General features: G+C 34.6%; 56 protein-coding genes and 10 pseudogenes (2 of these 66 only partly in view). 26 read left to right on the forward strand and 40 right to left on the reverse strand.

The features are described from left to right. Both NSQ40_RS16740 and NSQ40_RS16745 read left to right on the forward strand, forming a co-directional pair. On the forward strand, positions 1-707 hold the 3' portion of the coding sequence (locus NSQ40_RS16740; RefSeq protein ID WP_033796289.1) for a ketoacyl-ACP synthase III. Its footprint begins 274 nt before the window's first position; the window shows 707 of its 981 coding nt (coding positions 275-981); the start codon falls outside the window, past its left edge; it ends in the stop codon at positions 705-707. Positions 708-971: 264 nt separating this feature from the next. Next, on the forward strand, positions 972-2,009 hold the full coding sequence (locus tag NSQ40_RS16745; protein ID WP_258248509.1) for a serine hydrolase domain-containing protein: 1,038 nt from the start codon (positions 972-974) through the stop codon (positions 2,007-2,009). Positions 2,010-2,129: 120 nt separating this feature from the next. Here NSQ40_RS16745 and NSQ40_RS16750 read toward each other — a convergent pair whose 3' ends face one another. The 4 genes from NSQ40_RS16750 to yeiL all read right to left on the reverse strand — a co-directional run bounded on the left by NSQ40_RS16750 (position 2,130) and on the right by yeiL (position 5,151). Further along, the gene (locus NSQ40_RS16750; protein ID WP_003207789.1) at positions 2,130-2,495 is read right to left on the reverse strand and encodes a DUF4180 domain-containing protein; all 366 of its coding nucleotides are present in this window, start codon (positions 2,493-2,495) and stop codon (positions 2,130-2,132) included. A 58-nt stretch (positions 2,496-2,553) separates the two neighbouring features. Beyond that, complete coding sequence (locus NSQ40_RS16755) at positions 2,554-2,802, reverse strand: hypothetical protein (protein WP_003198762.1); 249 nt, start codon at positions 2,800-2,802, stop codon at positions 2,554-2,556. A gap of 327 nt (positions 2,803-3,129) precedes the next feature. Further along, positions 3,130-4,197: a flavin-containing monooxygenase gene (locus NSQ40_RS16760; RefSeq protein WP_098188041.1), complete on the reverse strand. Its 1,068-nt coding sequence runs from the start codon at positions 4,195-4,197 to the stop codon at positions 3,130-3,132. 261 nt (positions 4,198-4,458) lie between these two features. Further along, complete coding sequence (gene yeiL / locus NSQ40_RS16765; protein ID WP_018766244.1) at positions 4,459-5,151, reverse strand: transcriptional regulator YeiL; 693 nt, start codon at positions 5,149-5,151, stop codon at positions 4,459-4,461. Positions 5,152-5,279: 128 nt separating this feature from the next. On the opposite strand from yeiL, the gene NSQ40_RS16770 reads away from it, so the two are divergent. Together NSQ40_RS16770 and NSQ40_RS16775 are read left to right on the forward strand one after the other, a co-directional pair. Beyond that, a complete protein-coding gene (locus NSQ40_RS16770) occupies positions 5,280-5,702 on the forward strand; it encodes a DMT family transporter (protein ID WP_003198769.1) in 423 nt (140 codons plus the stop codon). A gap of 14 nt (positions 5,703-5,716) precedes the next feature. After that, positions 5,717-6,181 (forward strand): DMT family transporter, encoded by a 465-nt coding sequence (locus NSQ40_RS16775; protein WP_018781811.1) that lies wholly within the window; start codon positions 5,717-5,719, stop codon positions 6,179-6,181. A gap of 81 nt (positions 6,182-6,262) precedes the next feature. On the opposite strand, the gene NSQ40_RS16780 is transcribed toward NSQ40_RS16775, so the two are convergent. Continuing rightward, positions 6,263-6,793 carry an MFS transporter gene (locus NSQ40_RS16780; RefSeq protein ID WP_098188042.1) on the reverse strand — a complete coding sequence of 177 codons (531 nt, stop codon included), beginning with the start codon at positions 6,791-6,793 and terminating at the stop codon, positions 6,263-6,265. Here NSQ40_RS16780 and NSQ40_RS16785 point away from each other — a divergent pair. Further along, positions 6,792-7,250: an ArsR/SmtB family transcription factor gene (locus NSQ40_RS16785; protein WP_018766241.1), complete on the forward strand. Its 459-nt coding sequence runs from the start codon at positions 6,792-6,794 to the stop codon at positions 7,248-7,250. The two genes, NSQ40_RS16780 and NSQ40_RS16785, sit on opposite strands and share 2 nt — an antisense overlap. Positions 7,251-7,304: 54 nt before the next feature. Here the strand turns inward: NSQ40_RS16785 and NSQ40_RS16790 are convergent, their stop codons facing one another. The 4 genes from NSQ40_RS16790 to pdxR form a co-directional block, all read right to left on the reverse strand. Beyond that, complete coding sequence (locus NSQ40_RS16790) at positions 7,305-7,712, reverse strand: NUDIX hydrolase (protein ID WP_003207804.1); 408 nt, start codon at positions 7,710-7,712, stop codon at positions 7,305-7,307. A 139-nt stretch (positions 7,713-7,851) separates the two neighbouring features. Beyond that, complete coding sequence (locus NSQ40_RS16795) at positions 7,852-9,066, reverse strand: aspartate aminotransferase family protein (protein WP_003207806.1); 1,215 nt, start codon at positions 9,064-9,066, stop codon at positions 7,852-7,854. Positions 9,067-9,380: 314 nt separating this feature from the next. Next, positions 9,381-10,295 (reverse strand): D-alanine--D-alanine ligase, encoded by a 915-nt coding sequence (locus tag NSQ40_RS16800; RefSeq protein WP_018766238.1) that lies wholly within the window; start codon positions 10,293-10,295, stop codon positions 9,381-9,383. 11 nt (positions 10,296-10,306) lie between these two features. Then, complete coding sequence (gene pdxR / locus NSQ40_RS16805) at positions 10,307-11,749, reverse strand: MocR-like pyridoxine biosynthesis transcription factor PdxR (RefSeq protein ID WP_003198784.1); 1,443 nt, start codon at positions 11,747-11,749, stop codon at positions 10,307-10,309. A gap of 511 nt (positions 11,750-12,260) precedes the next feature. On the opposite strand from pdxR, the pseudogene NSQ40_RS16810 reads away from it, so the two are divergent. Then, positions 12,261-12,458: pseudogene (locus tag NSQ40_RS16810) on the forward strand (methyltransferase domain-containing protein); the annotation flags it as partial. Between the two features lie 555 nt (positions 12,459-13,013). Here NSQ40_RS16810 and NSQ40_RS16815 read toward each other — a convergent pair. Both NSQ40_RS16815 and NSQ40_RS16820 read right to left on the reverse strand, forming a co-directional pair. Beyond that, positions 13,014-13,301 (reverse strand): annotated as a pseudogene (locus NSQ40_RS16815) (MFS transporter); the annotation flags it as partial. 276 nt (positions 13,302-13,577) lie between these two features. Next, positions 13,578-15,251 carry an IS200/IS605 family accessory protein TnpB-related protein gene (locus NSQ40_RS16820; RefSeq protein WP_258248510.1) on the reverse strand — a complete coding sequence of 558 codons (1,674 nt, stop codon included), beginning with the start codon at positions 15,249-15,251 and terminating at the stop codon, positions 13,578-13,580. A gap of 250 nt (positions 15,252-15,501) precedes the next feature. Here NSQ40_RS16820 and NSQ40_RS16825 point away from each other — a divergent pair. Beyond that, positions 15,502-15,861 (forward strand): annotated as a pseudogene (locus NSQ40_RS16825) (DUF1801 domain-containing protein); the annotation flags it as partial. Positions 15,862-15,966: 105 nt separating this feature from the next. Here NSQ40_RS16825 and NSQ40_RS16830 read toward each other — a convergent pair. Next, positions 15,967-16,131 carry a hypothetical protein gene (locus NSQ40_RS16830; protein ID WP_003207814.1) on the reverse strand — a complete coding sequence of 55 codons (165 nt, stop codon included), beginning with the start codon at positions 16,129-16,131 and terminating at the stop codon, positions 15,967-15,969. Between the two features lie 495 nt (positions 16,132-16,626). Here NSQ40_RS16830 and NSQ40_RS16835 point away from each other — a divergent pair, with 495 nt between their 5' ends. The 3 genes and pseudogenes from NSQ40_RS16835 to NSQ40_RS16845 all read left to right on the forward strand — a co-directional run bounded on the left by NSQ40_RS16835 (position 16,627) and on the right by NSQ40_RS16845 (position 21,313). Further along, positions 16,627-17,838 (forward strand): IS110 family transposase, encoded by a 1,212-nt coding sequence (locus tag NSQ40_RS16835; protein WP_003203522.1) that lies wholly within the window; start codon positions 16,627-16,629, stop codon positions 17,836-17,838. 246 nt (positions 17,839-18,084) lie between these two features. After that, positions 18,085-18,225: pseudogene (locus NSQ40_RS16840) on the forward strand (IS6 family transposase); the annotation flags it as partial. A 304-nt stretch (positions 18,226-18,529) separates the two neighbouring features. Next, positions 18,530-21,313 carry a dynamin family protein gene (locus tag NSQ40_RS16845; RefSeq protein WP_258248608.1) on the forward strand — a complete coding sequence of 928 codons (2,784 nt, stop codon included), beginning with the start codon at positions 18,530-18,532 and terminating at the stop codon, positions 21,311-21,313. A 257-nt stretch (positions 21,314-21,570) separates the two neighbouring features. Here NSQ40_RS16845 and NSQ40_RS16850 read toward each other — a convergent pair whose 3' ends face one another. The 7 genes from NSQ40_RS16850 to NSQ40_RS16880 all read right to left on the reverse strand — a co-directional run bounded on the left by NSQ40_RS16850 (position 21,571) and on the right by NSQ40_RS16880 (position 28,050). Then, a complete protein-coding gene (locus tag NSQ40_RS16850) occupies positions 21,571-21,702 on the reverse strand; it encodes a hypothetical protein (RefSeq protein ID WP_256388725.1) in 132 nt (43 codons plus the stop codon). Positions 21,703-21,929: 227 nt separating this feature from the next. Then, positions 21,930-22,682, reverse strand: a complete 753-nt coding sequence (gene aiiA / locus NSQ40_RS16855; RefSeq protein ID WP_033796294.1) for a quorum-quenching N-acyl homoserine lactonase AiiA — start codon at positions 22,680-22,682, stop codon at positions 21,930-21,932. 90 nt (positions 22,683-22,772) lie between these two features. Continuing rightward, positions 22,773-23,525, reverse strand: coding sequence for a hypothetical protein (locus NSQ40_RS16860; RefSeq protein WP_098716124.1), 753 nt, complete (start codon positions 23,523-23,525; stop codon positions 22,773-22,775). An 11-nt stretch (positions 23,526-23,536) separates the two neighbouring features. Beyond that, positions 23,537-24,634, reverse strand: a complete 1,098-nt coding sequence (locus tag NSQ40_RS16865) for a DUF58 domain-containing protein (RefSeq protein WP_033796295.1) — start codon at positions 24,632-24,634, stop codon at positions 23,537-23,539. Beyond that, on the reverse strand, positions 24,631-25,560 hold the full coding sequence (locus NSQ40_RS16870) for an AAA family ATPase (protein ID WP_003198815.1): 930 nt from the start codon (positions 25,558-25,560) through the stop codon (positions 24,631-24,633). The genes NSQ40_RS16865 and NSQ40_RS16870 overlap by 4 nt, the downstream gene beginning before the upstream one ends. Before the next feature lie 296 nt (positions 25,561-25,856). After that, complete coding sequence (locus NSQ40_RS16875; RefSeq protein ID WP_003198818.1) at positions 25,857-26,393, reverse strand: hypothetical protein; 537 nt, start codon at positions 26,391-26,393, stop codon at positions 25,857-25,859. A gap of 805 nt (positions 26,394-27,198) precedes the next feature. After that, the gene (locus tag NSQ40_RS16880) at positions 27,199-28,050 is read right to left on the reverse strand and encodes an MBL fold metallo-hydrolase (protein ID WP_003198821.1); all 852 of its coding nucleotides are present in this window, start codon (positions 28,048-28,050) and stop codon (positions 27,199-27,201) included. A gap of 1,039 nt (positions 28,051-29,089) precedes the next feature. Between NSQ40_RS16880 and NSQ40_RS16885 the strand changes: the two genes are divergently transcribed. Both NSQ40_RS16885 and NSQ40_RS16890 read left to right on the forward strand, forming a co-directional pair. Further along, positions 29,090-29,302: a hypothetical protein gene (locus NSQ40_RS16885; RefSeq protein ID WP_003198825.1), complete on the forward strand. Its 213-nt coding sequence runs from the start codon at positions 29,090-29,092 to the stop codon at positions 29,300-29,302. Between the two features lie 603 nt (positions 29,303-29,905). Continuing rightward, on the forward strand, positions 29,906-31,138 hold the full coding sequence (locus tag NSQ40_RS16890; RefSeq protein ID WP_003198827.1) for a cytochrome P450 family protein: 1,233 nt from the start codon (positions 29,906-29,908) through the stop codon (positions 31,136-31,138). 341 nt (positions 31,139-31,479) lie between these two features. Here the strand turns inward: NSQ40_RS16890 and NSQ40_RS16895 are convergent, their stop codons facing one another. After that, complete coding sequence (locus NSQ40_RS16895) at positions 31,480-31,692, reverse strand: hypothetical protein (protein ID WP_033796296.1); 213 nt, start codon at positions 31,690-31,692, stop codon at positions 31,480-31,482. Between the two features lie 270 nt (positions 31,693-31,962). Between NSQ40_RS16895 and NSQ40_RS16900 the strand changes: the two genes are divergently transcribed. Continuing rightward, positions 31,963-32,361, forward strand: a complete 399-nt coding sequence (locus NSQ40_RS16900; protein ID WP_003198831.1) for a DUF2871 family protein — start codon at positions 31,963-31,965, stop codon at positions 32,359-32,361. A 67-nt stretch (positions 32,362-32,428) separates the two neighbouring features. Here the strand turns inward: NSQ40_RS16900 and NSQ40_RS16905 are convergent. The 6 genes and pseudogenes from NSQ40_RS16905 to NSQ40_RS16930 all read right to left on the reverse strand — a co-directional run. Next, a pseudogene (locus NSQ40_RS16905) lies at positions 32,429-32,590 on the reverse strand (multidrug effflux MFS transporter); the annotation flags it as partial. A gap of 179 nt (positions 32,591-32,769) precedes the next feature. Further along, the gene (locus NSQ40_RS16910) at positions 32,770-32,982 is read right to left on the reverse strand and encodes a hypothetical protein (RefSeq protein WP_257130697.1); all 213 of its coding nucleotides are present in this window, start codon (positions 32,980-32,982) and stop codon (positions 32,770-32,772) included. 2 nt (positions 32,983-32,984) lie between these two features. Continuing rightward, the gene (locus tag NSQ40_RS16915; RefSeq protein WP_097787317.1) at positions 32,985-33,221 is read right to left on the reverse strand and encodes a hypothetical protein; all 237 of its coding nucleotides are present in this window, start codon (positions 33,219-33,221) and stop codon (positions 32,985-32,987) included. Positions 33,222-33,235: 14 nt separating this feature from the next. Continuing rightward, on the reverse strand, positions 33,236-33,793 hold the full coding sequence (locus NSQ40_RS16920; protein ID WP_003198836.1) for a DUF3952 domain-containing protein: 558 nt from the start codon (positions 33,791-33,793) through the stop codon (positions 33,236-33,238). Between the two features lie 109 nt (positions 33,794-33,902). Continuing rightward, on the reverse strand, positions 33,903-34,361 hold the full coding sequence (locus tag NSQ40_RS16925; protein ID WP_003198838.1) for an NUDIX hydrolase: 459 nt from the start codon (positions 34,359-34,361) through the stop codon (positions 33,903-33,905). 48 nt (positions 34,362-34,409) lie between these two features. Further along, entirely contained in the window at positions 34,410-34,907 is a 498-nt protein-coding gene (locus NSQ40_RS16930) for a PadR family transcriptional regulator (protein ID WP_097787318.1), read from the reverse strand. 139 nt (positions 34,908-35,046) lie between these two features. On the opposite strand from NSQ40_RS16930, the gene NSQ40_RS16935 reads away from it, so the two are divergent. Further along, entirely contained in the window at positions 35,047-36,276 is a 1,230-nt protein-coding gene (locus tag NSQ40_RS16935; RefSeq protein ID WP_097787319.1) for a cytochrome P450, read from the forward strand. A gap of 632 nt (positions 36,277-36,908) precedes the next feature. Here NSQ40_RS16935 and NSQ40_RS16940 read toward each other — a convergent pair. From NSQ40_RS16940 to NSQ40_RS16950, 3 genes are read right to left on the reverse strand one after another with little or no spacing between them, the layout of a single operon-like run. Then, positions 36,909-37,214: a YwqG family protein gene (locus NSQ40_RS16940; RefSeq protein WP_258248609.1), complete on the reverse strand. Its 306-nt coding sequence runs from the start codon at positions 37,212-37,214 to the stop codon at positions 36,909-36,911. Next, positions 37,160-37,423 carry a hypothetical protein gene (locus NSQ40_RS16945; RefSeq protein ID WP_258248610.1) on the reverse strand — a complete coding sequence of 88 codons (264 nt, stop codon included), beginning with the start codon at positions 37,421-37,423 and terminating at the stop codon, positions 37,160-37,162. The genes NSQ40_RS16940 and NSQ40_RS16945 overlap by 55 nt, the downstream gene beginning before the upstream one ends. Before the next feature lie 2 nt (positions 37,424-37,425). Then, positions 37,426-37,794: a YwqG family protein gene (locus NSQ40_RS16950; protein ID WP_258248611.1), complete on the reverse strand. Its 369-nt coding sequence runs from the start codon at positions 37,792-37,794 to the stop codon at positions 37,426-37,428. 413 nt (positions 37,795-38,207) lie between these two features. On the opposite strand from NSQ40_RS16950, the pseudogene NSQ40_RS16955 reads away from it, so the two are divergent. Continuing rightward, positions 38,208-38,354, forward strand: a pseudogene (locus NSQ40_RS16955) (ATP-binding protein); the annotation flags it as partial. 27 nt (positions 38,355-38,381) lie between these two features. Next, a complete protein-coding gene (locus NSQ40_RS16960) occupies positions 38,382-40,157 on the forward strand; it encodes a tetratricopeptide repeat protein (RefSeq protein WP_179863653.1) in 1,776 nt (591 codons plus the stop codon). A 127-nt stretch (positions 40,158-40,284) separates the two neighbouring features. Here the strand turns inward: NSQ40_RS16960 and NSQ40_RS16965 are convergent, their stop codons facing one another. The 3 genes from NSQ40_RS16965 to NSQ40_RS16975 form a co-directional block, all read right to left on the reverse strand. Further along, complete coding sequence (locus tag NSQ40_RS16965; RefSeq protein WP_080548446.1) at positions 40,285-40,542, reverse strand: YuzF family protein; 258 nt, start codon at positions 40,540-40,542, stop codon at positions 40,285-40,287. A 135-nt stretch (positions 40,543-40,677) separates the two neighbouring features. Further along, entirely contained in the window at positions 40,678-41,340 is a 663-nt protein-coding gene (bshB2, locus tag NSQ40_RS16970; RefSeq protein WP_003198867.1) for a bacillithiol biosynthesis deacetylase BshB2, read from the reverse strand. Positions 41,341-41,355: 15 nt separating this feature from the next. Next, positions 41,356-41,706, reverse strand: coding sequence for a YojF family protein (locus NSQ40_RS16975; protein ID WP_000407035.1), 351 nt, complete (start codon positions 41,704-41,706; stop codon positions 41,356-41,358). A 248-nt stretch (positions 41,707-41,954) separates the two neighbouring features. Between NSQ40_RS16975 and NSQ40_RS16980 the strand changes: the two genes are divergently transcribed. After that, entirely contained in the window at positions 41,955-43,280 is a 1,326-nt protein-coding gene (locus NSQ40_RS16980) for an ArsB/NhaD family transporter (protein ID WP_033796301.1), read from the forward strand. A 34-nt stretch (positions 43,281-43,314) separates the two neighbouring features. On the opposite strand, the gene NSQ40_RS16985 is transcribed toward NSQ40_RS16980, so the two are convergent. Both NSQ40_RS16985 and NSQ40_RS16990 read right to left on the reverse strand, forming a co-directional pair. After that, entirely contained in the window at positions 43,315-43,542 is a 228-nt protein-coding gene (locus NSQ40_RS16985; RefSeq protein ID WP_003198872.1) for a hypothetical protein, read from the reverse strand. 238 nt (positions 43,543-43,780) lie between these two features. Further along, the gene (locus NSQ40_RS16990; protein WP_018781577.1) at positions 43,781-44,341 is read right to left on the reverse strand and encodes a GNAT family N-acetyltransferase; all 561 of its coding nucleotides are present in this window, start codon (positions 44,339-44,341) and stop codon (positions 43,781-43,783) included. A gap of 333 nt (positions 44,342-44,674) precedes the next feature. Here NSQ40_RS16990 and NSQ40_RS16995 point away from each other — a divergent pair, with 333 nt between their 5' ends. Then, positions 44,675-45,454 (forward strand): DUF817 domain-containing protein, encoded by a 780-nt coding sequence (locus tag NSQ40_RS16995; RefSeq protein ID WP_003198876.1) that lies wholly within the window; start codon positions 44,675-44,677, stop codon positions 45,452-45,454. Between the two features lie 19 nt (positions 45,455-45,473). Here NSQ40_RS16995 and NSQ40_RS17000 read toward each other — a convergent pair whose 3' ends face one another. Next, positions 45,474-46,364 (reverse strand): LysR family transcriptional regulator, encoded by an 891-nt coding sequence (locus NSQ40_RS17000; RefSeq protein WP_033796300.1) that lies wholly within the window; start codon positions 46,362-46,364, stop codon positions 45,474-45,476. Between the two features lie 137 nt (positions 46,365-46,501). Between NSQ40_RS17000 and NSQ40_RS17005 the strand changes: the two genes are divergently transcribed. Further along, entirely contained in the window at positions 46,502-47,467 is a 966-nt protein-coding gene (locus NSQ40_RS17005; RefSeq protein WP_258248612.1) for a quinone oxidoreductase family protein, read from the forward strand. A gap of 69 nt (positions 47,468-47,536) precedes the next feature. On the opposite strand, the gene NSQ40_RS17010 is transcribed toward NSQ40_RS17005, so the two are convergent. Continuing rightward, on the reverse strand, positions 47,537-48,064 hold the full coding sequence (locus tag NSQ40_RS17010) for a GNAT family N-acetyltransferase (RefSeq protein ID WP_003207887.1): 528 nt from the start codon (positions 48,062-48,064) through the stop codon (positions 47,537-47,539). A 6-nt stretch (positions 48,065-48,070) separates the two neighbouring features. Continuing rightward, positions 48,071-49,972 carry an endonuclease MutS2 gene (locus NSQ40_RS17015; RefSeq protein WP_258248613.1) on the reverse strand — a complete coding sequence of 634 codons (1,902 nt, stop codon included), beginning with the start codon at positions 49,970-49,972 and terminating at the stop codon, positions 48,071-48,073. Positions 49,973-50,567: 595 nt separating this feature from the next. On the opposite strand from NSQ40_RS17015, the pseudogene NSQ40_RS17020 reads away from it, so the two are divergent. From NSQ40_RS17020 to NSQ40_RS17050, 7 genes and pseudogenes are all read left to right on the forward strand, one after another. After that, positions 50,568-51,359, forward strand: a pseudogene (locus NSQ40_RS17020) (arylamine N-acetyltransferase family protein). Between the two features lie 321 nt (positions 51,360-51,680). Then, entirely contained in the window at positions 51,681-51,974 is a 294-nt protein-coding gene (locus tag NSQ40_RS17025) for a polymorphic toxin type 50 domain-containing protein (protein WP_341286134.1), read from the forward strand. Between the two features lie 24 nt (positions 51,975-51,998). Continuing rightward, a complete protein-coding gene (locus NSQ40_RS17030; RefSeq protein ID WP_258248614.1) occupies positions 51,999-52,337 on the forward strand; it encodes a hypothetical protein in 339 nt (112 codons plus the stop codon). A gap of 397 nt (positions 52,338-52,734) precedes the next feature. Further along, the gene (locus NSQ40_RS17035; RefSeq protein ID WP_003198895.1) at positions 52,735-53,103 is read left to right on the forward strand and encodes a hypothetical protein; all 369 of its coding nucleotides are present in this window, start codon (positions 52,735-52,737) and stop codon (positions 53,101-53,103) included. Between the two features lie 423 nt (positions 53,104-53,526). Continuing rightward, positions 53,527-54,060, forward strand: a pseudogene (locus tag NSQ40_RS17040) (hypothetical protein); the annotation flags it as partial. Positions 54,061-54,093: 33 nt separating this feature from the next. Then, a complete protein-coding gene (locus NSQ40_RS17045; protein WP_371398656.1) occupies positions 54,094-54,438 on the forward strand; it encodes a hypothetical protein in 345 nt (114 codons plus the stop codon). Further along, positions 54,431-54,994 (forward strand): annotated as a pseudogene (locus NSQ40_RS17050) (RNA 2'-phosphotransferase). The gene NSQ40_RS17045 and the pseudogene NSQ40_RS17050 overlap by 8 nt, the downstream one beginning before the upstream one ends. A gap of 220 nt (positions 54,995-55,214) precedes the next feature. On the opposite strand, the pseudogene NSQ40_RS17055 reads toward NSQ40_RS17050, so the two are convergent. The 3 genes and pseudogenes from NSQ40_RS17055 to NSQ40_RS17065 all read right to left on the reverse strand — a co-directional run. After that, positions 55,215-55,352: pseudogene (locus NSQ40_RS17055) on the reverse strand (hypothetical protein); the annotation flags it as partial. Positions 55,353-55,420: 68 nt separating this feature from the next. Further along, entirely contained in the window at positions 55,421-57,040 is a 1,620-nt protein-coding gene (locus NSQ40_RS17060) for an amidohydrolase (protein WP_258248615.1), read from the reverse strand. A gap of 107 nt (positions 57,041-57,147) precedes the next feature. Further along, on the reverse strand, positions 57,148-57,671 hold the end of the coding sequence (locus tag NSQ40_RS17065) for an aspartate aminotransferase family protein (protein WP_003207872.1). Its footprint extends 832 nt past the window's final position; the window shows 524 of its 1,356 coding nt (coding positions 833-1,356); its start codon lies beyond the right edge, outside the window — the gene reads right to left on this strand; the stop codon is at positions 57,148-57,150.

Raw genomic sequence — 57,671 nt, forward strand, 5'->3', positions numbered from 1 at the left:
CAGCAAGTCAAGTTCAGGCTCATTTTGAAATACCTCATACAGGCGCAATTGATATTAGTGCAGCTTGCGCTGGGTTCGTGTATGGACTAATTGTTGCCAACGGCCTTATTACTTCCGGGACAAACAAAAAGATACTAGTTATCGGTGCGGAAACTCTTTCAAAAATCACAGATTATAGTGACCGTACTACTTGTATACTTTTCGGAGATGGCGCTGGTGCAGCCCTTGTAGAATATGATGAAAACAACCCTAGTTTTTTAGGAACTCATATGGGATCTAAAGGTTCTGGCGGAATCAACTTATATCAAACTGCCTTATCCAAAACAATGAATGGAACTCAATTACAAGACACACCTTACCTCGTTCAAAACGGAAGAGCTGTTTACAAATGGGCTGTAAATACAGTCCCACAAGGCGTGCAAGAATTACTAGAAATGAATCATTTAAATATATCAAATATTGATTGGTTCATTCCACATAGTGTAAATTTGAGGATGATTGAATCCATTTGTGAACGAACAGGTATTTCTCTTGATCGCACACTCATGAGTCTACAATATTGCGGAAACACCTCTGCTGCTTCTATTCCGTTAGCACTTGATATCGGATTAAAAGATGGAAAAATCAATAATGGTGACACTTTACTTTTGTATGGATTCGGTGGAGGCCTTGTACATGCAGGACTAATTTTAAGATGGAATATATAATTACGTAACATAAAGGCTGATGTTTTATCACATCAGCCTTTATGTATCTCTCAACTCTTTATTGGGTCATTACATTTGTGGTGAAATTAATGCATTGATTTCGTCTTTGATCTAACGAAAAAGCTAACTATTCTCTCTCTTTATATCTTACTTTTAACATTCCGCTCCCAATCTAGTTAAATACGATACATCGCATTACATTCCTTTATTTAACATTTCATTTATTATATAGTGAATGTGACATTGAAAAAGGAGAATAATCATATGGTACTCAAAACGCTAGATATATATGAAAAAATGAATCAATATCTGGTAGCTGGACTAAGCCTAGCTATTATTCGTAATGGAGAATTAGAACATGCTGAAGGCTTTGGCGCACTTGAATTGAGGACGGTTAGAAAAGTTAACGTGAATTCTATTTTCAACGCTTGTTCTATAAGTAAATTCCTCACAGCGATGCTCGTATTGAAATTAGCAGATCAAGGAATACTGGACTTAGATGAAAATGTAAATAACCGTCTTATATCCTGGAAAGTTCCTGAAAATAAATTCACTTATGATAAAAAAGTTACCTTACGAAATCTATTAAGTCATCAATCAGGAATTATTGATCCGGATGAAAGTTTTGATATATATCACCCCATCCAAGGAAAACCTGCGATTTTACAGATCCTTCAAGGTAAAACATCCTATTGCCCAGTCCCTATCGAAGTTCAATATGAGCCTGAAAGCAAGTTTCACTATTCCGATGCTGGATTTTGTATAATAGAACAACTGATAGAAGACGTTACCGGAAAATCTTTTAATCTATTATTACAAGAGTTAATATTTGGACCTTTAAATATGAATAACAGTACACTAGAATCTCCTAAACAAGAGATCACAAATGATCACTTTGCATGTGGTCACAATAAGAACGAACATGTAGTAGATGGAAAGTATCCGTTCTATCCCTATTCAGCTGCTGCAGGAATTTGGTCAACCCCAACAGATTTAGCTGCTCTAGTAATGGAAATCAGCCATTCTTTGCAAGGCAATAGTAAACTCGGACTATCATCAAAAATAATGAAAGAAATGATTTCCACACAAGGTTGCTCAAAATGGACCGGATTAGGTGTATTTCTTGATAAATCAGATCAAGAAATACAAATTTCTTCACTTGGCTGGGGCGTTGGATTTCAATGCATGATTGTTGCATATCCACATAAAGGCACCGGTGCTATCATTATGACAAATTCAGACCTAGGTGTTCACCAAAATGAAGGGATTATTGGAGAAATTATTAACTTATTAGAACTATAGAAAGCTTTAGTAAGGGCTATCATTAAAAAAGCTAGCGAAAGGCTAGCTTTTTTTTAGTTCTGACAAGAATATACAGAAAAGTTTTTATAGAGTTAAGTACAAAAAATTATATATCCGAAACTACACACAGTGAAGAGCACTTAAAGCGGATTCCTCATCTTTTAAAAAAAATACAGCTTTTCCCTTATTACATTCATATATAAAATCCGCAAGACTTTTACTATTGTATACATTGAAATCCCCAACAATAGCTAATTTTATGCGGTAGTTCATATATTTTTGTAATATTTCACCCGCTAGGCCAGTTCTTAAGTTAAAAAATTCCTCTGTAATATTTACTTTGTTAATCAATATTTTTTGACAATCATAGGAAAAATTGACGGATGCCATCAAGTCTAATGCTCCTTGCACATCCCTTATTACGACTTCAGAACTTTCTATAATTGCAATTTTAGAATTATCTTTTTCATGAATGCGTATTTTCACCTATATCCCCCACCTAACATTACATTTTTCATCAAATTATCATTCTTCTTTTTTTACTTTATATAATATTTTTAGCTACAATCTTTAGATGCTCAGGAGCGATGATTTCCTTTATACTTTCTTGAAGATCCTCGTGAAGCATTTCTTCAAGATGCTCCAATGATACTTCAAGAGGTGTACACTCTAACGTTTCAATATTTAATAAGGAATAATGTTCTTTTTTCTTTATGACTAAATATTGATTCTCTTCTGTTACAAGTAAAGAACCTAATCTAATTCCGAGTAAACGTTGATCATCAAATTTCATACTATATCCCTCTCTCTATTAATAGACATACTATAGAAATAAAAACAATTGTATATAAATTAATATCCATATTATAACTTTACCAAAATCTATCTCTAAATAACACGAAAATTGGTATTATTATCCTTGAAAATAAAACCTATACTACATATTTCACATGCGATATTCTTAATTCTCCATATATTGCAGCACAAAAAAACTTTCTCAACATATAAAGATCACTTTATAGTTTTCTAAATTATCAGAATACGTTATAATAAATTTAATAAAAGTTTGACCTCTCCTAATTCATGTACATATTGTTGATCGGTAGGAATTGCTACCGGTCTATTTTTTTATTCTTGTATTAAACATTGAATCTTCTTTTTGAATAACTGAAAATAAAAATTCTGCATCTCGGCCCACACCACAAAGCAGTGCTGATCCTCTTTGATGTTGCCAAGGTAAACCAATATAGTATAACCCTTGCACCCCGCTAACACCTCTTGTATGAACTGGTGATCCTGCTTGATTCATTGCAGCTTCTACTTCAATCCACTGATAATTCGGTATGAACCCTGTAGACCATACTACATTCTGAACATTGCATGCGCTATCATCTGAAAACACTACTTTATTCTGCAATGCATTTACGACCTTCGGCTTCAATGCTATTGCTCCATTACGAATAAGCTCTCTACATTCATAACCAAATATAGGATCTTTCTGCTTCTGAAACCATCTTCCCCGCCATGTGTTGATTCCAGCATATAATAGTCCTATTGTTTCCAGCCAAGCAAAAATACTCCTTCTCATTATTTTTAGTGGTAAAAAAGAAAGCGGATGACTTACAGCAATCGTAACATCACGAGATTTCGCTAGTTCTACTGCAATTTGTGTACCGGAATTCCCCCCTCCTACTACAAGGACTGATCCCTCTGGAATTTGCATTGGTGATTGGTATTGTGAAGAATGAATTTGAAAGGTATCATTGGAAAGGTTTTGTGAAATAGAAGGAATGTAAGGCCTCTGAAAAGCACCTGATGCGATAATAACTCGTTTAGATTGTAGCATTTCGTTAGGAGTAAAAACCTCAAACGCATGTCCCTTCTTTCTTATTTTGGAAACATTGATATTTAACCTCACCGGTATGGAAAAACGTTTCGCATAAGCTTCTAAATAATTTGCAATTTCATCTTTACTAGGAAATTCATTTTGATTTCCATTTAACCTCATACCTGGCAATGCACAATAATCCCTTGGTGTAAACAATTGTAAAGAATCGTACTGCTTTCTCCATGAATCACCAATCCTCTTCCCTCCATCCAATAAAACAAAGTTATAGTTTCCTTGCTGTAAGTAATATCCCATAGCTAAACCTGCTTGACCAGCTCCTACTATAATTACATCTAACATATTTCCTCCTCCTTTTTATTACAATAACATATGAATAATTGTTCATATGTTCATATGTTTAATTTAATATTATAGTTTTCTTTTTTACAAATCAAGGAAAACAATTCTTCTTTCTACTCAACCTATAAACCTAAAAAGCACACTATTGATGATAAGAAACTTTTTATCATCAATAGTGCACTTTTAAATTCGATATAAGTAACAATTTAATAATTTACTTTCTTATTGAAATACCACTAGACATATACTTTTACATTCTCTTTATTTATAAACATCTGCCGCAAGCTCTTTTAAAAGGCCGATGTTTGTCACTTCAAAGTACCCATTATTCTTTCTAATTACACTTTTATCACAAAGAGTATTTAATGTTCTTAATAAATGCCTGTAGCTTGTTCCTAGCAATTCCGATGTCTCAGTTAAATTCCCATTAAATATAATTCTTTGTTCATTATGAATAAGTCTTTCTCCAGTCGCAAGAATGTAACTTGCTAACCTATTCTCAAGAGGATACAGTAAATTAATCGTACTGTTTTTTGACAATCTATTTAACTTATGAGACAAAGAACCACAGATACACCTTAAAAAGGTTGCATCCTGAAGCAATCGTTCTCTCACCTTTTCTAAAGGGATTCCAATGCAATAAGAGTCTACCATCACTTGTACATTTGAAGCTGTTTTTTGCGAGTGGATTAATTCAACATCTCCCAATATTTGCAAGCTATCATAAAAACATAATAATACAGATTTCCCATTACTTAATGTGTTATAAGCCTTCGCTTTTCCTTCAACAAAGAAATACAGATAGTGAATATCTTCATTCTCCTTACAAATATGCTCATTCTTTTTAAAGAGTAATAGTTCCATATATGATTTCATATCATTGCTAAAAAATGATGCAATTTTATTCTTTTGCACATAATCATCTAACTTATGAGAATTACATATTTTCTTCATACATCCCCCACCTTTGTAACTCATTTTAATTATAAAGAAAATTTCTTCCTTTCACTATGACATATGTCATAGTAGCTCACAATTTAATCATGATACATTACATGTAAATTTATAAAGGGGGAACGTCATTGTATAATTTACTCTCAATTATTATAGGTGCTTTCATCGCCATTATGATTCCTTTAAATGGGATCTTATCTGAAATGACAGGTAACTATACATCTAGTGTGATGATTCATATCGTTGGATTAGTTGCCATTGTCATTGTTTTACTCGTTAGCAAATCCAAACTTCACATGCAAAAAGGGATACCGCTTTATCTTTATAGTGCAGGAGCTATCGGTGTTTTCACCGTACTATTTAGTAATATAAGCTTCACAGCACTCGGTGTCTCTATTACAATCGCTTTAAGTTTACTTGGGCAATCTGTTTCATCTATTATTATCGATCATTTCGGCTTATTAGGTATGAAGGTCGTGAAATTTGAAAAGAAAAAAATGTTTGGATTACTTCTGATTTCTTCAGGAATTGTTGTAATGACTATTTTTTAATGGAGGATGGAACTATGTTATATATTTGCATTGCAATTTTAGCCGGAATTTCCATTGTAGTTGCAAGAATTATTAATGCTAACTTAGCAGCAAAGATTGGAATTTTCCAAGGAACATTTGTTAATTATATTACGGGATTGTTTTTTTCTTTTTTATTTTTACTCTTTAGCAATGAATCTCTTCACGTATCAGCTACGACATTGCACTCCATACCATTTGTAGTATATTTAGGAGGTTTAGTTGGTGTTATTGTAATTGTATTATCAAACTATATTACTCCTAAAATATCATCTTTCTATTTAACTTTATTGATTTTTGTGGGGCAATTATTTATGGGAGTTATAATTGATTTCTTCACATCAAATGATGTATCTATCGGTAAAATAATCGGAGGCTTTTTAGTATTACTTGGACTGACTTATAACTTAATACTTGATAAGACGTACGAACCTGTAAAAAATAGTCGAGTACAGCTCTAACAACATTTTAAAAAATAGAAAAGGAATACATCCGCACGCTTACATTGGATTTATTCCTTTTTTATAAGAACTCCTCCAATTTCAACACATTAACTTTTCCTCTTCTTTCACAGAGTGTCTTCTAAAGACAAGGAATTTCAATGCAATTGACATTATCATCATTCCAATTCCGCACATAATAAACATAACATTTAGAGAAATAAATATAGACAGAATTCCAAATACCAAAAGAGATATTGTATCTGCTAAGTAAAGCAAAACTGCATTAAAACTGAGCCCTCGCCCTAACATATCTTTCGGAACGAGTTTTTGTAATATGTATACCCTCGTTAGTCCCGCTAACGGTAGACCAATCCCGACTATACATACTCCAACAAAGTAAAATGAAATATTAAATGTAAATCCAAGCAAAAAGATCCCAACACCCCAGATGATAGACGCGATTGTATAAATAGTTAAATTCAAGTTTTTCCATATGAAGGGGATCATCATATTTGTAATGATTACTACGCATCCAAAGAACCCTTGAATGACACTATAAATTTCTTTACTCTCTTTTGTGAACTCTCCCAATGATAATAATAATCCAACTTTCCAAACCCATGTATTCATGATTACCGGATTATATCCTGACAGTTCTTGGATTGAAACAATTCGTTCTTCCAAAAACATTACTTTTATTCCAACATTGCATATGGGAAACTTCTTATCTCTTTTTAAAGTTGATGAGATACTGTATATTTTATTTGAACCAAAGTCAACATCTCCACAACAAAATACTACACCCAATACTCTTTTAACTATAGACGAAATCACCCCTACTGTTACCGCTTTAGGGGATCAAGCACGCTTAACGATATTAACGGTGCTTGCTAATCATAAAGAATTATTTGCCCAAGAAATTATTAATGAAACTGGATTACACCAAAGCACTGTATCTCGCCACCTAGCTGTACTAGAAAGCGGCGATCTCCTTCATGTGAGAAAAAAAGGTAAAACAAAGTATTATTCGATTAATAAAACTACGGTTGAAAAAACAATTACCTTTTTAAATCATATAAAACGTTAATCAAAAATAGAGAAAGCTATACTTTCTCTATTTTTGATTACCCTATATTATCTATTAAAACACCACAAAAAAAGGTTGCTCTTTTTCATCTAAACTTTTTACAATTCTCTCTTTAAAATTTGACCACGTAACCATCTGTAAAGCTTCTTCAACCGTAAAGAATCCGACTTCTAAACTCTCACTACTTGTTTCTAACTTACCCCCGATCGGTTTTGCTAGCCAACAAGTCGCACAAACACCTGAACTTAGATTTTGATATATACCACAGAACTTTGTCACGCAAATATCAATCCCAGTTTCTTCTTTTACTTCTCTTATAGCAGCGTCTTGAATAGATTCCCCTTCTTCAACTTGCCCTCCTGGTTGCTCCCACCCTCTACGCGGGCTACGAATTAACAGGATCTTCCCCTCATCGTTTAAAACGACTACACCCGCTGAAACATAATATTTTGGATTACTCATATGAACAACTTCCTTTCAATGCCTTTCATCAAAAAATAAATATCCCTTTAACTATAATAATAGCTAAAGGAATATAACAGTACGACTTTATTCTAACGCCACAATAGTAAATAGAAGAGAGAATAAGCATTTACTACAATCAGCTTGTCAATGCGAATGATTTTTCGATACAGGAAATAAACTGATGAATAAATTCATCGATTTCTTCTTTTGTAATAATATAAGGGGGAAGTAAACGAATTGTATTTCCCTTTGTAACGTCTACAAGCATGCCTTTATTTAGTAATTCTAATTGTAGTTTTTTTACATTTTCATTCGTGTCGTGAATACTGATTCCAAACATCATTCCACAATGACGTACTTCTTCGATAAAAGAGGAGTTTTCCTTCTGGATTTTTTGAAGTTTTTCATTTAAATATAAGGACGTTTCATAAGACTGTTGCATTAAACCATCATCCATTAATGTTTTTAATACAGTTAATCCTAAAGCCGTACCAATTGGTGAATGTGCGAATGTTGTTCCGTGATCACCTGGTGAGAATATATCATAAAGTCGTGGACCTACTATTATTCCCCCTAAAGGTGTACCGCCTCCCGCTCCTTTACCAAATTGAATAATATCAGGCGTAATATCAAAATGCTGATAAGCAAACAATTTTCCAGTTCTCCCTATCCCACTTTGCACCTCGTCAACAATAAATAACACATTATACTGTCTGCAAAGCTCTTCAACACCTTTTAAATATTCACCCGACAAAGGATATATCCCACCACTTCCTAATACTGGCTCTAGCATAATAGCAATTGGATTTTCCTTGAGTATGGTTCTTTCTAGTTCCTCTAAATTCTCTCGTTCCACTTCATATACAGGAATAGACGTACGCGGAAAATTTTGATATACACTTTCTTGTCTTGTAAAGTGAAGAGCACCTAATGTACGTCCATGAAAACTTTCTTTAAGTACAATTACTCCATCACGTTTTTGATTTGTTATATGTCTGTACTTGTGGATTAGTTTTAAGGTTGCCTCGGTAGCCTCCGCACCAGAGGTTGTATAATAGACTTTCCCATCTTTTAAAGAATAATTGACTAATTTTTCGGCGTATTCAATAGCAACTGGGTTTAAGAAATGAAAGGGAAGATGTAAGCATCTTGTAACTTGTTCAAAGGTGGCTTTTATAATATTAGGATGATTGTAGCCTAATATATTCACTCCTACACCAGAGAATAAATCAAGATATTCTTTACCATTCACATCATAAAGCTTACAACCTTCACCCTTTTCTATAATAACCGGTATGCGGTGGTACGTAGACATTACATATTCTTTATCTAATTGAGACCAATCGGACATGCATGATTCCCCCTAGGTGTAATCCTATTATCTTTACATTTTCCAACACAAAATTTCGGTACAACTTCTGAATTGACTACACTGTCATCCAATTTACATGTTAGAAAAAATATATGAGCATAGAATTTTTGTTTACTCCCCTTTTCAAAAACCTTATATATTTCGCGAATAATAGAAAAAACGAAATAATTTTTAGTTCATACAACTATCAAAAGCTTTGTGTATTCACATAGACCTAAATGAACTGAGTAACTAGAAATGGTGTTTTTGTTAGAATTTTAAGATTTCAAATCATATTTTAATTTTATACACCATTAGAAACCTTCGCTCTTTCTAACTTGTAATGAGGTTTCTATAATCATATCTAACAGCTTACTATATGAGATTCCTGCCGCATGGGCACTTTTAGGCAACAAGCTATTTTTTGTCATCCCCGGCAATGTATTCACTTCCATCACATACGGGATTCCATCTTTTATAATTATATCCACCCTAGCATAAACACTGCATTTTAATGCTCTATAGCAGGTCATTGCAGCTTCGGCAACACGTTCATATGTTGTAGCCGGAAGTTCCACAACCTCTTCAATCGTAGCGATATCATCGTATTTCGCATGATAATCAAAAAATTCAGCCGTATGTTGAATCGAAATGATTGGTAAAAGCTTTCCGTCCAAAATAGAACATGTAATTTCTTCGCCCTTTATATATTTTTCAATCACTATTTCAGAATCCCATTTGAATACATCCTCAAGAGAAGAAAGTAAAGAATCCTTATCGTATACGATCTTTACCCCTACACTGGAACCACCTGAATTTGGTTTTACTACTAACGGATATCCCATTTTATCTATTTCATCAAGCTGAAGCTCTTCCGTATTTGAAAGATGAATCCAATCTGGTGTTTGAATGTCCTCATAACGAATCATTTTTTTCGACATATTTTTATCCATACAAATACCGCTTGATAGCATGACACTTCCGGTATATGGAACACCGAGAGTTTCTAGTGTACCTTGAATCGTACCGTCCTCCCCATATTCTCCATGAAGTGCTAACAATGCAATATCAAGATTTCTTACCTTTTCAACAAGCTCTTTTTTGTCATTTAGTTTAATAGGCACTACTTCATACTTACTCTTATCCAAATGTGCAATCATTTCTTCCCCTGTCATGAGTGACACTTGTTTTTCGGAAGACACGCCTCCCATAATAACGCCAACTCTCATTGTTCCAACTCCTAATTTTCATTTTTTAAGGTATCACCAATTATCTTAATCCCATTGAGAATATCTTCCTCTTTTAACCGAGAGAATCCTAATCGAAACGTATTACTTCCCTTTCCATCCGTGTAAAAGACATCTCCAGGAGAAAAAACAACTCCCTTTTGATAACATTTTTTCAAAAGTATACGTGCATTTATTCCTTTTTCTAACTCTATAAAAAGATGAAGTCCGCCATCTCCAGTCATTCTTTTAAATGGAATGTATTGATTACAAGAATTAAGGGCTAGTTCATATTTTTTCTTATAAATTGACTTGGCCTTTTTTAAATATTTTTCGAAATAGCCATCATGTAAATATTGATACAGTACTGCCTGATCCAATGTGGACGTATGAATATTTCGTGCCCTTTTCATACTTTCCAAGTAGTGGATTAATTTCTTATCCGCTAAAATCCAACCAACACGTAAGCCCGGAAAAAGAACTTTTGAAAAACTGCTAATATAGATAACATTGTTCCCGGGTCCGGAAAAAGTCAATAACGGCGCTAAATGTGAACCTGAATAACGTAATTCCTCATTAAATCCATCCTCTACAATTGGAATTTGATATTTTGAAAAAAGTTTCATAATTTTAGACCTTTTTTCAGAGGAGGTGACAATCCCGGTAGGGTTATGGTAGGACGGAATTAGATATGCAAAATCAAAATCTGTTTCGGACAAACTTTTCTCAACTTGACAAATATCGATACCATCATCCTTCATCTCCATCCCGTGGATTTCATATCCATGTAATCGAAAAAGCTTTAATGCAGTATGATGGGTAGGGTTTTCACAAATAATACGCCCGGATTTTTTAGCTAAAGAAGACAATAAAATATCCAGACCCTCAGTGAAGCCATTCGTGATAAGAATATCTTTATTGGAAATGTCTACTCCTTTCATTTCCATATAATGAAGAAGGTAATGAATTAGGGGTCTATAACCTTTGGCATATCCGTAGTTCAAAATGATATCACCTTCATTGGATAACCTCGTCAAAAAAGCCCTTTTAAAATTTTCAACATCAAAAAGTTTTTCATCCGGGGCAATGCTATTGAATGAAATCATGCCTTTTTCCCAGCGAACACCGTGCTTCATTAAATCCAATTCATCAGCTTGCAAGGTAACTTTATTGAGCTTTTCTTTCCAGTTTAGTTCAATAGATGGTGTTTGGGATGCATCGACCTTCCCTACAAAATTTCCTTTTCCCTTTATCGCATAGATTAGGCCTTCTTGTTCTAAATCTGCGTAAGCAGTGAGAACAGTAGTTCTACTAATCGATAATAATTTGCTTAATTCTCGGGTAGATGGGAGCTTCTGATGCTCCAATAGTTGACCTTTCATAATCATTTTTTTCAAATGATCCTTCAATTGGATATACACCGGACGATTGTCTACAAACTTAAAATCATTAAACACTTCCTTGCCCCCTTACTAACATTTTTACATAATTACATCTATCTCAAAAGGTCCACCACATGTGTATTTTCTTTCACTAGTGGTATGGTTTAAAACACCATTCATACAGCTTTTTTACAAACATCATGACTTTATTTTACATCTACACCTATTTTTATTAACCTACAATCTCACAAAATTTAAAGTTATAGATAAAATTGGTTCTGTAATTCATGATTACAGAATGCAAAACAAATTATTTATAAAGTGAAACTTTAATCAGAGGGTTTTTCTTCATCCCCCTCTGATTATTAGCCCTCACCAATCGGGCTTTTACGGACAGTTGATCCCCCGCCTAACTTCTTTGCTTTTGCTGAAGTTTGAGTTGGGATTCTTACTGCCCACGAATAGCGGAATAAATGCAAGGAAGAAATCTTTTTCTCCTCTTCCTCTCAAATCAAAACAGCATCTTTTATTGGTTGGCGTTGGAACCAGATAAGACTTTCGTTTTCTACCTTCTGATGTCCAGCTTACAAGAATTGATCTCTCACAAGATTTGTTAAACAAAGCAAAAACACATGAAAAACCTATTACACTTCTACCAATGAATGCAGAGCAATTACAATTCCCTAATGAATCTTTTGATGTAGTATCTCTGAGTCTCATTTTTTGGTTTAGTAGTTCAGCTAATATGTGTTGTAAAAATTGTAATTCTGAATATTCAAAATAAAAAACAAAGATTTTATCTTTCCAAAGTTATGTATAATAATTTAGCTCATTTTTTTCGTTTTGGGGAACAATGAATTTCTTAGCTTGATGGCAATGTGGTCCCGCCAACCAAATGACATAAAACCCACGCTAAGACATTTTTTGGAAGATGTAATTTTAGTTTTCCTACTCTAAGGATAATTTTATTTTTTCTTTGAGATCCCCCTCTGCAGATCGATTCCTCTATAAGATAAAGTTAAGTTCATAAACAATTATAATAAATCAGTTTTGTTATACTTATTAAAAAAAGCTCAAGGGCAAGTCATCCAGCTTTTTTGTGAATTTGAAATTAAGTCATGATATTTCTAAAAAAGATACGATGTTTTATGCCATTAGTTTGAAGGATCAATACTAATGATCTATTTTTATCTAAGGCTATGTTAAACAATTATAATGAAAAAGCAAGTAATCTCAATTATTAGGTCACTTGCTTTAACTTTCATCTTGAATATGACATTAATTAATCTGTTACTTGGTTAACCTTTGCTTTTGGTATTGCTGTTTTTTTAGGCATAAATCATGCAAATATTAACGCTACAATAGATAAAACTAACATAAAGGTATAAGCATCATTTGAGCCCAAGATAGAAGCTAATTTCTCTAGTTGGATAGCTGTAATAGTTCCATTTTCCATAGATAGCACAGAGGCGTGTGAAGTTGTTTGAATTGTATACACTGTAATGACAACTGCTGTTCCAATGGCACCAGATAATTGGCGTATAGTATTATTCACCGCTGAACCGTGTGAACCCAATTCTCTTGGTAAAGCATTCAACCCTGCTGTATTTAAAGGCATAGAATTGAACTACCTCTACACGAGCTTGAGGTAGATGGGGGATTCTCCTGTTTCTGCCCTAGCAAAAACAGTTCCCCTCGTTCAACAAAGAGGATACAACGATATAGAAGTTCAGTAGTGTCCTTATGTAAGACGACCCATTCTATCTTCCAACGAAAGGAAAACACAACAGGTACAGCTACTTTTTCTTATATCGAGAGTAGAATACCTTGTCATGCATCCAGTTCCTAGACTTGTTATCTGCTCTGGTAATAAGCGTAAGAGACTGGGACAAAGCGTCCTTTTTTATCGTGCAAGTAGCTTTGCTAGTTTTTTCTTTTCACTTTCAAACAAGTGTAACCGTTCGATTTGTAAGGCTTTTTTCGGCTGATCTACATCGTATAGCTGATAGAAATGATGCGTGCGAATATCCAATCGATTATTCAGTTGATGCCAATGACTCCAGTGGTGCGCCTCTTTCTTTGGAATATACGGCTGCAGCACTTGGGGCACTTTTTCTTTATACCCTAGCCCTCTGCGTCCAATCGTAAAAGCAGCGGATTGATGAATAGAGATACCGAGTTTCCGCATATATTTCATCTTTCCTGAGATCGAAGTGTAAGTGGGATTCACTTGAAAGACAGCAACGCCCCTTTTATCTGCACGACCCAGAATTGCACTTGTCATCTTCTCATACGCAAACATACTCTTCATTCGATTCGCTCTCTTATTCCCGTAGCGATCCCCTGTTTTCAATTGAGTCGTATCTAATTTCTCTAGTACAATTGGTTTGTTATATCGCTCCACTAAATCCACTAAGCGAATGGCTTCCGCCTCAATTATCTTTGTGATTCGGCCGGTGGATTTACCTAGAATTGAAAAACGGAGGGAACCACTTCCTTTGTAATTCCCATCCTTCGTTACATTTGCCCAAGCAAAATGTTCGAGATTGCAATCCACACCAATGACACCATCTGATTTACTGTAATTCGTATGAGGGTTTTTCGGCACATCGAGTAAACATTTTACAATGTAATACTCCCCGTGGTCTTCAACAGACCATGCAATCGGTTTACCATGTTTTTTCTTATTCTTACACTGTAATTGGGTTGTGATTACTTCTCCCATGATTTCTTGTCCATACGGGAATGTAACAGATGGAAACGTAAGTGTTTCCCCGGAACTTATCGTCATCCATAATTCCTTTGTCCCAGGCACGTACTGAAACGAAAAATTCCCATGTTTGGCATCTTTACGGCCAGATAATATAAGTTGTTTATTTCGAGCACGGGAAAATAATGTTTTCCATTTATCATGGTTACGTACAAACTCATCGATGGTAAATTGGGAGCGAAACAGTTTTTTGCTTCCAAATACTGCGCTTGGAATATTCGTTTGATAGGATGAAAGTTTTTGCGTTAAACGGTATTGCCGGTGGGTTAAAAGGCCGATTTTTGCCTGAATCCTTTTAATTTGAACATCTAAGTACTGGTGCTCAAACAGATATTCACTCAGCCAAATTAAGGTGTCTTTTTTACGAGATAAGGAGATGAGGTTGTTGTGCTTCGCGAAGCGGGTGTTTTTCGGAAACGCCAGCTTTCCCTTCACACAACTTTGTTTGATTTTACGAAGATTTGTTAGTTTTGTCCGTTCTTGTTTCAATTTTTTCTTGAGTTTCTTTAGCTTCTCTTGTGTTTGTTTCTCATATATTTTTTGTAACTCCATTAAACCAGTAAACAACGCCTTTGCTTCTTGCATCGCACTGTTTGCATAGTAATCATTCAATTGATAGTTTCGCTTGAGAACAAGATGAAGACTGTCTGTATGCATCTTACGGTTCCACCGTTTTTCCCGGACGATTGTTTGAAATGCAAAGCGTTTCGCCCGATTAAATGTTTCGATTGTCTGTGTTAATGCATCTACCATCTCATGTGGTAAATCCGTCTTATAGATCCGTTTCGAAAAATACGCTTTCTTCACCTGTTCTCACTTCATTTTGTTTGATAAAATCATTATACAACAAAACAAACATACGTTCTATTAAAAAAAGAGACATTTTCTTTAAAAAAGACAAAACCGATTCATCCCCCACCTTCACTTCGTTTAGAGGAGGGGGTCTTCTCGGTTAAAATGATAAAACAATTAATTGCCAAAAATATTAATTGTTTAGATGCCATCTTGCCAGAAAATCAAGAACGCTTGCCAAGTGGATAATGGAAAATGATTCAAGATTGATGAATTTTTAAATGCAGCCAAAAAGTGGAAGGAAGAATATGAGAAGTTGAGAAATATCGTTCTTGACTGTGAGCTAACCGAAGAATTTAAATGGATGCATCCTTGTTACACGTTTGAGAAAAAAAACATAGTTTTAATACATGGATTTAGAGAATATTGTGCGCTTCTGTTTCACAAAGGTGCCTTGTTACAGGATGCCCATGGGATTCTAGTCCAACAAACGGAGAATGCACAGGCGGCGCGCCAGATTCGGTTCACCAATGTTCAAGAAATAATTGAAATGGAAACCATCTTGAAAGCCCATATTTATGAAGCCATTGAAGTTGAAAAAGCTGGTTTAGTTGAACCAGCCAATCTAAAAAAGTCGGTTCCTTAGCGTACAGGAATTACAACGACAACATCTTCATTATTTTTCGTAAAAAAAGACCTGATTTCTCAGGCCTTATCGCTTTGACACAAGTTACATCGTACTATCGTCTGGACAAAATTCACCTCTAGCTATCCAATGATTATTTTTACATACAAACGTACGGTCACCAGAACAAACTTTTTCCCCTTCATTACTACAATATTTCCCCTCTACCGGGTGCGTGTGATCGGTATTTCTTTGCTTTTCATTGTTCATGTTTTATCACCTCCTGATAACTATTTTCTTCTTAATTTGCGGGTGTATTAAGGAAATAAATGTAACTTTTTTCAGGAGCGGAATCGTTTGGATCCTGATGAAAAGATTGGTAAACCGGCTCGCAAAAGGGCGGGCGGTATCATCTATCCATCCCGCTCTAAAAATCAGTGTCGGAGAATAAGCCTCAATAGGCCTACTTTTAAAAATGATGCACTTTCTTTTGCTTTCTCAATCCATTAGACTCATAGACAACACCCAAAACATACTAAGATTAGTAGTGTAAACCAAGGCATTGGTTTACACTACTATTTTTTTATAGTAGAAGTGAAGAATAGGTCGCTTTGATATTGGGATTTTAAATCCGTACCCAAAACAGATCTTCTTCACTTACCTTATTTGAATCAGTTTAGTATGTGGATCCTTGAGATCGTGTATAAGAAATGGGAATCGATAAGAGTAAGATGAGGACTTCAATTCTACATAAGGAGGCAAAATATGCAACATGTAATTGCGTTTGATGTTAGTATGGGAAAGAGTTATATGGTTATTTATAATGCTCAAAAACAATGTATTTTTGAAAGTGAAATCAATCATTCTAAGCCCGATTTTGAAGAACTACGAAAACGAATAGATCAACTTATGAATGAAAATAAAAAATCACCTCATATTGTGTTCGAAGCAACTGGTGTCTATTCGAGACAACTAGAGCGTTTTATGCAAGATAACAAGTTTGAATACTTTCTGTTGAATCCTTTAGAAGCGAAATTACAATGCGATTCCTTACGGATTCATAAAACCGATAGAAGCGACGCGCATCAATTAGCTCTCACACATTTCACGGCTTCCCGGAGGGAAAAGACAGGCACAGATAACTTATTTTATCAATTAAAATCACTCTCAAGGTTTTATAGTGAACTGGATGACGAATTATCTTTGATTCGTAGCCGGATGCATAAAGTCATTCAGTTGACATTTCCGGAATTGGAACAGATTTTCACAACTAAGTCAGATTTATTTTTAAACTTTGTTCAATTATTCCCTCACCCAGATTTTGTTCAAAATCTTTCCAAAACGGTCATGAAGAATCAGATTCGCAAGAATACCAATAAAAACATCTCAATCAGCATAGCAGAAAAGAAAGCTATGGAAGTACTTGAGGCTGCCAGGTATTCTTATCCAGCCGTACGTCAGGATGACGTTTTATGTGAACAACTCAAATCGTACGCGAAACGCTATCAGGAGCTCCTTTATCAAAAAGAACAGTGTATCACGAAGATGGTACGATTAGCTGAAAGTCGCACAGAATATCCAATTATTCTTAGTTTTCCGGGAATAGGTCCCAATACGGCTATACGTTTGTTAGCTGAAATCGGGGATATTACTCGCTTCGAAAATAACAAACAACTTAATGCATTTGCAGGTATTGATATACGCCGTTTTCAATCAGGAAAAACTTTTTTCAAAGATAAGATCAATAAACGTGGAAATAAGCATCTGCGTAAGCTTCTTTTTCTCATTATCCAGAACATGATAAAGCTACGTCGTTACGGACAGAACCACATTGTTGAGTATTATGATAAATTAAAAACGCAACCTTATAACAAATGTCATAAAGTTGCGTCAATCGCATGTGTAAATAAGTTATTGAAGCTCCTCTTCTACCTTATTACACATAACATACACTATGATTATCGGTTAACCGCCTGAAATCATAGTCTCATTCATCATACTATATTTATTCCCCCTAGTAAAAAAACGAATACATATTAGGGGTATTTAGTTTGCATTAAATTTAACATATATGATATAGGCTTTGCGATATTTAATTGATTAAAAATCTAAAAATAAGGATTGACTAATCGTAAGAAATATCAAAGACTGTTTTCTTCTCATATCGATGAGATTTCCGTCCATTCTTCTGTAGGAGGTGGAACATGCGGATTTCTTGGGTGTTTTGTTGGTCTTCGTCATGCTTCACGAACCTTGAAAGGCATTGAAACCGTTCACGCTTTATATAAACAAAACCGAAATCTGAACCCTGATTTCGGTTTTTCGGCGTATGATCAATTGCGAAATTTATTTGCAATTACATAAAATAAAGAGCTTTTGGATGATTTCCTCTATTCTTTAATAAACTTTGCAACAGAACCCTACATGGAATATTACAACTTAATGTATATTCGTATTGAGTTATTAGGAACATCTAATGTTGTTTCACAAGTGAAAGGAAATTGAAAAAAAACTGAAACTTTTCTCATTAAAATTCAATCTTACTTAAAAAATGAAAGGAAATTGAAATTTTCCAAAAGAAATTCTTTGTTAAAATAAAAAGCATAAATACAAAAAAATATTGACAAATGGAGAAAAATGTATTTTTAAAGATATAGTGGAGGGAAAAATGAGATTAGAAAAACAATTAATAAAAAAGATATATTATGAAACATTCCTAATGGAGAATGAAACACATCCACCTCTTCAAGTACTTGGAGGAGCTTATTTAAACGAACAAAAAAATGAGATTTCCGATGGATCTTATATTCGTTTTGCACAAGGTGAATTTTATTATCACCATCAAGATTTTGAAACAGCTATTTTTAAATGGGAGAAAGTCAGTAATGAATTAGCACCATGGGCACAAAAAAATATTGCGGATGCTTACTTCGAACTTAACCAATTATCAGTTGCTGAAAATGTTTATACCTCCATTACTACTGATAACAAAATACTTATGACCGAAATTGTACTGCAATTACTGTCTCTTTACATCGAGCAAAATAATCTTGATTCAGCTTTCGCTGTTATTAAAGAAGCGGTTTCTTTAAATCCCGATTATCCAAACGTCACAACAATTGCACGTTCCTTTTATGAAGAACAGCAAGATTTTGACAGTGCAGTAGAGCTTGCTGTGAATGAGTTAATTCGAACAGAATCTTTTCCATGGTTTGAGGTTCTAAAAGAATATATCGATAAAGGATTTACTAAAAATATTTCACCAGACTATTTTTATAAAGTATTAGTTACATTAAATAATGTAGATCAAGTACAATTTACGCAAATTGTTTCATCACTTTGGCACAGCTATAAAAATGAACAAAATTACTTATTATGGCTTAAAACAATAAATGAATTTTTCTTACATATCGAAATACATTCGTCCGATATATGGGACAAAATTTCTTCTCTTTACGAAGAAACGTACTTTGAATTAATTCAAGGTCAATATACGCTAAGACAATTACACGATATCATTCCAAATCTTTTAACAAATTGGTTAAAGGTAGCCAATCCGTCTCATTCTGTATTTCCATCTGCAGCAGTATTGGCATGGGATGAGATTTTCCCTTCCAAAATAGATTCAGCAAATATAAAACATGCGGAAAACCTACTGTCATATTCTATTAATCATGTGAATGGCTTAGAGTATAGTTTACATCTTTTTGAATCTATTACACAGTGGGCACAAAAACATGATTTAGAAATGGGTCATCGATTTAGATGGTTAGTTGGCGAGCTTGCAGATTTAAGAACAAATCGCCTTTTAGTAACTGGAACTTCAGGAAACGGAAAAGCTTCATTTATTAACTCTATACTAGGAGAAAATATATTAGAAAACTCAATCTCAAATGTAGTTGTCTTTAAAAATGACGCTCATACAGAAATTAACGCTATAACAGATTCAACAATTACAACAACTGAGAATTTCTCTGATTTCCATAACATGATGTCTCTATACCGCCAAACATATAGAGATAGAGCATGTGTTGAATTTAAATTACCATACAGATTTTTAAGTAAAAATAAACTTACATTCGTTGTTACACCTAGCTTTAATAGGAACAACGACACTAGAGATGAGACATTCGAATATTTAAATTCTGTAGACGAATTATTATTCGTATTGAATGCGGATTCACCTTTTACTGACAAAGAACGTGACATTCTATTAAGTATTCAAGAACATACACCAAATCTACAAATTCATTTCTTATTAAATAAAATCGATAACATTTACAGTGAAGCAGAAGCAAAAAGAGTTATACATGATACGCAAGCGAGAATAAACGCATATTTCCCGCATGCGAGAATTTTCCCTTACTCTTCGTTATATACAAATAGTCAACAACTAAACGATTTAACTGAGTTTATTCATTTTAACTTTAACCATAAAAATATCGATGCAGAACGTACTGAAAAGCTATTGTTTTTCATTCGAAAAACAATTACATATCTTTTGGATAAACGCGTCGAGATGGAAAACAACCTAGTGGATTCTATTAATTGGAATGAAGATATGCTAGTTAAACTAAATGGTTTTATTAATAACCTTACTGCTTTTGAGAAGGAAAAAATTCATTTAATTACAGAATCATATCGTACAATGAAAAACGAAATTACTAATGATCTTACAGAACATATTCCGAAACTATTGCAGAGTTGTTCTGATTTAATTAGCGAAGAAAGCGATTTTGGGCACATTGATATTGAACTAAATACAGCGATGAACGAAAGAGTTCAAAAATATCTAGAACAAACTGTGTTACCTAATCTTGCTCGCTCTATGCAAAATTGGATTGCAATTTCTAATAACGAATTCCTTCAAAGTCAATCGTACTTAGAAGAAATCAGTGAAGGACTTAATTCTTTATGTGGAGAAAATCGAATACAGTTAGAATGTGACTTTAAAGTGCTTGATGACTGGCGCAGAGATACTGATAGAATGACAACTAGAATACAAATGGAAGAAGTAAATATCTTACGCCGATTTACACCAGCACAATTTTTATTGAAAAGTGCCGGGAAATTATTTGGAGTTCTTCCTAAAAATAAAGCTATGCTATATAACAAATACAAACAGTATTTAGAAAATGAAGATTATACCGATGTAACGGCTTCTATTATAAACAAATTTTTCTTGCAATTTGAGCTATTTGAAAACGCACTAGAGCGGGATATTAATATGTTCTTTAAAAATCCATTTGGCGCGTTGAAACAAGCTATAGAAAACACTCATTTAGAAATACAAGAAAAACAAGATACACTGCATAAAATGAGATCAAATCCTGAAGTTTATCATGATTCTATAACGCTCTTTAAATTAAGATTACGTCAATGTGAAGTAATCTTAAATATAGGTGAGGATAATTCCTATACAGATTTAACTTTAGAAACAAGCATAGAGTAACCGTAAAGTAACTCCAAAATATACAATAAAAGTTGATTTTGGAGTTACTTTTTTGTTTACTTCACTTTTTTCCCCTTCTGTGAATCAGGTAAAGCCTTTAAGGCTTCATCAAACTTCCGTCTGGCATGCGCCCAACAATCACACTTACTTGTATTTCATTTCAAATGCCTCTTTCTTTCCACCCCATTCAATTGTGACAAGAAATGCTTCTTCCTTATCCTGTACTGCACAACCTGAACATGATGATTTCAATTGAATTATGCCTCTATCAATAAATCCCGTTCCTTCTTGTTTGCCACTACTATTCTCAACTTTCCATTTTGCTTCATTGATGTTTTCCCTATCTTTTCCTTTATAAGTAATTGAACCTTCTCCAAATTCGCTATCATCCGTTTGTGAGATAACATATTTTCCTTTCTAATGCTTACTTTCTCCAGCATATGAATATGCGATCACACCCAATTAACGCAAAAAAACATATCATTATACTAAACAGCATTATGATTTCCCTCATACCTTCCACCTTTTTAAATTTTATTAGAAAATCATATCTCCATAAATCCGTATGAAAAAAAGGTGTAGTTATATTATGTTTTATTTCCATAAAATGAGTACATTATAAAAATTCAGGAAATGTTTTACACCTTTTCTCTTGTTCCATATCATGCCCAAAGAAAACGATAGGTTTTTCATCCAAAACAATTTCTTTTAATCGGTTAATAGATTGGGAGGCCATTTCTGAATCAAATCCTGCGAACGGGACACCCTGCTCAAAGTTTTCCTGTGTGTAAGATGCATCAATTGTTAATAAAACAGAACCTGACTTTTCCGTTTTAACGAGTATTGATTGATGACCCGGGGAATGCCCTGGTGTATAGAGCAACTGAACACCAGGCATTACTTCATAATCTCCCTCAATCATTTGATAGTTCAAATCTGGTAATATGCATTCCTTTAAATATTCTTCTCTATGTAAAGCTGCATCATGTTCAGTTCGTTGCACAATAATGGGTGCATGGCTGAAGCTCCCATTCCCCCCAGCATGGTCAAAATGCAAATGAGAGCTAATAACACAGAGAAGATCTTCTGGCGCATAACCCACTCGTTTTAAAATATTTACGATTCTATCATCCGGTTTCATTTTCGGAAGAATCTGCCCTTCAACAAACGTTCCCTTAAAAAGATCTTCATTATCTACTGCGCTTTCTGGCATCCCTGTATCTATTAAAATTGGACCTTCTGTCGTTTCCAAAAGATAGCACCATACTGGCAAATTCAACAGTTTACCAGGAGTAAGCGTACTATTAACAGAAGAATGATCCAACATACAGCGGCCAGCTGGTAAAAAGCAAAGTTTTTTAACGGTCATTCTATATCCACCTTCTCATATCAGTTTGGATGAAACAATACAGTAATACTTCCGCTAATAGCAAACTTTCTCCTTCTATCTCTTTTTTCACTATAAACTTTTCTTTACATGTTCACTTATCCATCTCCGCATCATCTGTAATTCTTCATTTGAAGCAGTTCCTTCCCCATATCTTACTTTCTCATAAACTGGAATAATATCATCGCTTTTGCGAATACGGGAAAACCATTGTTGAACCGTTTCTTGAAACCTTCTCTTTTCAAATTTCGGTAAAGTTAGTTCCCATTTGATTAGCATTGCTCGCACTTCTTCTGCTGGAAGGATTAAGCTGTCTTGATCCTCTGGTTCTGCATCGGTCCCAATTTTTCGTATTTCTTTTTGTTTCAAAGATATATTATGAATCTGCTGCTTCTTATTCCGCATACGACGAAAGATGAAAAATACGATTAATATTACTAAGAAAAGGATGCCAATTTGTATAAATATATTTTCAGTGCTAACTCCTAGAAACTCTTCGCCGCCAATTGGCACCTTTCTATCTCGAGGAATTCCTTTGAAATCCCCTTTCTTATAATATCCATCTTTATTAAAATCTGGTGGATCTTCAATTTCATATAATACTCCTGAATCCTCCCCTGGTTCCATCGGCGTTCCTTCTCCTATGGATTTCCATTTTCTTGGTGTTAGCGGTTCACCACCCTCTCCTACCTTTGATTGAGAAGAATCTATTACCTGTTCCTTTGCGAAAAAAGCGCCTTTCGTTATTCCAATCGCTAATATAAAGCAAAGACCAATAGCAAGGAAACAAAATATAACACATGATCCCCATTTCACTTTATTCACCGTTCCTCCCTTTACTTCACAATTTGTATCCACTCTTTTTGTTTTTCAGGTGGATATCCAATAATTAATGGGATACACCCTGCTTCTTGTCTTCGGAATCCTGTTTGATAAAAGAAATGTGTATTCAGCGGCGTATCCTTTTCGGTTAACGAGGATAAAAGATCCATTGCTTTATAAAGTTGTTTTCGATGTTTTCCCCCCTTTAAATGAATGACACCTTGTTCCCGTACTCCATTTATCCATAATTCGAACGAGCAGTCTTGTGAAATTAACTCCCGGCATACCCCCGCCGCGACTTGAATTAAATATTCCATATCCGTACGAAGCGTATATCCTGTTTTCCCTAATACATTTACATATAGCGCATAACGATCGCCTTGTGTATATTCATACTTTTTTGCACTTATTACCCCAGTTTTCGCAGTCGCTCCCCAATGGATCGAGCGAAACGATTCCCCCTCATATTCTTTCACGCCTACTATTTTCGTTTCATCATATAACGGAGAAACAGCTGCTCTGCGAAATCCATGCTTCCATGTTGTCATTTCCGGTATCGTTACTTTCGACATTTGCGGAAGAATATGAAATTCAGGGAGTGTCTTTTGTTCAATAGGCAAGTAATACGTTATAAGGCCGAATGGATCTGATATCATAAGTTCTGCAGCTTGCCATCCTTGCCTCCCTCTTTCATTTGCATTCCCCCCTAACGTAATTGTTATCATATCTCTTCCTTCTATTTGGAGAGGAATGTGATAAGAGTGATGCGAACGCTGCATCTTCTGATCCGTTTCCCACTCTATTTGTTCATTAGAACGAAACTGAAGAGCTGCTTTAAAAATGGGAAAACGTGCTTCATTTATAATTTGCACTGTACACGCTCCGCTTTCGCTCATAAATAGTCTCTGTTGATTTTGGGAAATATCCCATTTCACTTTCATGACTGCCTTCATATACAAATACAAAAATCCAACTAGCAGCAAATAAAATAAAAAGATAGCTACAATGAAAAATTGATTGGTAAATACGACGAGTATAAGACAAATAACACCGATTCCCCCTATAGAGAGAGGTTCCATTAACGGATGTTTCCTTTTTATAATTTCATTCATACGCTTTCCACTGGCACTGCAAGTTTTTCTAAAATTCCTTGCAGTACATCTACTTTTGTTGTTTTCATATCCCCTTCAATTGTTAATGTTAACCGGTGGGCACAAACCGGAGCTGCCAAAGCTTTCAAATCATCAGGAGTTACATAGTCCCGCCCCTTTAATAACGCCCTTGCCTGCGCCGCTCTCATAAAAGCTAAAGACCCACGCGGACTTACCCCAATTTCTACTAAATCATGCTTTCGCGTCGCTTCTACAATATCAAGCAAGTATTCTTCCACCTCATCGTGCATATGAATCTTTTTCGATTGCTCTTGCAACTCCAATATGTCAGAGAGAGTTACAACACTTTGCAGGTCGTTAAATGGATTTTTTTCTTTAAACCGTTTCAACATTTCCTTTTCATATTTACGATTTGGGTACCCTTGGCGAATCGTTAATAGAAAACGATCTAACTGCGCATCTGGAAGTGCAAATGTTCCTGCCGATTCTAACGGATTTTGTGTAGCTAACACAATAAACGGATCTGGTAATACATGCGTTACTCCCGCGATTGTTACCGTACGCTCCTCCATTACCTCTAACAACGCTGATTGTGTCCGTGGAACGGCCCGATTAATTTCATCTACTAATACAAGATTCGCAAAAATAGGCCCCTTTCTCGTTTTAAAATCACTTTCTTTCATATCAAAGTATTCTAATCCTACTACATCACCTGGCAACGTATCCGATGTAAATTGAATACGCTGAAAAGCCCCATCAATACTTTTCGCAAGAGTTTTGGCTAATGTTGTTTTCCCTGTTCCTGGCACGTCTTCTAATAAAACATGTCCATTTGCAACTAGCGCAATCATCGCTAAATCGATTACCTCTTCCTTTCCTACAATGACCTTCGAAACATTTTCTTTAATTTTCTCTAATATAGACATACTTCTTATCCACCTTTATTTTTTGACTTTTCTGATATTTTAACACGATAATCTTTTTCTATAAACTGGAAAACGAGAGTTTTCTTCAAAAGAACTGCAGCATAAACTCTACCGAATGAATGGTAAGTGTCATGAATATAACCAAAGAAGCAAAGGACTAAAACTTCTCAATGCTATAAAAATACTACATCTATTTACAACACGATAACTTGCTATCATATAAGAGTATACAAATAAAAAACAAATGGTATAGACAACTCACTAAACAAGAAAAGATGCCTAAATTAGACATCTTTTCATTTAGATACTAGATTATCAAGCTTCCAATGGATATCTCCAAATGGATCAAGCTTACTATCCATATATAGATACATATTATTGAAATCTTTTGGTGGATTTTCCGTCTTAAATGAAACGTCAAAAGTTAAAGAGTAGCCAACTGGCACACTTTTGAATTTCTCTTCGTATATAGGCATAACTTGACCTTCATATTTTTTTCCCGTCTTTTCATCTTTAACAAAATACTGTATTTCTGAAAGATCAATTGCTTTTTCATCGGCCCGAGCATTATTGATCGTAACACGAGCTACAATGCGCCCTATTCCATCTACTTTTTCATATTTTGCATTTTCAACTGTTGCTCTGTAGTATCCACCTTTTGCAATTTCTCCATATCGTAGTGCATCCTTCTCCATTCTGTTCTCTTCAGACACTTTTTCTGATTTCTTTGATTGAGTAGTTACTTCTTGCTTTGTTGTAGTTTGTTCACTACAAGCTGCCATTAAGCTTGTAAGTAAAAATGCTGTACATGTTACTTTTATTAAAGATTTCATAGAACTCCCTTTCTCTATCCAAAAAATTAAAATACAGGAATAATTTTACTTTAAAAGATAGATAGAAAGGAAGACTTATTAGGAAATTTGTTTTTATTCCTAGAACGCTGATTATGTCAATGAAAATTCCCTTAAGTACTTCTAAAGGGGCTTTTAAATGGTTTGCGATACTTTTTTATAAACGGTATGACTTTATGTCAAATTCACATAGTAAGCTTCTTATCTAGGTTTCCCTCCTTTAGAAGCTTCCCATGAAATTGATTAATACATAAAAAATTGACCGCCCATTATAGGCGGTTTAATTTTACAGATTTATTCCATTATCCCCTCTAACTTCGCATCCTTCTACATACTTGTAATGCCAAGCATCTTGAATAGATAAGACCGGAAATTCCTCCAAAGGCTTTGTAAATCGAAGAAGGCGAACAGAAGCAAAAAAATAAGAATAAACCTTAGGGCAAGCCTTGTTTATTTAAACGTAATTATAAACGTATTGACCTCAGTATTCTGTACTTCATCCCGGGATGAGCGGTAAAAACAACGGCTAGGACAGAGAACACTTATCTATAATTTAGCAGAACAAAAAAGGGCTGCAATACCAGCGTTCATAACACTGATATGCATCCCCTAGCAGCATAGTACTTACTTCTTTTCACACTTAAGCCTGATAACTTTAAATTTACGTATGATGGTAAACATATTTTACTTTATAACATTTCGATTCACCTTAAATCCCCAATTTAATACAGCAATATAAAAATAGGTACTAATCTATAGTTCCCCTCTTGAAACATTATTAACTTTGTTATTCCGAAAATCCATTAACAAAAAAAGTGATGGTCTCAATTTCATCTTCAGTTAAACTTCTCTGTAAAGACTTAGACATTTCTTTAACTATTGCCTCTGAGCTTCCTTCATACTTTTTTGTAAGCAATGCTGTAGTTTTTAAGAATTTAAGTTCTAATTGAAACTCTTCTTTAGTTAATGGAGCTTCATGATGGGATAAAACAAAAATTTCCGCATCGTATTTCTCAATTTGTTCAATTAACTGGAGCGTATTCTCTATCGTATAACTCCACTTCTTTGAGTAGAGATTTGCATACATACAATCTCCTAGAAAAAGAACTTTTTCTTCCTGAATATAAATGACAGTAGAATCATCAGCGTGATCTCCACCTACATGTTCAATTGCACACGTCACCCCACCTAGATTCAAAGTCATTTTCTTATCGAATGTAATATCAGGTAATGGGAGGATAATCTCCCTCTGATTTCCTAGCTCTTTCTTTATTGCATCCGCACAAAATGGAATTTCTAGCCCCTCTTTAACACGTTGGTCTAAATATTTATCTTCCCACGATAAATTCTGTAACTGTTTAATTTTGTTATAAGTTTTATAATGAGAAATAATTGGCATTTGCATCTCATGCATTCCAAATATATGATCCCAGTCGGAATGTGTAAGTATAAGCCATTCTCCTTTAATATCATATGTATCTAATTGTTCCAAAAATAATCTAGCATGTTTCGAAGAATTTCCAGCATCAATTAATAGTGTCTTTTCTTCTCCTTTAACAGCAGCTAGAATAGGACGATCTGTTTCTTGATACGGTGGTAAGTATAAAACTCGATTAGATATTCTCTTTAGTTTCTGCAATTTTTTGTTCCCCTTGCTGATTTTTTTATTATGCCTTTTTATAGATAAAATAGTTGCATTCTCTATAATGTCTTAATTACGAACAAGCTCTTCACTTAAAGAACAAATATAATTTTACATACAGAGGTAGATAGAAAGAAAGACTTTTTAGGGAATTTGTTTTATTCCTAGAACGCTGATTATGTGAATGGAAAGCTCCCTCTGTACTTCTGAAGGAACTTTGAAAGGTTTTGTGATACTTTGATTTTATGTTAGCAAAATATAGTCTTTATTTTGCATATCCTTTATACGTTTTTTATCAACATATAATCTCCTTCCCCCATTTTTATTCTGCATCTATATCAACTAAAAAAGTTCCCCTCACTAGAAATTCAAAAAGATATTAAAATTTCTTGTTTTACTATAAAAAACGAATTCATCGAGAATTAATTCCTTGCAGTCGTTTGTTACACATCGGCACGATGTATAACTTGAAAAACGTCAATATACCTGTTTTTCAATTTACCCTATATGATATTTTTATACAAGCTGTTACATAGATGAAGAGTCACATTATTACCAATTACCGGAAATGGAATATCATAATTAAATGAACATACAAATGATATTACCGATTTATTTTCTTTTTTCGTTTTCTTCTCGTTGTCTTCTTCTATAAAGAAATTATTGTTTAACCCTTTAAATGCCACTATTCTCATTCTAATTATCTCGTAAAAAATATGTTCTGTTTAATAAGTAACGATACAGTTTTCAATAAACCTCAATATTCCGACAATAATGTAGATACAATAATCTTTCTCCTCCCCCTCAGAGATGAGCAGTTAGCTATTGCTAGCTGCCCTTTTTAATTCATGTAATTTCTTCTCAATTTTCTCAATTCGTTTATCTCTAATTTAAACATTATCTCTTAAAAATTCATTTTCTTCTTTTTAAGAAAATTTTTTCTAAATATTTACCACCACTAACATCTGAAGGTATTTGTAAAATAAAAACGAATTCCTATATTTGCAAGATATAAAAATTTCAGGAGGATGTTAAAATGGAAAAAACAATGATGGCAGGAACAACAAACATGATGATATCTATGGAAAAGATGATGTGTGAAATGAAATGTATGAAAATGATGATGAACAATATGATGCAAATAGATGTAGAAATGGATAAAGCTATGATGAATAAAATGCAAGAATGTGATGCAATGATGAATTCTACTATGTCTATGATGAAAGCAATGAAAGAGAAATGTTGTTAATAAACAAAATTGTTTAAATGCGTATATAAGAAAGGCTGGTCTTTTACCAGCCTTTCTTTAACTAACTTTAGGTAAGAAGTTCCCATCCTATTTTACATACAACCTACATTTCAGATATGTTTCTTGCAAAATACATTCATGTATAGGAATTGCATTGCATCCTTTAGGCATATCAATCATTTCGCAACATTTAAATTTCCTTCTGTTTCATCAGTTGAAGGAACTGTCCAATTTGTGTTTGCTAGCTTGATGGTGATGTGGAACAATCAATTTAAGATTGAGTAAAAAAGAAGGAATTCCTGTCTTTCCTCCTGAAGAGAAATATCGTCATGTGATTACTTCTAATAATCAGGTACCCAAATAGTTATTTAAAAAAATCTACTTCAAGAAGGAGTTGACCGTAAAAGAATTGTGAGCTAATCCAGTTTAGATTGGCACATTTCGAAAAGAAGTTTGTAGAGAAGGACACTATTGATGACGAGTATGCTCAAAACTTGTTCGATCGGATGAATGTTCTTTGTAGCATGATCCATTTTGGAATTGTCCAGTAAAGAGGATGTATAAGCCATTTCACTCACCAGTTATAATGAAAGGAGCAAACGAATGAAAAAAATTACTCTTGGCGATTTAAACTCACCGGAAACTATGCGCGATCCCATTGTGTACTATAAACCTTTCTTCGAACAACAAGAGCCCCTCTTTCGTCTGGATGACTTTTACGGTATGGGAGGAGCATGGATCGCATTACGCTATGACGATGTTGTTACCATATTGAAAGATCCGCGTTTTCTCAAAGATTTACGAAAATTCGAACCGCCCCAAGATAAACAGGAATTCATTGAGGAAAATACATCTGTGAGCAAGCTGTTTGAATGGATGATGAATATGCCGAATATGCTTACGGTCGATCCGCCTGATCATACCCGCTTACGCCGGTTGGTCTCTAAAGCCTTTACTCCGCGTATAATCGAGAATCTTCATCCCCGTATTCAGCAGATTGCCGACGAATTGTTGGATGCTGTGAAGGAAAAAGGAAAAATGGATATTATTGCAGATTTTGCCTACCCTCTGCCCATTATTGTTATTTCAGAGATGCTTGGAATCCCCGTTACTGATCGAAACCAATTTCGTGACTGGACACATAAGCTCATGAACGCTGCTATGGATCCTCGTCAGGGGGCTGCAGTTACTGCAACACTCGAAAAGTTTATTCATTACATCGAAACATTACTGGCGGAAAAGCGCGTAAATCCTAGCGATGATCTGATGAGCGCTCTGGTCCAAGCACAAGAGAAAGAAGACAAGTTGAGTAAGAACGAGCTTCTTTCGACGATTTGGCTTCTCATTATTGCTGGACATGAGACAACAGTTAATCTCATCGGTAATGGCGTACTGGCGTTACTGCAACATCCCGAACAAATGGATCTGCTACGGGACAATCCTTCCATGCTTTCCTCTGCTGTCGACGAGCTGTTGCGCTATGCTGGCCCGATCATGATTGGTAACCGTTTTGCAGGTGAAGATATCACAATGCATGGAAAAATAATCCACAAAGGCGAAATGGTACTGTTTTCCCTAGCAGCTGCCAACATTGATCCGCAAAAATTCTCTAATCCCGAAGCATTAGATATTACACGTGAGGAAAATGATCATCTAGCTTTCGGCAATGGTATCCATCGCTGTTTGGGTGCTCCATTGGCACGCTTGGAAGGACAGATTGCATTTGGCACATTGCTGCAACGTCTACCTAATCTGCGCCTAGCAACTAAACCCGAACAACTGGTTTATAATTATAGTAAGTTCCGTTCTCTTGCAACTCTACCAGTAGTTTTCTAACCCTTTTCTGCCCATAATGACCAAAATCACTTGAAAAATAGGCTTCGGCTTCGGCTTCGGCTTCGCCTAACAAAATTTCATCACCTACTTTCATTGGGCTATCACGCCTTCACGTTTAGAAGTGGGTGATGAATTTCGGAAAAATGTTAAAGTTACCAAAACCAGAAGATTAAAAAAACTGAATTATACCTCCTAAAGAGTCCAAGGCTTTCCCCTATTACGTTAAAGTACAATAAGGAAATTCCTTCTCTGTCATTTATAGAGTACCTTCCTAGTTTACAGTGTATATTGCTTTTTAATATTCTCTGATATTGATTGCAAAATGTTGTTTAAATCTTACATCAATAGCCCTTTTCTCTTTCGTACACTGAATATAGAGTGTACGAAAGAGAAAAGACTCGTTCCACAAACTCCATATTAACATCAAACACGTATCCTTCATTATAAGAAAGACTTAATTCAACTGTATTTTCATAAATTGACATAATCATTATTAATTTAAATCCTAAGTGATCCATTTTATGATCCAGATACACGCCTGCACCTTCAATCAAAAAGTCTTCTGGTTCACTTTCGAATTGCTCTAATAGTTCGGATTCATCACTTTTAAATACGATTCTGACAATCTCTCTTTGTTCACATAAAGTTCGATTATTTTATATAATCGAATACCCTATAATTATGATAAAATAATTTTAAACCTGTTATACCAAGACTCCTGGAAAACTAGGAGTCTTGGTTATGTAACTACCATGATTTGAAAATACAATAGAAATTTACGAATCAAAAACCAACATTACAGAGTTTGCATCAGGAGGTATATAATGAAAAAATTATATTATGCATCGTTCGTATATTTAGTTATCGGTTTATTATCTGGTGTATTCGCTAGAGAATATGCAAAATCAAAGGGCATTCTAGGGTCCACTCTGCTGAACCTTTTACACACACATACGCTCGTACTTGGATTTTTATTTTTCCTAATTGCCCTAGCATTAGCAAAATCATTTGCATTTCATAAAGTGAAGGGTTTTAATATGTGGTTCATCGTCCATAATATTGGATTAATTTTAACCCTTTCTTCACTGGCAACTCGTGGACTTCTTCAGCTAAATGGAGCTGATTTCAAAGGATTAGCTTATATAGTCGGAATCTCTCATTCTATCATCGGCCTTACCCTTATTTGGTTTATGATGCTATTAAAAAAATCATATAAAATGTAGTGTGTAATAAAGCTTCAGCAAAAACAAAAAAGAATCTCATATTACTTATGAGACTCTTTTTTCTACATTAAACAGATTCTATAACCTTAGCATTATAAATAAACATTCGACTTAATATCGTCATCACAATTACAAGGATAAGAAAATATAGAGGCATAACAAGCAAAGAACCTGTATGCAATTGACTCATTCCCCAAATCGTAACGGTAATGATGATATAAAATCTCAGATATTTAGAGCTTTATTTCGCTACGGAACTGGAGGGGCCATGATAGAAATACGGTCATAATACATCCAAAAGAACACCTCAATTGCTTCATGTTAATACCTATAGGAGGGTATGAATTAACATTTATTTTTCATTACTTCTCTTTACAAAGATTAACATATATTATATGTTTCATTTTCCTATATTACAAAGTTAAAGAACAACATATTCCGTCTCAATACATAGATTGATAAAATTGCTTCCCCCCCCTCATCATAGGCATAAATTCCTGTACCCGCTAATTTTAACTGTCCTTCTTCTGTACTAATCTTAGTAACATCCTTCTTTTTATGATCATAAACACTCTCGCTGGCTAACTCCAGTTTGCCTACATCAGAACGGATTTTAGTCATTCCTACTCTCCCCCCTCATTAAATTTATTTTTATAATCTAAATACTCCTTTTTTCCATCTTTATCATTATCTTGTTTATGCGCAAAGCCAACAGTGTAACTATCTTCAAATGATAACAACTGATTCTGAACTTTCTTTTTATAATTGATATCCAAACTCATATCTACAATTTCATTAGGTTCATTAGGCGAATCTAGCTGTATTTCTAGTTCTGCTGATATAAATTCATCATAATCCAAGTGCAGTTTCGGTTTTACAATTTTATCAAATTGTTGTTTATTAAACTTAAATCTAACCAGTACAGGCTCATCCCCCCTCTTCTTGTATCTTCAGGTGTAACTTTCGCAAGCCCTTTTAAATCTGTGAAAAAGAAAGTAACTAAAGATGCGTCTACATTAGGTGTAGAAAACTGAATGTTTTTATTTGTATAACTTATATTTGTTGCGTATATTCTTTCTTTTTGTTCATTTGTTACATTACTTATATCTTTTCCAGAGTAATGTAATGTGTACGTACTCTTAGACTGTGATGTTACACCATAAAATGAATGATCCTTTATCGAAAAAGTTCCTTTCATGCCTTGACCTATTCTCACTTCATCACTCTTCTCCTCCACCTTCGGATACTCTAGAATTCTATAAGCATTCACTGACACATAAGCATACCCATCATCACTTGCAGCCATGACAGTCTTCATATCACCTTCATCCAGTGCTTTGACAATATCCTTATACGCAACTTTACATCCTGTAAGTGTTAAACATGTTCCTAGTAATACACTTATGAAACCCATTTTTACTCTTTTTTTCATACAGTCACCTCGTTCGTTACTCTTGGCATTTTCAATTTGATTATGTTTCCTTTTACTCTGCGACATAAAAGTCCCAACTTGATGAACGCGCGACACAAATAATTAAGGATTATTGAAAATTTTTTAAAAGTATCCTTTCAAAAAATCCCTTTGTATCATCATGATTTAAAACCCCCAATAAATTAGGTGTTTCAAAGAATTCCACATGACTTATTTCATTATCTTTTGGATGTAAATCTGTTCTATCACCTATATATTCTACATAAAACATAGTGGTTTCTTGTTTTTCATATCCGAGATTCGATTGGATTTCTTTAGGGAAAACAAAACAAATCTTGTCTTTGAATTGTTTAATAACCCTAAACTCTTTGGAACCAGTTTCCTCTTCAAGTTCTCTCAAAATAGCACTTGCTAAGTCATCATCTGAATGTTTTACTCCTCCTTTTGGAAAGTCCCATTCACCCTTTGACATAGTATGTTCTTCTGCTATATCGCTAATTTTCACCTTATGTACCAATAAAAACTCATTATGTTGGAATACGATTGCACCTACAGCTTGCCTAATCATTCTACTGCACCCCATGAAAATTTATTCTTACTAAGTAATTGTTATTATTCATATTTTTTTCATGAGAGACATAATCCATTCTAACTCATGTTCAATCCGTGATTTACTATATTGCACCACTTCAGAAGGAAAAGGAGATACTACATTTAATGATTTTATAGATATTAGTTGCTTATTTAAGATATCACAACGTATTGTTAATATTTCTTTTCTAGCTTCATAATCAAGTTTCTCAAATAAAGAAATACGTACAAGAAATTCTGCATTATTAGCAGCAATTTTTTCAGGAAATTCTCGGATCATTTCATATAAAAGTTCTTCTCCTATAAGAGTTATCTCATAGATGTTACGATTTGGTTTCCCTATTTGTTGATGGACTTTTTTTGTTATACCACCCATATCTTCAAAGCGACGGAGGGCGGGATAAAGCATGTTATGATTTAATTCGAAATTTTCTCCCAGACGATTTTGAATATTTTTCTTGATTTCATATCCGTATTTTGGTCCAGATGTTAGTTCAGCTAGTAATAGAATATCAACATACATATAAATCCCCCTATTATTTCTCAAGTTTACATTTAGAAAATTATAACCTAACATAAGTTAAAATAACATATGTTAGGTTATACATTGCTGTAAGGTTGACCTCATAATTGTATTGTAAAAGAAACGGGAGGAAGAGGCTATGAAATCACCTGAAAATGTAATTTTAATTAATGAAATTTCCAAACTGAAAACAAAAGAGGAGCTTTGGAATCCGTATGCTTGGTATCAGTATATGAGAGAGAATCATCCTGTTTTTTACGATACCGAGCAGGATGTTTGGAATGTATTTTTGTATGAACATGCCAAACGTGTGCTGTTTGATCATCAATTATTTTCCAACAAAAAAGAACGAAGCTTTATTCCTATTTCTAAAATCATGGATAATAGAAGTAACGTAAATTTCTGCGATCCGCCACAACACCGAAATCGACGCGCTCTGTTAGCAAAAGCATTCACCCCGCGCTCTCTTGAAAGCTGGGAACCGCGAATTCAAGCCATTGTTGATGAATTGCTCATAGAGATGGAAGGACAATCAGCTGTAGATATTATACAGAAGCTGGCGATTCCACTTCCGGTAATTGTTATCGCCGAGCTTCTTGGTGTTCCTTCTAAAGATCGGGCGATGATTAAATCTTGGTCAGACATCCTCTTCTTCCCGTATGAGAAAGAAACTTACAGCGACATTGTCACCAAAAAAGAGGAAGCTATGAAGGAGTTTTACGACTGCTTGTATCCAATTGTGCTGGAGAAACGGAAGCATCCTGCTGATGATATTATCTCCGACTTGACTAAAGCCGAGCTCGAGGGTGAAAGATTGACAGATGAAGAGGTTGTTATATCCGCCATTGGACTACTCGGTGCGGGGAATGAAACGACAACGACACTAATTTCTAACATATTTTATTCTATGCTGTTTGACAAACCAGGTGTTTATCAGGAATTGCGAGCTGACTTCTCATTGGTTCCCAAGTTGATTGAGGAAGTGCTCCGTTTTCGCTTTCCGTCTACCAATGATCGTAAGGTAGTGCAAGATACGACAGTTTTTGGGCACGAAATGAAACAGGGACAAATGGTTATGGTCTGGACCGGCGCTGCCAACCGAGATGAATCTCAATTTACCAATGCGGAAGAGTTCGATATCCATCGCCTAGAGAACCAATCCCATCTCGCCTTTGGATCTGGTCCACATTTCTGTTTGGGCGCCCCGCTCGCTCGAATGGAAGCGCGCATCGCTTTAACTTCATTTGTGAAACGGTTCGCTAATATCCGTCAAGTTGAGGGGTTTGATGTTATTCATCATTTAACGGATTCAGCGATGGGACAGGCTTTAAAGAGCTTACCTATTGTAATTGATCATAATAGATTGTGAAATTTAATAGCCTCCAGTTTTTGAGGCTATTGTTTATATTTCTGATATGTATAAAAAAGAAAGGATATTCGCCTCTATATTGAACGAATCATCCTTTCTTCTCTAATGACTCAAAACGATAAAAATGAACTTCGTTGCTATAAAAGGCAAATTTTTTTTATTTTGGGGGTTATCTATTTTCTTAGCTTGATAGCGATGTGGCTGAACCCCTATGTAGTTCAATAAATTATAAATGAATTTGAAATATAAATAGAGTTCTATATTAATAGGACTCTATTCCTCATTCTTTACCATACAAATTTTTCAATATATTTATATCTACAGCTGATGATTTTTCAAATTTTTTGAAGTACTCCCAAAATGAAATTTTCATCCAGTTATTTATGTGATTTCAATTTCCATCTAACATTCTTGATTTTAAATATTCAGCTTCATTAACCAATAATTAGATGCACTCTCAAAGTAAATATCGACAAGTGAAACCTCTGGATTAATAATATATTGAGAGTACGGTGTAGGTTTGGAAGAAAAATTGCTTAAAATGTGCCTTACTTTTATAAAATATACAAAATAATTTTTTTATTCTACACTTCGTTAGTCAGAAAGCTCTAAACGTATTCCCTTTACCTGAGTTAACTTGAATAAACCGAACAATAGGTACGGTCAAATCGTCCTGCAATTAAATCTTCCTCACGAATAAAGAAGTGCAACACCCCTGCATCCCACCAGCAGAAGCCCACGTCATCATCGCTTTCCAACTCCAACAACATCTGCATATTCACCACTTCCTGCTTCGCTTTCGTCATGTCGCTATCGAAATGTGCTGCGATTTCTTCCAATGCTTTATCCGCACTACACCCATATTCTTTACCAGTCAATATTATCAGTGCTGCTTCATATTCCGAATTATCATGCTGTTCTGTTGGATAACCAAACACTTGAATAATATCGCCATCTTTTCATCTCTAATCTCATAAAATAAATCATCATAATCAGCGAAGGTTACTTTATCATTCTCTATTTGGTCGTTATCAACGTATGCATATCCTGGTGGCTCCAATGATGATCGCGCCTTCAAATCATAGCCAATATAAGTACTTTCCAAAGCAGTCTCACTTGGTGATTCACGACGGACAGCCGATAGCATCTCTACTTCATCAAACCATATAACTCGATGTTCAACATTGTAAGCCGGCTCATCGATTCCGAGGAAAAAGACAACATTCCTGTCTTTGGCAATAATTCATTCATATCATATTTCGTTATATCACTCATATTTAATTGAACTAAAAAGGTCATTGGTGTCCCATTTGATGTAAGCGGCCATGCAAATTGTGGAGGAAGATCCGGATCACCACCAACTCTCGAACTTCCTGCCTTTGTGTAATCTGTCTCGCCTGCTTTAGTACAACGAACCCCTTGCCGCAACTTCTCCACCATATAATTTACAGCATGTTCAAAATCATTATCCTTCAAATACTGCTTTAGCTTAATTACATTCTGTTCTTGTAATTTCACGCCAATCCTCACCTCGTTCTCTCAACTAGTTTATTGTACCTACCACATATCCTACCATACCTAACAATTCTATACCTCATCAAGTACGTGAGAAAATCCACTCTAATAAGGCTCACCATATCACTTTAAAAAATTTACATTTAGGGGTACAGCTCCATCGCTATCAAGCTAATATTGTAAAGTATTCCCAAAACAAAAATTTTATCTTCCCACAGTTATTTATAACAATTCATCTCATTTTTTTCGTTTGGGGGAACAATAAATTTCTTAACTTGATAGTAATATGGAAATGACTTTTCCGGGCTTTTTTCGACGAAATATGACAAATCAAAAATGGTTTATTTGTTATAATGTTTTTGTATAATCGGATAAATATGGAATTATGAAAGTTGAATTTACTAAAAGGAATAATAAATGATGATTTGTTAGAAGCGATGAAGAAACGTCAGCCAACAACTTTAGATTGGTTTTCAACAGCGAAAAATTACACAACATTTAGCAATGTAAATAAGGATTTTGATAAAGTACTCGATTATATGGAAGAGCAAAGGTTGAAATAGAAAATTAGGGCAGGGATGAGTCAGGTGATGGAAGATAATCTTAGAAGAATTCATTATTTGCTGAAGGTTAGCGATGCTGATCGTGCAATGAAAGAAGCGGAAATGCTGATAAAGGAAGACCCAGCAGACGCTTGCGGGTACCTTTGTTTAAGTTATGTCTATTTTCATGGATTTAGCGATAATGAGAATGCAAGTAAGTATTTAGAAGAGGCACTTAAACTGGATCATTTAAATGAGCAAGTTCTCTCAGTGGGATTAGATATTTTCAGTGGTCAAAATAATCATAAAAGAATAAGAGAACTAGCAGAGATTGGAATAAAAAATCACCCTGAAAATGGAAAGTATTATTTCTATATGGGCGAAGCTGTTAGATGTTTTGAACGCATTAATAATTCACTGGTGTATTTCGAGAAAGCGATGGAGCTGGAGCCTGAAAATGAAGTTTATGTAGGAAAGTATGCGTATATTCTTTTTACCTCTTTCCCTAAACGGCAAGGAGAGGCATTAAAAGCTGAAAAACGTGCTTTGGAGCTAAATCCAGAAAATACGACCAATCTCGTTTTGTTTGCAGTTGCAGCAACCCATAAGGGAAATTTTAAAAAAGCAAGGATGTTAGCTGAAGTCGCGATGCAGCTAGATCCAAATGATAAAGAAGCATATATGATTTATAAGAAGACGATAGGGACAAAAAATAAGTTTTGTGATTTTACTGCAAGGCTTGCACATGTTTTAGGTCTACCTATCTCAAAATTCTGCTCGTTATTTACGTTTGTGTATTTTAAGAATAAAAACATATATTATTTTTTATACTTTTTAAGTATATTCGGTTGGGTGATTCTACCTGTGTATTTAACAGGTTGGTATGCAGGGAGCGTTTATATTGTATTTCTTATGATGTTTTTCATTTCTTCTAAAATCCAACAGAATATCTACAAAGAAGTTGGTTTAGGAACATCGTTCGATGCGAAAGATAATCTACGTAGCAATAAATTCTCAAGAGAGCAAGAAACTACCAAAATGGCACGTACAGTTGAGAAAGTAGAACCTACAAAGAAGTTATCACCAGAAGAAATTGAGGCACAGGTAACGAGTTTTGGAAGTAAAGGAGCTGTGTTCGAAAAACAACCAATTGAAGAAGTAGCTAGGAAACCACAGTTATCATCGGAAGAACATAAGGAAATTCAATCGTATTCAAATATTAAATCTCCAAGATATAACAAATGGTATATTTGTTTGTTAATTATACTGTCTCTTATTCTCGTTTTTCGTGTTGGGAAATTATATAACTCTAATCATAATGAGGATAAAAATACGGTGCCGAGCAATAGCGAAGAAGAGAGGAAGGATTATAACTTTAATCTTAAAGAGGATAAAAATGCGGTGCCGAATAATAGCGAAGAAGAAAGGAAGAGTATTGTTGTGTCTAAGGATAAAATATCCAAAGAAGAAAAAATGGAACAAATTTATTTAGCTTCGTCAACATTATACTTATTAGAAACAAGTGACTTTAGTGAGAACTCGCTTCGTCAATTTGTAATGGATAATTATGTGTCTGTTGTGATGGAAAAGGCGGGACAACCAAGTATACAGAAATTAAAAAGTGAAAATCTTGCTAGAATATATAAAGAAGGGACAAATACATACTTATTAGTGAAAAGTGATGATAGTACTTTTATCTTAGAAATTTCAGAGAAAAAAATTAATCGTATTTACGGCGAAAATTGGGATAATAGTGAGCAAGAAATAAAAATATATCATGAATTACTTAATAAGTTTAAAATGGAAAGTGTGCAGCAAGAGTAAAATAAGACTGGTCATGTTAATACGTGATACAAGTAAGAAGCATAGTCATATTAAGCAAATACGCTCATAAAGCCAAAAACACCCTTCTAAACTTAGAAAGGTGTTTTTGACTATTTAAATTCATTAATTACTCCGGCGTAAACCACACAATCTGCTGAATTCGTACAAATATCGGCACTTCTTTTTCTTCTAATACAAGATGATCTGGCTTCACACTTCTCAAAGTTCCATTTACACTTCCCCGAATTGTTTCCACTACAATTCTTTTCCCAACGATAGATTGCAATGTTTGTACAACATATGGATCAACAAGTGCAACCACATCACCACTTATCTCATAACCATCTCGAAAATAACCGAACACATCTTCGTATGAATAGTACATATGACCCTCCTCTTTTTAAGATTTGCTGTAGTGTATGTGGCCTGCATTCAAGAAGTACCTATCTAACAGAAAAAGCGATACCACAATGTGACATCGCTTTTGTATGTATGGAAGACTAGCAGAGAATCCTCTAGCCTATTCCCATTTATAAGTCCAAAATTGTTCAATTTGTAACCATTTTAATGTTGCAGCATCTTTGTTTTGTAGCTTTACTTCCGTTTCTTCTAACATCGCTTCTGTTTGTGAACGATGCGCACGTAAAGCCGCTAATTTTTGTTCGAAGGCTTCACTAATGTTGTTGACAACATCTGGTTCACCTAATACTTCCTCACGATTTTTTGTAATCGCAACTGCATGAATGACCGGACGTGTTTCTTTTGGCATACGTGAGACTGCACGAACGGTAGCACGGCCGAATGCATCATGATCTGGATGAACACCGTGCTCTGGATAGAATGTAATAATTCGTGATGGCTGTACATCGCGAATCACTGTTTCAATTTTATCTGCTACAAAATCTACATCTTCAAATTCTAATGTTTTATCGTGGAAACCAAGCATTCTTAAATCTTCAATGCCCATTGCTTCGCACGCATCTTTTAATTCCTTTTCACGGATATTTGGAATCGTTTCACGGTTCGCAAATACATTCTTTCCCATATTGCGTCCCATTTGTCCAAGCGTTCCGCACGCATATGTTACAGGTACTCCTTGCTTTCTTAATAAACTAATTGTTCCTCCTGCTGCAAATGATTCATCATCTGGATGCGGAAATACAACAAGCACATGTCTTTCCATACTTTCCCCTCCTTTTTATTTAAATGGTGTTAAGCTTAACTCAAGTGCTACAGCTAAGCGCCCTTTATTATCATGTCCCGCTAGTAACAGACGATCTTGCTCGTCTACTTCCCAATGCGTAATACCTTCAGCATATACCCAGCCATGGTCCATTTTGAGACCAACTCGGTATGGATTTGTTCCTGTTATTTTCCCTCGTTCAAAACGAATAATCGCATTTCGAATGAACGCTCCGACTGTCATCATTTTTTCATTAAAATGTGAAGCGTATGCTCCATTTGTCGTTTCTAAATGAATATATACATCTTTATTTACAAAACGTTCGATTTCATGTTGAATAACAGCACTATCTTTTACTATTTCCATCGGATTTCACCTCTTTAAACCATTTTACGCAAAAGCAATGTAAATTGCTATCTCTATAATAGAGGACATTACTTACTTTGCATAATAATTTGTATTTTATTTTTTAATTTTTAATACGAGATATGAAATTTCACTATTCCCTCACTATCCATAAATAGTTTTCTTTCTTTTTTGAATTTGCTACAATAGAGCTTATGCGGAGGGATATATTTCGACAATTTAATACATATTTTAAAGAAGGTGACATGTTGGAACATTCAGCACATGAAGTAGCAAATTGGCAATATTATTTTGCAATCGCCGTATTTTTAGTAACATACGGATTTATTATTTCTGAGAAATTGAACCGTGCTGTAATTGCACTGCTGGGTGCTGCCATAATGATTATTTTTGGCATTGTAGACTTACATACTGCCTTTACATCGCATATCCAATGGGAAACCATTACCCTTTTAATTGGAATGATGATTCTCGTACATATTACGAGTCAATCTGGTGTATTTGAATATGTAGCCATTAAAGCAGCAAAAGCAGCCGGTGGAAAACCGATTCGAATTTTATTATTTTTATCTCTATTAACCGCAGTCGGCTCTGCATTTTTAGATAATGTAACAACCGTATTATTAATCGTTCCTGTTACACTATCGATCACGCGCATTTTAAAGGTACAACCTGTTCCTTATTTGATTTCTGAAGTATTATTTTCAAATATTGGTGGTACTGCGACATTAATTGGTGATCCTCCAAACATAATGATTGGGTCCGCTAATAAACACTTAGATTTTAATGCCTTTTTACTTAATTTAACGCCAATTGTACTTATCATTTCTATTGTTACATTAGGCATTATTTATCTTATGTATCGTAACAAATTAAAAACAACATCTGAACAAATTGCCAAGCTTATGGCACTAAATGAAAAAGATTATATTCGTGACCGAAGCTTACTCCTAAAATCTCTTTCCATTTTAGGTTTGACAATTCTCGGGTTTGTTCTTCATTCGATTATTCATGTAGATGCGGCAGTTATCGCGATGACCGGTGCAACGCTCCTCATGCTAATTGGCGTGAAACAACATGAATTAGAAGATGTATTTGCTCATGTAGAATGGGTAACGATCTTCTTCTTTGCTGGATTGTTTATTCTTGTTGGCGGATTAATTGATATCGGTCTGATTTCATCACTTGCTAAAGAAGTAATCGATGTAACAAATGGTGATATCGGTTTTGCAGCGATTCTTATCTTATGGGTATCAGGGGCAGCATCAGCTACTATTGATAATATTCCATTTGTCGCAACGATGATTCCACTGATTCAAGATTTAGCATCAGGACTTGGACTTTCTGTTGATTCTCCTCAAATCGAAGTACTATGGTGGGCATTATCACTTGGCGCTTGCTTAGGAGGAAACGGAACGTTAATTGGTGCTTCTGCAAACGTAGTTGTTGCCGGTATTGCTAACCGCGAAGGACACGGATTTTCTTACCTTGATTTCTTAAAAATTGGCTTACCCTTAACAATCATTGCATTATTATTATCACATGCTTATATATATTTACGTTATTTAATGTAAAAAGGTTTGCAGCAATTTGCTGCAAACCTTTTAATCACCAAAATATCCCAATGATTGCCAATGCACCTAAAATCATACCACCAATTTGTCCAACGATTGTTGGTGATAATTGAACCCCTTTTCTTACTTCAACAACCGGCTTTTCATGCCTAAGCTGCTGAACTTCACTTTGTAGCTGATGTACACTACCATGTAATTCTTTTACAAGTTCTTTTAATTCGGCTATCTCTTCATTTACTGGTTTTGGTTTTTCTAAATTCATCTGACACGACTCCTTATTCCAATCCATATACTGTAAAATTTCGGCACGAATTATTCTTTACCCTGCAAAACACATGCATGTTATTGAATGTATTTATAGCAATATTTTCATTCATAATAAACATCAATTGGTTAATTTTATATGTTACAACACCATATGCTATGAAAAAATTGAAACTTTAATCAGTAAGGTTTCTTTCTTCCCCCACTAATTACTATCCCGCAAATAGCGGGATAAATTATTCTAGCATGGCTATCCATTCATTTCGCAATATACCCATTATGATGCGATCAAAGCTCTTCCCATCTCGCTGAACAGCTTCTCTCATACTTCCCTCCACCTTAAATCCAACCTTTTTATATACTTCAATTGCCGATTTATTATATGAAATAACATCGAGACCTACACGATGTAAGTTTAATTCGTAAAAAGCATATTTCAGAATAAGGCGTAATCCTTCCGTACCATATCCCTTACCTCGATAATTTTTATCACCTATACCAATTGCTAGCAAGCCAGCTCTATTATTCCACTCTATGCTATGAAGTGCCACAAAGCCAATTAAACTATCATCTTGAATCGTTCTTAGCATAAAAGAAACACTATTTGACTTTCTTCCTATTAATAGCTCATTTTCCTTTATTTCATGTAAAGATTGTAGAATCGCTATATCCGTATCTACATTTCTTAAATACTCACTATCCTCTTGCCAAATAGCCATTTGTTCAATATCTTCAGCTCTGATTGCTGATAACTTAATATTTTCACCTAGAAAAAGATTGTTCAATTTCGTATTCATTTCAAAAATCCCCCTTTTCAATTATGGGGATAGCTCTGTAGTTTATCAGGACTATCTATCCCCTTGTTCCATAGTCTTCAGTAATGATGGGATATTTACAATAAGCGATAACATTGGCACAGCTCCTTTTCATATGATTACATTCATTTTATACTTTTCGGATTATTCATTCAACTTACTTTTTAGTTCTTCCCTTGATGGATGTATGATTAATATTCACTACTTTATCCTTGTATTTTTAACTATTGACTTTTTATTCTAAAGATTTATAGTATAGTAAGTTTCCATCCTGTTTTTTCAGAAAACTAACTCACATGTAAGAAAGGAGAAACAATGTTTTATATCAAACAACTTCTTTTCTTTGCTTATCAACAAGCTTTATCTTGTATTTTCCCTGTCGTTATTTTTGTAACACTTGCTCTGTCAAAATTCATTTCAATCCCAGGACTCTATCGTTATGATTTTATCCTTATCGTATGCCTTCTTATGCAATACATCATGTACAAAACGGGTATGGAAACAAAAGATGAGCTGAAAGTAATTGCTGTTTTCCATCTCATCGGGCTCCTACTAGAAATATATAAAGTTCACTTCGGTTCATGGAGTTACCCTGAAGAAGCATATTCAAAAATCTTTGGTGTCCCACTTTATAGCGGATTTATGTATGCTAGTGTTGCTAGTTATATATGCCAAGCATGGAGAAGGTTGCATTTGCAAATGCATAGGTGGCCCAAGGCGATGTGGACTGTACCTTTAGGGGCTATGATCTATTTGAATTTTTTTACACACCATTTTGTATATGACTTTCGCTGGGTTTTAACTGCCCTTTTATTTATTGTTTTCTTTCGAACGTTTGTTCAATTTTCAGTGCAGAACGTTACATATACAATGCCGCTTGTTCTCTCGTTTTTCCTTATTGGATTTTTTATTTGGATTGCAGAAAACATCGCTACTTTCTTCGGAGCATGGCAATACCCAAATCAACGAGAAGCGTGGAGCCTTGTTCACATTGGAAAGATTAGTTCATGGTTTTTACTCGTTGTCATTAGCATCATGATTGTCGCTCAGCTTAAACATTTGAAAGAACATAAAAACAAGCCAACTTCCATATAGAAAGTTGGCTTGTTCTATTTTACTTTTCTATTGACACTCTTGTTACCTCTATAAATTGCTGTAATGGCGCAGTGATCCATTTATCTTTATGCCAAGCAATTTGTGTAAAAATAGGAGAAATTGTATTCTCTAAGACTAACTCTTTCATTGTACCCTGTTGTATATCTTTTTCTACTACCATTGCTGGTAAAATTGCTATGCCTAAGCCCGCAATTACACATTGCTTAATTGCTTCCACACTAACAAACTCAATTTTGTTTGCAGGATATACGTCTTCTGCACGGAATAGTTCTTCAAATATAGTACGATAGGAACAACCAAGCTCTGTTAATAAAAGTGTTTCACTTTCAAAATCCTTTGTAGAAATTATAGATTTCTCAAGTAAAGGATGATTAGGAAATACTACTATTTTTAATTTTTCTCGAACCAACGACTCTACATGTAAAGCATCTTCTGCCTTACATTCATCTAAAATAAAGGCTAAATCTAATTTTCCTTCCATCAGTTGCTCCTTCACATCTTCATTCGAATGAGCAGGCTTAAATATAAGTTTTATTTGAGGAAATTGCGTCTTAAACTCTTTTAAAATTGAAGGAAGCCTATATGTACATTGACTTTCTTGAGCACCAATAACTAGCGTACCGGATATTTCTTCATCACCTTTCAGAGCCATTTTTGCTTCATGACTTAACGCAATCATTTTATCCGCATATAGTTGAAACTTTCTTCCCGCTTCAGTCAAAAAGAGACGTTTCCCCAATCGTTCGAATAGTGGTGTGCCAAGCTCAGCTTCCAATGCTTTTATTTGAGCAGTCACACTCGATTGAGCAAAATTTAATTTCTTTGCAGTCTGCGTGAAATTCAAATTTTCCGCAGCGGTTTTAAATGTAATTAATTGTTTTATTTCCAATATCATTCCCTCTTTTCAATCGATATTTCCAATTGATTTCATCGAAATAATCTTCTTTTCCTATTGATATATGTATTGTATGATAAGAACCATTAACAAACAATATTCATGCATCTTACAAATTGGAGGTATTCCATATGAAAGCACTTTGTTTCAAGGAATTCGGAAATGCTGATGTATTAAAATATCAAGAAGTGTCAGACCCAATTATAAATCCAACTGAAATTCTTGTTCGCACAAAAGCAATCGGCTTAAATTTTGCTGATATATATAGACGTAGAGGTGACTATCATCTCGCTGGTAAACCACCTTATATATTAGGGTATGAAGGCTCAGGAATTGTAGAGCAAATTGGTGCTGAAGTTACCGATGTTACTATCGGAGACCGCATTGCATTTGCTGATGTACCATTCGCAAATGCAGAGTTAGTAGCTGTTCCAAAAGAAAAAGCGATTCCACTCCCAAACTCTATTTCCTTTGAGACAGCGTCTTCCGTTTTATTACAAGGGTTAACAGCGCATTACTTAACACAAGACAGCTATAAAGTAAAAGCTGGTGATTTTGTTTTAGTTCACGCGGCTGCTGGAGGAGTTGGTCAACTTCTCATTCAAATGATAAAAATGAGAGATGCGCAAGTAATTGGCCTTACTTCATCTAAAGAAAAAGCAGAAGCAGCCTATTCAGCTGGAGCGGACCGCGTATTTTTATATTCAGAATCATGGCATGAAGAAATACTACAAGTCACAAAAAGACATGGTGTAGATGTTGTGTACGAATCAATAGGTTCTACATTAGAAGAAAGCTTTAAAGCCACAAAAATCGGTGGTACCGTCGTATTTTACGGAATGGCCGGTGGTGATCCTGCTCCTGTTGATCCGCGAATGTTGATGGATACTTCAAAAACATTGACTGGCGGAGATCTTTGGAACGTACTCACAACGTATGAAGAACGCAAAAACCGTTCAAGCCAACTATTTGCTTGGATTACTGCTGGAAAATTAAATATCCAAACTCCAACAACTTTCGCTTTAGAAAACGGTGCTGAAGCACATCGATTATTGGAAAGTCGAAAAAGTAGAGGGAAAATTTTATTGATACCATGATAATTTTCACTTGAAAATCAGAATAAAAAAGATAGCTAGAAGGTTTCTTCTAGCTATCTTTTATCCGTTCTATTCAGAAAAGGCTTCCGAATATTGTACTATCCCTTGTATATTTTGAAGAGCATTCTCCGTTAATTCCATTGCCATAAACACCTCGTCTGGCACCTCAAATGGCGCACATATATTCCATATGCTAGCTGGTTTAAAACCGAATTTCGGATAATAATCTTTATGCCCCAACACAATTACAGAATGATACCCAAGCTCTTTTGCTTTTCTTAATACATGAGAAATCAACAGACTTCCAATTCCCTTTTTCTGGCAGTCCGGTACAACAGATACTGGAGCAAGAGCTAACGACTCTACAGATGTATCACCATCTACTATTTTAACTTTAGATAATAGAACGTGACCAATAACTTCCTTATCTACCGCCACTAATGATAACTCTGGAATAAACGTATCACATTTTCTGATACGATTTACAAGTTCGTGCTCTTTCTGATCGCTAAATGCTTCATTTAAAAATGCTTGTTTTACAACCTCTTCTGCCCCGTTATAATCTTTCTCAAGTTCTTGTCTAATCTTTATATTCACAGCATCTTATCCTCTATTCTTTCTTATTTCTTTTTGAATTTTTCGCAGCGCTTTTTTCGATCCTCGCTCTATGTCATGCTGCATTTTCCGTTCTTTATAATCCACAAACAATGTGTCTAAATCATACCCTTCTGGATATAATTCCTTTGCCTGTACTTCTAAAGAAATTCGCTTAACGTTTACTTCAATGAATTGGGCATTATAAAACACAACGATATTGAAGAAATTGTCTTTTTCTTTATATACAATTCCAAAGTCATCATAGTCTAATAATTTCACACGGTCCCCTTTTTTATATTCATCCTTCTCTTCTGCTTTCTCTTTGACAATCTTAGGCTTTCTCAGTCTACTTTCATTCACTCGCTCTAAGCGGTACTCTTTATTTTCCATATAGCCTTTCGCTCTTTGCAGTACGTTTTCTCGCACGTTCATTTTTCTAGAAATCCATAGAGCATTACTCTCTCCTGATTTCCCTATCATTAACTTATACATCGGTTCCAATGTTTCACTATTAAATTGCATCGCCGCATTCATAAAGTCACTGTGCATTTCTGAAAAGCGTTTAATTTCACCATAATGAGTAGTTGCAACAGTCGTACAACCCATATGATAAAATTCTTCTAAAATAGAAATCGCAAGTGCCGCTCCTTCATTCGGTTCCGTACCGCTGCCTATTTCATCAAATAGTAGAAGCGTATTATTATTTGATACTCTCATGATTTCTGAAAGGTTTTTCATATGAGATGAAAATGTACTTAGCGCATTTTCTATACTTTGATTATCGCCAATGTCTACAAATATATTTTCAAAAACAGCAATTTCCGTTTCCTTGTCTCCAGCGATGTGCAATCCTGACATTGTCGCCAATGTTAATAATCCAATTGTTTTCAAAACAATCGTTTTCCCTCCAGCATTTGGCCCTGTAATAATTAAGCTTCGGTAATTTGGTCCAATTTCAAAGTGAAGTGGTACAACTTCACCTGCTAATAATGGGTGTTTGCAATGAACTAACTTTACATACCCATAATCATTTAATTTCGGCTCTATCCCACCAATATGTTTACTAAATTTCGCTTTTGCAAACACCATATCATATTGACTAATCAGCTCCATATTAATCTCAATGTTATAAATGTCCTCTAAGATCATTCCAGATAAAGTGGCTAATATTTGATATTCTTCCATCGCTTCTTCAGCTTTTAAACTTGCTAGTTCCACGTTTAACTTTGTAACTGTATTTGGCTCTATAAAAACGGTAGAGCCTTTAGAAGAAACTTCAACAATTGTTCCAGCAACTTGATTTTTATAGGAAGCTTTCACTGGAATCGTATATCGATCGTCTTTTTTACTAATGAAGAACTCTTGAATATATTTCTTATTTGCACTACTATTTAAAAATTTGCTTAAACGTTCCTTAATTTTCCCCTCTACGGAGTCGATATTATTTCGTATTCGTTTTAATTCTTTGCTTGCAGCAGAATCAATACTATTTCCTTTAATTGAAAAATTAATTTCTTCTTCTACACTTTTGAATTCAGACATTGAATTCGCATATGATGCTAGTACTGGTGCAAAAAATTCTTTATCCAGCATAAACTTTTTAACCTTTCGACACCCTCGTAAAAAGTCTGATACACTAACTAGCTCGGTTGGATCTAAAATCATTCCCTTTTCCAATTTTTGAATTGTACTATCGATATTAGAAATTCCGAAAAAAGGAACATGCCCTTCTGCATCCAATATCGCACGTGCTTCCGTTGTTTCATTCAAACGATTTTTCACTACTTTTATACTTGTACTTGGCTCCAATTTATTTAACAACTGTTTTCCTAATCCACTTACGCAATATGATTTAACTATTTCCTTTAACTCATTATATTGCAACTTTTCAAAGGTCATCTTATTCAATTTCTATTCTCCTCACTATGATTTACTCACATCAAAAATGAAGATACCTACCCATTAGATTTCAATGAGATATATTTAATTAAATATAACTTTCATGTGATAAAAATAAACACAAAAAAGCTGCGTAGATACCGCAGCTTTTTACATTTACAAGGCCTGTGCAATATATAAGGAAATAAAACCATCTCAAAAAAACATATGGCTATCCCATAATCATTACACGCTTTATAAAGTATTGTAGGTATCTTCATAGGTTATTTGAAATAAATCCATGACAAAGTTAGGGGTTAGAAGTATATAAAAATCCCCTGTTCTCATTAGATTTATTTCATTCAATTTTTTCCTATTTAGAACCTACCGCACTCACAAAAAGCACCTCTCATTAATTTATAATTATGTTCATTGAAATCTAATTTATTGAAATTATCATACTATATGTTACGACAGAAGTAAAGGTTCCATACTTTACAATATTCTTCTTATTATACTTTAGTCGTAAGTATATATGTGGATTATTTATTCAACGTATTAGGGATGTTTTCTTATTCAACATTCGATACAATTATATAAGTAAAATGGATAAGGAGCGATTCACATGACAGAACTACAAAAGCAATTCTTTTCCAGATTAAATATACAAGAAAGAGAGTCCATTTCATTTGAAAATTTAAACGAAATCCTTCATGCAATGGCTCAAGCAGTTCCATTTGAAAATTTGGATATTATTCAAGGAACAGTGAAAGAAATATCAAAAGAAAATCTTCAAGAAAAAATTTGAGTTCATAACCGCGGTGTCCTTTGTTACGAATTAAATCCAACGATGTATTACTTCCTTAAAGATTGCGGTTTTGATGTTCACTTAGTATCAGGAACAGTTTATCATGCCGCTTCTAATACTTGGGCTGTTGATTCAGGGCATGTGGCAACTGTTTTAAAACATAATACTGAATTTTATTTAATTGAAGTCGGTTTCGGTTCAAACCTTCCACTGTCACCTGTTCCTTTTACCGGTGAGATTGTTCATTCCGTTACTGGGGACTATCGCATTCGAAGAGAAACAACTACAAAGGGAAACTATATTTTAGAGATGAAAAAAAATAATGAATTTCTAAATCAGGATTCTTCTCAAGATTGGACATTAGGTTACGCATTTTATATAGAGGCAGTTGATGAAAGAAAATTAAATGAAGCACAAAAAACAATTGTAGAACATACAGACTCTCCTTTTAATAAAGTACCTCTCACCGTAAAACTAACTTCTGATGGGCATGCTACTCTAACAAAAGATCGTTTTACAGTAACAAAGCAAGGAAAACAGAGTAAAGAAGAGATTACAAAAGAGCAATATGCAGACCTATTGTACGCAACATTTGGTATACAATTATAGTTTACAAATTTAAAAGTCTTGTCGCTTCTGGCAAGACTTTTTATCGTGGAGCAGAGAGTCTTTGCAATTTATTGTATTTCATAGTTATATAGAATATACTAAGTCTTGCTTTCTAAGGAATGTTTATTCGTTTTATCTATTTAATTATTATCAATTTACCAAGTGACATATCAGCGATATTTTATATCTATTTCGTATAAGTGTTAGCAAGTTCGTTTGCAAACTTGTTAGCACTTTTTTATATTTCTTCTATTACCTTCTTATGGAAAAAATTCTGTACCTAAAGGTCCATACCGTGAAGTAAATGGTTACCCAATAAAAGTGAACGCTGGGGCTCAAGAAAAACATATTCCTAATGCACCTAACTACAAACAAGAGGTTGCAAATGGAAAAAACAAAAGTATCTTCTATGGTGATAATAAAACAGCACAAGAATTGCTTGATAAGTTTGCCGGGAAAGGTCAACTACTACCAGACGGTAAAAAAGAAAGAGTAGACTTTGATAAACCAATTGGGAAATACTATGATCGCGATACTGGTCAATACCTTGAGACTACTAGAGGAATGATTCATTACGGAAAAGACGGTGCTCATATAGTACCAGCAAGACCATAAAATATATAAGAAAAGAGGATGCACATGGGATATGATTCTTTAATAGGAACATTAATAAAATATGAAGATAGTGAAATGATACTAGAATGGAAAAGTGGATTGAGGATAATTGGCGAACTCGATACAGTTTTTGAAACAGACAATGGATTAGATGATGATGATATAAATTATACAGAATACGATGCAGCTGCATTTAAAGTAAATAGTATTTTATCCCATCCTACTACTAACCCAGACAGTGTATATAATTGGTTAATACAAGAGAAAGGTTCATTGGTTGAAATTTCCCTCTATGATGATCCACCAAGTGCAGTATTTTTAGCTGATGGAAAGAGAGTATGGGAAAGGAAAATATATAAATAATAGTCGCTATTTAAACTTTGACCTTGATCGGCTTTTAGCCTTTTAAGGTTTTTTATAGTTATAAAAAGTTTTATAGTTAAATGAAATGTAAATCGATATTTGAATTAGAAGACCACGAAGATAACAAACGTACGAGATTAATTGCAGTGCCTAAAAAACTTATTACTTGACTTATACTTTAAACACGATAATGACAAATCTCGTGAAGCTGAAATTGAAAAGAAAATGGCTTTAAAGAGCAAGAAGCTAAAGTTATGCTAAATTTGAGTTTGTAGGAACTAATAATTTAGGGGAAATTACAACATACCATGTAGAAAGCGGAAAAGCTTTTTTCGGAAAATGGTGGATAATAGTAAAAATATCCCTGTTATCAATCCAGTAGAATAGAGGTCAAAAAATGAAAAATAAGATATTGATATGTAGAATTGATTCAATTATTGAAGAAGAAATAGACTTTTTAGTAAATAATCAAAAAGTAACAGGTTTTAATGCTTCACCTCAAGAAGTTGTTGTAAATAAAGAATATGAAGCTGAGATAGATATATTTGTGAATGACGCTTTGACAGTAGAAACGCAAAAAGAAGATAAATTTTTTAAAATAGAAAATATTGCTAATGGAAGTTATATTCTTTTTGGAAAAATGTTAGAAAATAATGTTTTAGATGTTGGTTTCTTTATAACTAGTGATTTACTTGAAGACTACAAATATTTAGAGGGGCAATATGTCTATTTACAAGTTGATAGATTACAATTATCTTTTGACTAGCTATTTTGCTAGATTCTGAGGGCAAGAAAAGAACTTTTTGAAGAACAAGTCTTCTTTAAGATTGTATATTTCAATGAACCATGTTACCTGGCCTGGAGTAAGTGAAGAGAAAGTTACAGATAAAGAATAATCAACATTGTTTCTCATCTCCTTCCCCTACATCACTTTTTTATAAGTGAACTAATTTTTAAAGTATTATAAAAGCAAGAGAGGCTATCCTACCTCTGTTTTTGCGTTAGATACCTTGAGAAATATTATACTTATACGTTCCCTTCTCTTCTTTCACATGTTCTTCTTCTAATACAAAAGTGCCCTTCCCCTCTCCTTCGCCAGTAATTATGGAAGGTAGCACTCGCCAATCTCCAATTACAGTAATCACTTGAAAAGAACAAAATTACACATGGTGGATTCATTTGATATAATACAATTCAAAATAGTATTGATACTCTTCAAAAATTCCAGTCTTCTTCGTCTTCTGGTAGGCGTGCTAATAAAGTTAAAGATACTGATAGGCTTGATAAAGAAGGAAATGTTACTAAGGGGATGGATAATACTAGTAAGAAAATCAGCGGACTTAATAGGAATGTTAGGAATGTTAATCCTTCAGAAATTAGATTCAGTCAAACTTCTGTAAATGGTTCAGAAGAGATTATTGCTAGTATGAAATCGAATGGCTGGAAAGGTGATCCAATTGATTTTATTAGAATGCCAGATGGCAATCTTACGACTATTGATAATACAAGGGTTGCTGCATCTAGAGAGGCTGGAATAGAAGTTCAAGCAACTATTAGAAATTATAGCGACCCTCTTCCAGCAGATATGGTTGGTAGATTTACAACTCCTAAAGATGTGCCTAAGACATGGGGAGAATCTTTAGATTTAAGAATACAAAAACAAAAAGCAAGTTTTAGAAATAATAATCCAATGGGATCGTATGACCTAGAAAAAATGAAGTAGAAAGAAATGGTGGTAACTATGAAAAATTTTCATATGGATGAATCTATTTGTAAATACCCTGAATCTTATGAAAGATTAGTTGAATTAGATTTAGTTAATTTTGATATATGGTTTTTAATGGAATCAGAACAGGCCACTAACATATACTATGGTATGAAGAAAAGATATCCTAATCGTAAGTTGATTCCTTTTGCTAAAAGAGTTGATAATGATGATACTGCATGTTTTGAAATTGGCAAAGGAAGTAAAGTTCAACTTATTCATGATTTTGCTTCTGAAGGTTTTGAACAAAGAAAAGAATTTGATGACTTTTGGGAGTGGGTTGAATGTGCTGTAAACGAGATGATTTCTTATAATCGGAGTGAAGAAATTGAGTGAAGAAAAATTCTATACAAATTTAAGTAAAGAATTTTCATATGCTTTGCGTCATGCGCCGTGGGAATATGAATTAGAGTTAGATGAGAATGGGTGGGTCTCTATAGACCAATTACTAAATGCTCTTCGTCAGTCAAATGTATGGAAAAATGTAAATTTAGATGACTTGAAAATGATGATAGAAAAATCAAAAAAAAGAGACATGAGATAAAAGGAAATAAAATCCGTGCGATGTATGGACTATGGACACTCTATTCCCATGAAAATAGTAAAAGAAGAAGCTATACCACCCAGATACCTTTATCATGGAACTTCTTCTCGATTTATAAATTCTATTGAATCGAATGGCTTATCTCCTATGTCTCGACAGTATGTTCATCTTTCTGAAGATGTTGAAACTGCAACCTTAGTAGGAAAAAGGAAAGACAATCATCCCATTATTTTGATGGTAGATATCGGAAAAGATCGAGAGAAAAATATTAAGTTCTATTTAGGAAATGAAAAAGTTTGGTTAGCAGATAAGATTCCTAGTGAATTTATCGCAATTTATAAGAATTGATTTAGTCTATTTTGCTAGATTCTGAGGGCAAGAAAAGAACTTTTTGAGGAACAAGTCTTCTTTAGGATTGTATATTTCAATGAACCATGTTACCTGGCCTGGAGTAAGTGAAGAGAAAGTACAGATGGAGAATAATCAATAATAGAGACCTCAAATGTGAGGTCTCTTTTGTTGATTTAAATTAAAAATTATTATTTAAGGGGATGCTCCTTTGCAACTCTTACTTCACATATACATAAGCTTCACTTGCAGTTACATAGTATGTTTTGCCCTTGCTATTTTGTACTTTGTACTGTGGTGATCCATTAACAGTTACCTTTTCATCGATTGTAAATCCTAATCCTGCATCTACAGTTCCAACAAACACCACGTAACATTACAAGGATTACGTGGTATGCAAACTATGATATAGTGAACTATGCTATATTAAACTTTCACTGATTGTTCTTCTTGATAGATAATTTCACCATCAATAATAGTTGTTTCTACTTTTAAATCTTTAATTTGGTTTGGGTTGACACTTAAAATGCTGTCATTTAATATAACTAAATCCGCCAACTTTCCAACCTCTATGCTTCCTTTTATCTCTTCTTCAAAACTCGCATAAGCGCCATTCCAGGTGTATAGTTTAATAGCTTCCATTACGCTTATAGATTGATTAGTACCAAACTCCATTCCAGACTGGCTTTTTCTATTGACAGCAACATGAATTCCTAATAAAGGATTATAGTCAGTAACTGGCGCGTCCGATCCACCTGCTGCCATGATGCCACGATCAATAAAATCACGAACAGCGTACATGTGATTAACACGATCACCATAGTGTTGGACATATATCTCTCCGAATTCATATGGAAATGGAGGATTTGGAATAGGAACCACCTCGAGTTTTTTCATTCTCTCTTGTAAATCTGGTGAAGAAATTCCCGCGTGCTCAATCCGATGACGGTGGTTTTTTCTTGGTGATTCCTCCAACGCCTTTTCTACACAATTTAAATACATTTCAATGGCTTTATCACCTTGTGCATGTACAGTGATTTGATAGCCTTTTTTATGTGCTTCACCTAAAACCTGGTAGATTTCTTCCTCACTATAATAAAGAATGCCATAATTGTTAGAGTCACTGGAGTACGACTCACGGGTTGCAATTGTCGGCCCGGTGCTACTTCCATCAGTAAACAATTTAGCTGGTCCAACTTTGAATCTCTCATCTCCGGTACCAGTTACCACACCAGCTTCGACCATTTTATTAACAAATTCATGGGAGTTATTTAACTGACATATCATTGCATATATTCGGACACGAATATCCTTACTCTTCACAGCTTGTTGTAGTAAACGGTAACTCTCAGGGCCATATCCACCTGCCTCATGTATACTTGTTATGCCCGCTGCAACGAAATGATCTGATGCAATTTTCACAGCCTTCATCAGTTCACTTTCTGTATAACTTGCAACCTCGCTCATCCCCATATTTGCTGCTTCAATTAACTTTCCTGTAAGCCTTCCTGCCTGATTCTTTTCAATAACTCCCCCATTAGAATCCGGTGTGTTCTCGTTAATTTGCGCAATTTCTAATGCTTTGCTGTTCACCACACTTATATGGCTGCAAGTACGGGATACAATAATCGGGTGTTCAACTGAAATTTCATCCAGCTCAGCGATTGTTGGATAACGCTTTTCCTTCACAGCGGTTTCATTAAAGCCCCAGGCACGTATCCATTCACCTTTAGGCGTTTCTAAGGCTTTCTCTTTCAGGTCATCTAACAAAGCCTCGATAGAATCAATATGTTCAGCTTTACAACTTACCGCCAACTGATTCACCCCATGAGAAATGAGGTGAATATGAGAATCAATGAATCCAGGAAGAAGCGTTTTTCCTTGCAGGTCAATTACATCCGTTTTTTCTCCTATAAAACTCTTAACCTCCTGATTTGAACCAACAACTACGATACGATTATCTTTTATTGCTACAGCTTCGACTACTGTATTCTTTTGGTCTACTGTAATAACTTCTCCATTTATCAATACAACATCAGCTTTCATAAACTCAGCCCTTTCGGAATTACTCTTTTAGAGTGATTCGTTCAGTATTTAAAGCTATATCTCTCGATATGCTATTCCGCTTTTTAACAAGATTTATCAATAATTAGTTAAAGTTGAGATAAACATTCTTTAATTGTTTTAACAATAAAAGTAAAGTCTTCTTCTGTGATGCTTAATGGAGGAGCAAGCTGCAAAATATTATTGTAACCTGCAACAGTATCACCATTTTTACCAATAATTAGACCTTTTTCTTTACAAGCATTGATGACTTTGTTCACCTTTTCAATGGCAGCCGGTTCTTTTATTTGCTTATCTTCCACTAGTTCAATACCTAAAAGAAGGCCTTTTCCGCGAACATCTCCTACGTTTGGATGCTCTTTTACATCCTCTAGTTCATATAACAGTCGTTCACCCAATTCTTTGGAACGTTCAATGAGTTTCTCATTCTCCATAATTTCTAAATTCTTCAAAGCCAAGGCGCAAGCAGCAGGATTTCCTCCGAACGTATTCACATGGCGGAAGCGATCATAATCTTCACTGCCTATGTATGCCTCATAAACCTCTCGTCTGACTGCTGTTGCTGACAAAGGAAGATACGCACTTGTAATACCTTTTGCCATTGTAATGATAT

Source organism: Bacillus sp. FSL K6-6038 (genome assembly GCF_038050455.1).
Lineage (GTDB): Bacteria > Bacillota > Bacilli > Bacillales > Bacillaceae_G > Bacillus_A > Bacillus_A pseudomycoides.

Coding starts and splice junctions, on each gene's coding strand:
- NSQ40_RS16745 (WP_258248509.1), top strand. CDS start 972: ATGGTACTCAAAACGCTAGATATATATGAAAAAATGAATCAATATCTG.
- NSQ40_RS16755 (WP_003198762.1), bottom strand. CDS start 2,802: ATGAAATTTGATGATCAACGTTTACTCGGAATTAGATTAGGTTCTTTA.
- NSQ40_RS16760 (WP_098188041.1), bottom strand. CDS start 4,197: ATGTTAGATGTAATTATAGTAGGAGCTGGTCAAGCAGGTTTAGCTATG.
- yeiL (WP_018766244.1), bottom strand. CDS start 5,151: ATGAAGAAAATATGTAATTCTCATAAGTTAGATGATTATGTGCAAAAG.
- NSQ40_RS16775 (WP_018781811.1), top strand. CDS start 5,717: ATGTTATATATTTGCATTGCAATTTTAGCCGGAATTTCCATTGTAGTT.
- NSQ40_RS16785 (WP_018766241.1), top strand. CDS start 6,792: ATGATTACCGGATTATATCCTGACAGTTCTTGGATTGAAACAATTCGT.
- NSQ40_RS16780 (WP_098188042.1), bottom strand. CDS start 6,793: ATGAATACATGGGTTTGGAAAGTTGGATTATTATTATCATTGGGAGAG.
- NSQ40_RS16790 (WP_003207804.1), bottom strand. CDS start 7,712: ATGAGTAATCCAAAATATTATGTTTCAGCGGGTGTAGTCGTTTTAAAC.
- NSQ40_RS16795 (WP_003207806.1), bottom strand. CDS start 9,066: ATGTCCGATTGGTCTCAATTAGATAAAGAATATGTAATGTCTACGTAC.
- NSQ40_RS16800 (WP_018766238.1), bottom strand. CDS start 10,295: ATGAGAGTTGGCGTTATTATGGGAGGCGTGTCTTCCGAAAAACAAGTG.
- NSQ40_RS16830 (WP_003207814.1), bottom strand. CDS start 16,131: ATGAACAATGAAAAGCAAAGAAATACCGATCACACGCACCCGGTAGAG.
- NSQ40_RS16835 (WP_003203522.1), top strand. CDS start 16,627: ATGCAACATGTAATTGCGTTTGATGTTAGTATGGGAAAGAGTTATATG.
- NSQ40_RS16845 (WP_258248608.1), top strand. CDS start 18,530: ATGAGATTAGAAAAACAATTAATAAAAAAGATATATTATGAAACATTC.
- NSQ40_RS16850 (WP_256388725.1), bottom strand. CDS start 21,702: ATGATAGCGAATTTGGAGAAGGTTCAATTACTTATAAAGGAAAAGATA.
- aiiA (WP_033796294.1), bottom strand. CDS start 22,682: ATGACCGTTAAAAAACTTTGCTTTTTACCAGCTGGCCGCTGTATGTTG.
- NSQ40_RS16865 (WP_033796295.1), bottom strand. CDS start 24,634: ATGAATGAAATTATAAAAAGGAAACATCCGTTAATGGAACCTCTCTCT.
- NSQ40_RS16870 (WP_003198815.1), bottom strand. CDS start 25,560: ATGTCTATATTAGAGAAAATTAAAGAAAATGTTTCGAAGGTCATTGTA.
- NSQ40_RS16875 (WP_003198818.1), bottom strand. CDS start 26,393: ATGAAATCTTTAATAAAAGTAACATGTACAGCATTTTTACTTACAAGC.
- NSQ40_RS16885 (WP_003198825.1), top strand. CDS start 29,090: ATGGAAAAAACAATGATGGCAGGAACAACAAACATGATGATATCTATG.
- NSQ40_RS16890 (WP_003198827.1), top strand. CDS start 29,906: ATGAAAAAAATTACTCTTGGCGATTTAAACTCACCGGAAACTATGCGC.
- NSQ40_RS16900 (WP_003198831.1), top strand. CDS start 31,963: ATGAAAAAATTATATTATGCATCGTTCGTATATTTAGTTATCGGTTTA.
- NSQ40_RS16910 (WP_257130697.1), bottom strand. CDS start 32,982: ATGACTAAAATCCGTTCTGATGTAGGCAAACTGGAGTTAGCCAGCGAG.
- NSQ40_RS16920 (WP_003198836.1), bottom strand. CDS start 33,793: ATGAAAAAAAGAGTAAAAATGGGTTTCATAAGTGTATTACTAGGAACA.
- NSQ40_RS16925 (WP_003198838.1), bottom strand. CDS start 34,361: ATGATTAGGCAAGCTGTAGGTGCAATCGTATTCCAACATAATGAGTTT.
- NSQ40_RS16930 (WP_097787318.1), bottom strand. CDS start 34,907: ATGTATGTTGATATTCTATTACTAGCTGAACTAACATCTGGACCAAAA.
- NSQ40_RS16935 (WP_097787319.1), top strand. CDS start 35,047: ATGAAATCACCTGAAAATGTAATTTTAATTAATGAAATTTCCAAACTG.
- NSQ40_RS16945 (WP_258248610.1), bottom strand. CDS start 37,423: ATGCTATCGGCTGTCCGTCGTGAATCACCAAGTGAGACTGCTTTGGAA.
- NSQ40_RS16960 (WP_179863653.1), top strand. CDS start 38,382: ATGGAAGATAATCTTAGAAGAATTCATTATTTGCTGAAGGTTAGCGAT.
- NSQ40_RS16965 (WP_080548446.1), bottom strand. CDS start 40,542: ATGTACTATTCATACGAAGATGTGTTCGGTTATTTTCGAGATGGTTAT.
- bshB2 (WP_003198867.1), bottom strand. CDS start 41,340: ATGGAAAGACATGTGCTTGTTGTATTTCCGCATCCAGATGATGAATCA.
- NSQ40_RS16975 (WP_000407035.1), bottom strand. CDS start 41,706: ATGGAAATAGTAAAAGATAGTGCTGTTATTCAACATGAAATCGAACGT.
- NSQ40_RS16985 (WP_003198872.1), bottom strand. CDS start 43,542: ATGAATTTAGAAAAACCAAAACCAGTAAATGAAGAGATAGCCGAATTA.
- NSQ40_RS16990 (WP_018781577.1), bottom strand. CDS start 44,341: ATGAATACGAAATTGAACAATCTTTTTCTAGGTGAAAATATTAAGTTA.
- NSQ40_RS16995 (WP_003198876.1), top strand. CDS start 44,675: ATGTTTTATATCAAACAACTTCTTTTCTTTGCTTATCAACAAGCTTTA.
- NSQ40_RS17005 (WP_258248612.1), top strand. CDS start 46,502: ATGAAAGCACTTTGTTTCAAGGAATTCGGAAATGCTGATGTATTAAAA.
- NSQ40_RS17030 (WP_258248614.1), top strand. CDS start 51,999: ATGGGATATGATTCTTTAATAGGAACATTAATAAAATATGAAGATAGT.
- NSQ40_RS17035 (WP_003198895.1), top strand. CDS start 52,735: ATGAAAAATAAGATATTGATATGTAGAATTGATTCAATTATTGAAGAA.
- NSQ40_RS17045 (WP_371398656.1), top strand. CDS start 54,094: ATGGATGAATCTATTTGTAAATACCCTGAATCTTATGAAAGATTAGTT.
- NSQ40_RS17060 (WP_258248615.1), bottom strand. CDS start 57,040: ATGAAAGCTGATGTTGTATTGATAAATGGAGAAGTTATTACAGTAGAC.